Origin of the sequence: uncultured Pseudoflavonifractor sp., assembly GCA_904419835.1 — a bacterium.
GTDB lineage: Bacteria > Bacillota > Clostridia > Oscillospirales > Oscillospiraceae > Pseudoflavonifractor.
This window is the reverse complement of record CAJFTA010000013.1, coordinates 1-56,963: the sequence shown is the minus strand read 5'-3', so window position 1 is coordinate 56,963 and position 56,963 is coordinate 1. Positions and strand designations below refer to the sequence as shown.

Genomic DNA, 56,963 nt, shown 5'->3' with positions numbered 1-56,963 from the left:
CCAGGAGACCCGGGATTTTATGGCCCGCCTGGAGGACCTCATCGGCTTCCTGCTCCCCAAGTACGTGGAGGAGGGAAAGACCATGCTGGTCATCGGCGTGGGCTGCACCGGCGGACAGCACCGGAGCGTGGCCATCACCAGGGCCCTGGCGGACTTCATCCGCCGGAAGGGCTACCAGGCCACGGACAACCACAGGGACATGACAAGAGCGTAGGAGGTGCGCCGTATGACCGAGCCTTATACCGCCGACCGCCGGTGGGAGTATGAGCCGCGGATTGTCGCCATCGGCGGCGGCACCGGATTGTCCACCATGCTGCGGGGCCTGAAGAGCTACACCCACAATCTGACCGCCATCGTCACCGTGGCCGACGACGGCGGCGGGTCCGGCGTGCTGCGCCAGGACCTGGGCATGCCCCCGCCGGGGGACATCCGCCACTGCATGGAGGCGCTGGCCAATGTAGAGCCGGTCATGGGGGAGCTGCTGTCCTACCGCTTCCCCAAGGACTCGGGCAGCCTGGCGGGCCAGTCCTTCGGCAACCTGATTCTGGCCGCCCTCAACGGCATCTCCGGCTCCTTCGACCAGGCCGTGGCCCGGATGAGCCAGGTTCTGGCCATCACCGGCCGGGTGCTGCCGGTGACCAACGCCGACGTGCAGCTGGAGGCCACCTTTGAAAACGGCACCGCCGTGGTGGGGGAGTCCAAGATCAGCGCCTTCAAGAAGGAGCAGGACTGCCGCATCAAGCAGGTGCGGCTGCTGCCCGAGGGGCCCGCCGCCCTGCCCGAGAGCCTGAAGGCCATCGGCGAGGCGGACATGATTCTCCTGGGGCCGGGCAGCCTGTACACCAGCGTCATCCCCAATCTGCTGGTGGAGGGTATCGCCGACGCGGTTTGCCGGTCCAAGGCCCTGAAGATGTACATCTGCAACATCATGACCCAGGACGGCGAGACCGAGGGCATGACGGCCTCCGACCATGTGAAGGCCCTGCTGGCCCACTCGGGCCCCGGGCTTATCGACCTGTGCCTGTGCAACTCCGCGCCGGTGCGGCCCCGCCTGGTGGAGCGGTACCGGGAGGAGGACGCGGCCCCCATTGTGGTGGACGCCCCCGCCATCGAGGCCCTGGGGATTGAGGTCATCACCCGGCCCCTGGCCTCCGAGACCTCCAACTACGCCCGCCACTCCATCGCCCGGCTGGCCGCCGCCGTCATGGAGATCTACGAGGACCGGGCCCACACCAAGGTGTTCTGAGGGCCGGACGGATATCAAACAACAAGCGAGGGATTTGCCCATGTCCTTTTCCAGCCAGACCAAGGAGGAGCTGTGCCGCGTCCCCCTGGCCCGGAAGTGCTGCGCCCAGGCCGAGGCCTACGGCGTGCTCCTCTTCTGCAACGCCTTCTCCAACCGGGAGATCCGTATCATCACCGAGAGCGGCGGCTTTGCCGCCCGGCTGCCTCTTTTGTTCCGAAAAGCCTTCCAGCTGGACTTTGACAGCCTGCCGCCGGAGAACGGCGGCGGCAAGCGGGTATTTTCCATCACAAGCGGGGACAAGCTCCGGCGGATCTTTGCCGCCTTCGGCTTTGACCCGGCGGACAGCCTGGCCCACCACATCAACTTCGCCGTCCTGGAGGAGGACCACTGCCGCACGTCCTTTTTCCGGGGGGCCTTTCTGGCGGGCGGTTCGGTCACCGACCCGGCCAAGCGCTACCACCTGGAGCTGGTCACCTCTCACTACAGCGTCAGCCGGGAGCTGACCGCCCTGCTGCTGGAGGCGGGCTTCTCCCCCAAGGAGACCACCCGCAAGTCCAACTACATGACATATTTCAAGCAGAGCGAGTACATCGCCGACTTCCTCACCGCCATCGGCGCGCCGGTGGCGGCCATGGAGCTGATGAACGCCAAGCTGGAGAAGAACCTGCGGGGCAGCGTGAACCGCCGGGTGAACTGCGACGCGGCCAACCTGGACAAGGCGGTGGACGCGGCCATGGAGCAGATTGAGGCCATCCGCCGCCTGGAGGAGCGGATGGACCTGACTGAGCTGGGGGAAAAGCTGTACGAGACCGCCCGGCTGCGGCTGGAGAACCCGGAGCTGACACTGTCCCAGCTGGCGGAGCTGTGCGATCCCCCGGTCACCAAGAGCTGCCTGAACCACCGGCTGCGCAAACTGCTGGCCCTGTCTCAGGCCGGGGACGGGGGACAAGCCCGGTCGGAGGCATAATATAGAGAAAGAGAAGGAGCGCGACCCTATGAGTTTTGTCCACCTGCACGTCCATACCGAATTCAGCCTGCTGGACGGCGCGTGCCGCATCCCGGCCCTGGCCGCCCGGGTGAAGGAGCTGGGCCAGAGCGCGGTGGCTGTCACCGACCACGGGGTGATGTACGGCGCGGTGGACTTTTACCGGGCCTGCAAGGCCGAGGGGGTCAAGCCCATCATCGGCTGCGAGGTGTACGTGGCCCCCCGGGGCATGACCGACCGGGTCCACGAGCTGGACGCCGAGGCCCGCCACCTGGTGCTCCTGTGCAAGAACGAGACCGGCTACCGCAACCTGTGCTATCTGGTGTCCCGCGCCTTTCTGGACGGGTTCTATATCAAGCCCCGCATCGACAAGGAGCTCCTCTGGCAGCATACGGAGGGGCTCATTGCCATGTCCGCCTGTCTGGCGGGCGAGGTGCCCCGGCTCATCCTGGGGGGCAATTACGAGGGGGCCAAGCGGGCCGCTCTGGAGATGAAGGAGCACTTCGGCGAGGACTACTACCTGGAGATTCAGGACCACAACCTGCCTGAGGACGCCGAGGTGGTGCGGGGTATTGTCCGCATCCACCAGGAGACGGGCATCCCCCTGGTGGCCACCAACGACGCCCACTACACCCGGCGTGAGGACGCCGCCATGCAGGACACCCTCATGTGCATCCAGATGGGGCGCACGGTGGATGACCCCGGCCGCATGAAGTTTGAGACCGAGGAATTCTACATCAAGTCGGAGGAGGAGATGGCCCGGCTGTTCCCCGACTGGCCGGAGGCCATTGAGAACACCGCAAAAGTGGCGGAGAAGTGCAATCTGGAGTTTGAGTTCGGCAAGTACCACCTGCCCGAGTTCAAGCTGCCCGAGGGCTGGACCGACCCCGACGCCTACTTTGAGCACCTGTGCTGGGAGGGCTTTGCCCGCCGTTACCCGGAGGGCAGCCGGAAGAACAGGGAGCAGCTGGAGTACGAGATGGGGGTCATCCGGCAGATGGGGTTTGTGGACTACTTCCTCATCGTGTCCGACTTTATCGGCTACGCCAAACGTCACAACATCCCCGTGGGCCCCGGCCGCGGCTCGGCCGCCGGGTCCATGGTGTCCTACTGCCTGAATATCACCGACGTGGACCCGGTGAAATACGACCTGTTCTTCGAGCGGTTCCTCAACCCGGAGCGGGTCACCATGCCCGATATCGACATCGACTTCTGCATCCGCCGCCGCCAGGAGGTCATCGAGTACGTCCAGCGGAAGTACGGCGAGGACCACGTGGCCCAGATTGTCACCTTCGGCACCATGGCCGCCCGGGGCGCCATCCGGGACGTGGGCCGGGCGCTGAACATCCCCTACGCCGACGTGGACACCGTGGCCAAGCAGGTGCCCAGCGGCCCCGGCGCGCTGCACATCACCCTGGACGAGTCCCTCAAGCTGTCCAAGCAGCTGCGGGACTCCTACGAGGGGGACGAGCGGATTCACAACCTCATCGACACCGCCAAGGCCATCGAGGGCATGCCCCGCCACGCCTCCACCCACGCCGCCGGCGTGGTCATCACCAAGCGGCCGGTGTACGAGTATGTGCCCCTGGCGAAAAACGACGAATCCGTGGTGACCCAGTACGTCATGACCACCCTGGAGGAGCTGGGCCTCCTGAAGATGGACTTCCTGGGCCTGCGGAACCTGACCGTGCTGGACGACGCGGTGCAGCTGGTGCGCCGCCGCATCCCGGACTTTGACCTCCACGCCATCCCGGAGAACGACCCGGCGGTGTTCAAGATGCTCTCCGACGGCAAGACCTCCGGCGTGTTCCAGATGGAGTCAGCGGGTATGACCGGCGTGTGCGTGGGCCTGAAGCCCCAGAACATCGAAGACATCACCGCTATCATCGCCCTCTACCGTCCCGGCCCCATGGAATCCATCCCCCGGTTCATCGCCTGCAAGCACAACCCGGACAAGGTCAAGTACAAGCACCCCATGCTGGAGCCCATCCTGAAGGTCACCTACGGCTGCATCGTCTACCAGGAGCAGGTCATCCGCATCTTCCAGGAGCTGGGCGGATACTCCCTGGGCCAGGCCGACATGGTGCGCCGGGCCATCTCCAAAAAGAAGAAGGCCCAGATTGAGAAGGAGCGCAAGGCCTTTCTCTACGGCGACAGCGAGCGGGGCATTGAGGGCTGCATCGCCCGGGGCGTGCCCGAGCAGACCGGCATGGATATCTACGACGAGATCTACGACTTTGCCAACTACGCCTTCAACAAGGCCCACGCCGTGTCCTACGCCATTGTGGCCTACCAGACCGCGTATTTTAAGTGCCATTACACGAGAGAATATATGGCGGCCCTCCTCACCTCCGTGCTGGACTCCAGCGAGAAGGTGGCGGAGTACATCGCCGAGTGCAAGGAGTGCGGCATCGCCCTGCTGCCCCCCGACATCAACGAGTCGGGGGCCAGCTTCACCGTCACCGGGGAGAACATCCGCTTCGGCCTGGCGGCGGTGAAGGGGGTGGGCTGGGGCTTCATCCAGTCCGTCCTGGACGAGCGGGAGCGGGGCGGGAATTTCCGCTCCCTGTCCGACTTCTGCGCCCGCATGATGGACGCCGACCTGAACAAGCGGGTGCTGGAGAGCCTCATCAAGTGCGGCGCCTTCGACAGCACCGGCGCCCGCCGATCCCAGCTGCTGAAGGTGTTCCCCCAGGTGGTGGACTCCATCGCCCAGACCAGGCGGAAGAACCTGGAGGGCCAGTTCGACCTGTTCGGCGGCGGTGGGGACCAGCCCCAGACCGCCCCGGAGGTGGCCCTGCCCAACATCCCCGAGTTCTCCCGCCGGGAGCTGATGACCATGGAGAAGGAGACCACCGGCCTCTACCTCACCGGCCACCCCATGGACGAGTACCGGGAGACCGCCCGCCGGTACCACGCCGCCCCCATCGGGGCCATCCTGTCCGACTTTGCCCAAGAGGAGGGCGGCGCCGACTTCCAGGACGGGCAGAAGGTGACCATCGCGGGGGTGATTACCTCCGCCAAGACCAAGACCACCCGGAACAACTCCCTCATGGCCTACGTCACCCTGGAGGACGACACCGGCTCCATGGAGCTGCTGGTGTTCTCCCGGGTGCTGGGGGAGAGCGGCAGCTACCTCAAGGAGAACATGCCCGTGCTGGCCGCAGGGCGCATCTCCGTCCGGGACGAGAAGGCCCCTCAGCTGATGGTGGACTCAGTGCGGCCCCTGCTTCAGGACGCGGCCGCGTCCGACGAGGCGGCGGAGCCCGAGGGGAAGAAGCGGCAGAAGCTCTTCGTCCGCCTGCCCAGCGCCCACGACCCCCGCTGGCGGAAAATCCAGCTGATTCTGGAGCTCTTCCCGGGGAACGAGCCCTTTAAGGCCAAGTTTATGGACACAGAACAGTGGGCGCCCGCCAGCCCCTGCGTGGTCCACCCCTCCCTGGTGCGGGAGCTCCGGGAGATGCTGGGGGAGGAGAACGTGGTGGTTCAGGAAAAAACAGACAGAAGACAGGCATAACGAACGGAGGAAAGAGCTACGGGATTTCTGAAAAAAGCGGCGGCTATCCTCTTCCACCGCACCGCTCTGGTTGGGCTTCTTCTGGTGCTCCAGGTGGCGGTTCTGGTGGTGGTGATGGCGCGGTTTGCCAGCTACTTTATCTACTTTTATCTCTTCTGCGTGGTGGTCTCCATCCTGGTGGTGCTGTGGATTGTCAATGCCCGCACCGACCCGGGGTATAAAATCGCGTGGATTGTGCCCATCCTGCTGGCCCCTGTGTTCGGCGGGCTGGTGTATCTGCTCTCAGGGGGCAACCAGCTCTCCGCCCGGATGCGCCGGAAGATGGAGGGCATGGACCGCCGCCTGGCCGAAGTGCTCAGCGACGACTGCAAGGCAGGCGTGCTGGAGGAGAAACACGGCGCCGACGCGGCCAACCAGTCCCGCTACCTGGAGCGGTACGCCCACTGCCCGCTCTATGCCAACACCGGCGCCAAGTACTATCCCCTGGGGGACGACGTGTTTGCCGACATGCTGGAGGCCCTGCGGGGCGCCAGGCGGTATATCTTTCTGGAGTATTTCATCATCGACCGGGGCGTGTTCTGGGACTCCGTCCTGGAGATTCTGGAGGAAAAGGTCAGGGCCGGGGTGGACGTGCGGGTCATTTACGACGACGTGGGCTGTCTCTACACCCTGCCCAAGAACTACTGGCGGGAGCTGGAGGAAAAGGGCATCCGCTGCCGGGCGTTCAACCGGTTCATCCCGGTGCTGTCCGTGCGGCTGAACAACCGGGACCACCGGAAGTTCTGCATTGTGGACGGCCATACCGCCTTCACCGGCGGCATCAACCTGGCCGACGAGTATATCAACCTCCGCCAGCGGTACGGCCACTGGAAGGACAGCGCCATCCGGGTCACCGGCGAGGGGGCCTGGAGCATGACGGTCATGTTCCTCACCATGTGGGAGTATATCTGCGGCGGCGAGGAGGACTATAACAGCTACCGGCCCGCCGCCATGCCTCTGCCGGAAGGGGACCCGGGGTATGTCCAGCCCTACGCCGACAGCCCCCTGGACGGGGAGCCGGTGGGGGAGACGGTCTACCTCAATCTCATCAGCAAGGCCCGGCGCTACGTGTATATCACCACGCCCTACCTCATTGTCAGCGACAGCGTCAACACGGCGCTGTGCAGCGCCGCCAAGTCGGGCGTGGACGTGCGTATCATGACGCCCCATATCCCGGACAAGAAGATCATTTTCGAGGTCACCCGGGCCCACTACGAGCCCCTTCTGGAGGCGGGGGTGCGGATTTTTGAGTACACCCCCGGCTTTGTCCACGGCAAGAACTTCGCCGTGGACGACATATACGCCACCGTGGGCTCCATCAACATGGACTACCGCAGCATGTTCCTCCACTTTGAGGACGGCGTCTGGCTGTGCGGGGCCCCCGCCGTGCTGGACGTGAAGAAGGACTTTCTGGACACCCTGGCCGTCTGCCAGGAGATCACCCTGGCCCAGTGCCGGGAGCGCTCCATGCTCCGCCGGCTGCTGCGGGCGGTGCTGCGGGTGTTCGCCCCCCTGATGTAATCCCAACGCCAAAGCCGCGCAGCCTCTGCGGGCGGCTGCCCGCCGGTTATCATACAACATACGGCGCTTATGCCGGGAAGGGGAGAGACAATGAGAGAATACCTGCTCTATATCGACGGGGCCTGGGCGCCCCAGACCGACGGCGAGGTGATGGAGGACCATAACCCGGCCGACGGGTCGGTCGTGGCCATGGTCCATATGGGCGGCCGGCAGGACGCGGAGAAGGCCCTGGCGGCGGCTTACGCGGCCCGGGGCAAGTGGGCCGCCACGGCCCCCGACGCCCGGGAGCGGCTGCTGCTCCGGGCCGCCGACGAGATGGAGGCCCGGGCGGAGGAGCTGACCGACCTGATGATCGCCGAGAGCGGCTCTGCCCGGTACAAGGCCCGGGGGGAGGTCATGGGCAGCGCGGGCATCCTGCGGGTGGCGGCGGGGGAGTGCCGCCGGCTCCACGGCGAGGTGCTCCAGCCCGGCGGGCCGGGGCAGATGTCCCTGGCCGTCCGGTCGCCCCTGGGGGTGGTGCTGGGCATCACGCCCTTCAACTATCCCCTCATCCTGGCCATCAAGAAGCTGGCCTACGCCCTGGCCGCCGGAAACACCTTTGTCCTCAAGCCGTCCCCCATTACTCCCGCCATCGGCCTTGCCATCGCGGAGGTCTTTGAGGCGGCGGGACTGCCCGCCGGTGTGCTCAACGTGGTGCCCGGCCGCAGCGAGGTCATCGGCGACCTGCTGGTGGACGACCCACGGGTGCGGATGGTCACCTTTACCGGCTCCAGCGCCGTGGGGCGGTCCATCGCCGTCCGGGCCGCCCGGGACCTGAAAAAGGTGGCTATGGAGCTGGGGGGCAAGAATCCCCTCATCGTCCTGAAGGACTTTGACCCGGTCCAGGCGGCGGATATCGCCGCCTACGGCGCCTTCTGCCACCAGGGGCAGGTGTGCATGGCTACCTCCCGCATCATCGTGGAGGGGGAGGGGTACGAGCCCTTCTGCGCCGCCCTGGTCCGCCGGGCCGAGGGCCTGAAGGTGGGCGACCCCCGGGAGGAGGACACCATCATCGGCCCCCTCATCCAGCCGGAGAAGTGGAAATTCATCGACGCGCAGATTGAGGACGCCCTGTCCAAGGGCGCCAGGCTCCTCACCGGCGGCCGACATGAGGGGCCCTGGTACTGGCCCACGGTGCTGGCCGATGTGACCCCTGAGATGCGGATTTTCCACGAGGAGACCTTCGGGCCGGTGACGTCGGTGGTCCGGGCCGGTGACCCGGAGGAGGCCCTGGCGCTGTGCAACGACAACGAGTACGGCCTCTCCGCCGCCCTGCTGACCCACAACCTGGAGCTGGCCTGGTCCCTGGGAATGCGGATGGAGGCGGGCATGGTGCACGTCAACGACACCACCTTCCTCAGCGGCACCACCGCCCCCTCCGGCGGCGTGAAGTTCAGCGGCTTCGGCCGGGAGGGCGGCCGGTACTCCATGGAGGACTTCACCGAACTCAAGTGGCTGACCATGCAGGTGGAGCCGAAGAAGATGCCCTTCTGAGCGGACAAAAGGGGCGGCTTTCGCTGGGGCCGGCGTGAAAAAAGACCGCCGCCACGCCTTGACCTGACCGGCATTTTCCGATAAAATAGAACACACAAAACTGGCGGAAGCCGTCCACGGTGTGGACGGCTTCCGTATTGCCGAGGAGAGGAACATGCTGAATCGAGAAGAAGAACTGCGCTTTTGCCGGGCCCGCAGGGCCGCAATCGAGCAGGATTATCAGAATCTGAACCCCGAGCAGCGCAGGGCCGTGCTGGCCACCGAGGGCCCTCTGCTGCTGCTGGCGGGGGCGGGCAGCGGCAAGACCACCGTGCTCATCCACCGCATCGCCAACCTGATGAAGTACGGCCGGGGATCCGACTGCGACGAGGTGCCCGGGTGGGTCACCGGGGAGGACCTGGCCTTCCTGGAGGACTACGCGGCCCACCCCGACCCGGAGAAGAAGGCGGAGCAGGAGCGGCTGTGCCGGGTGGAGCCGGCGGCGCCCTGGTCCATCATCGCCATCACCTTCACCAACAAGGCCGCCGGGGAGCTGAAGGAGCGGCTGGAGCGGATGCTGGGCCCTGCGGCCAATGACGTCTGGGCCTCCACCTTCCACTCCGCCTGCGTGCGCATCCTCCGCCGGGACATCGACCGCCTGGGCTTCTCCAAGTCCTTCACCATCTACGACACCGCCGACGCCGAGCGGGTCATCAAGGACATCATCAGGGACTTCAACCTGGACGACAAGGCCTTCCCCGCCAAGAGCATCGCCGGGTACATCTCCCGGGCCAAGGACGCCATGAAGCTGGGGGCGGACTACCTGGCCGAGTGTGAGAAGGCGGGGGACTACCGCCTCATCAAGATTGCCAAGGTGTATGTGGAGTACGAGAAGCGCCTGCGGGACGCCAACGCCCTGGACTTTGACGACATCATCCTCCACACCGTCCGCCTGCTCAGGGAGTTTGACGAGGTGCGGGAGTACTACCAGCGGAAGTTCCGCTATGTGCTCATCGACGAGTACCAGGACACCAACAACCTCCAGTACCTGCTCTCCTCCACCCTGGCGGGCGGGTACGAGAACATCTGCGTGGTGGGCGACGACGACCAGTCCATCTACCGCTTCCGGGGCGCCACCATTGAGAACATCCTCTCCTTTGAGAAGCAGTACAAGGGCGCCCGGGTCATCCGCCTGGAGCAGAACTACCGCTCCACCAGGAACATCCTGGAGGCGTCCAATGCGGTCATCCGCAACAACCAGGGGCGCAAGGGCAAGGAGCTGTGGACCGACCACGGCGAGGGCGACAAGGTCCAGTGCTACACCGCCATGAACGAGCACGACGAGGCCCAGTATGTGGCGGCCCAGATTCTGGGCAGCTACTCCGCCGGGCGGCACTGGAAGGACCACGCCGTCCTCTACCGGATGAACGCCCAGTCCAACCAGATCGAGCAGGCCTTCAAGCGCAACGGCGTGCCCTACCGCATCATCGGCGGCATCCGCTTCTTCGACCGGGCGGAGGTCAAGGACATGCTGGCCTACCTGTGCGTCATCAACAACCCCGGCGACGACCTGCGCCTCCAGCGCATCATCAACAACCCGCCCCGGGGCATCGGCGCCACCACCATTGAGCGGGCCCAGAGCATCGCCGCCCAGGAGGGGCGCTCCCTGTGGGAGATCATCTCCAACGCCCGGGTCTACCCGGAGCTGCAGAAGGCGGCGGCCAAGCTGGACGCATTCACCGGCATGATTGCCGAGCTGCGCAGGCTCTCCGGCGAGATGGAGCTGCCCGCCTTCTACGAGGAGCTGGTGGCCCGCACCGGGTACGCCGTCATGCTGGAGCAGAAGAACACCATTGAGGACCGCACCCGGCTGGAGAACGTGCAGGAGCTGCTGACCTCCATCAACGGCTACCTGGAGAACGCGGCCGAGCCCAGCCTGTCCGGCTTCCTGGACGAGATCGCCCTGTACACCGACCTGGACAGCCACGACCCGGAGGAGGACTGCGTGGTCATGATGACCATGCACTCGGCCAAGGGCCTGGAGTTCCCGGTGGTCTTTGTGGTGGGCGTGGAAGAGGGCATCTTCCCCGGCATCCGGGCCATCGGCGAGGCCGAGGAGATGGAGGAGGAGCGCCGCCTGTGCTACGTGGCCATGACCCGGGCCAGGGAGAAGCTGTACATGACCTGCGCCTCCCAGCGCATGCTCTTCGGCCGCACCAACAACAACCGGCCCTCCCGCTTCCTGGGCGAAATCCCGGAGGAGTACGTGGAGAAGTCGGGCCGCCTGCCCCGCGGTGAGCGGACGGAGGAGCACCAGGACGGGGAGCCGTCCAGAAAGAAGGCGCCCGCCTGGCGCAAACCCGCCGAACGCGGGTATTCCCTGGGGGGCGGCTACACCACCTACCCCAAGGGCACGGCGGTGGAGCCCAAAATTGGCGGCGGCGCCAAGTCTGCCGCCGGCCTGGCCGACTTCCGAAAGGGCGACATGGTCCAGCACAAGGCCTTCGGCAGGGGCATGGTGGTCAACCTGATGCCCATGGGCGGCGACGCCCTCATCGAGATCGCCTTTGACAACGTGGGCACCAAAAAGCTGATGCTCAAGTCGGCCTCCCAGCACATGACCAAGCTGTAAGATGCCCGAAGAAAAACGGCGCACACCCGATGTAAAGGGTGTGCGCCGTACAGAGATTGGAATACAAAAGATAGAGAGGAAATCAGGCCAGAAGCTCTGTAAAGCTATAAACATAACAGTCACAGAGCCGGCGCATTTTCTCCTCGTGGGCGGCGTAGAAGCGGTCGTATACCCCCACCACCGTCAGCCCGGCGGCTTTGGCCGCCGCGCAGGCCCCCGGGGAGTCCTCGTACATGGTGCAGGCGCTGCCCGGCACGCCCAGCTGTTCCAGAGCCAGCCGGAAGGATTCGGGGTTGCGCTTCTCCAGCCCCATCTCCTGGACGTAGATAACCCGGGAAAAGTATTTGCTCAGACCGTGGCGGTCCAGGGCGGAGCGGCACAGCTCGGGCACGCAGGCGGTGAAGAGGGCCATGGGCGTCCCCTCTGCCGCGCACTGCGCCAGGTACTCCGCCGCCCCCGGCTTCAGGGGTACCTGGTGCTCATAGGCCTCCCGGGCCATGGAGAGCCACTCGTCCATGATGGCCTGGGGCTCCATGTCCAGATGGTAGTATTCCCGGGTGAACTGGGCGGCGATGGGAAAGATGGAGTGGCCCACTGTCTCGCAGTACTCCCGGGTGGGGGTCAGTCCCCGGCGCTGGAGAAAGCGGACGTCAATCTCCTCCCACACGCCGTTGGAGTCCACCAGCGTGCCGTCAAAATCAAAGAGTTTCATAGCGACCTCCAAAGTGAGACTCCATTTATTCTATCACAATCAAAGGAGCGGGGCAACCGTGCAGGAACAGAACAGGGACCTACAGCAGGAACAGAACAGGGACCGGGTGCTGACCCGGCTTGCCACACCTCTCATCATTCTGGCCACCGTCATCTGGGGCAGCTCGTTTGTGGTTATGAAGAGCAGCGTGGACGTGCTGCCCACCTTCTGGCTGCTGGCCATCCGGTTCACAGCCTCGGCTATTGTGCTGGCGCTGGTGTTCTGGAAGCGGTGGAAGCTGGCTGATAAGCAGTATTTCATCGGCGGCGGCATCATGGGCTTTTTCCTCTTCCTGGCGTACTCTTTCCAGACCTTCGGCCTGGAGGGCACCACGCCGGGCAAGAACGCCTTCCTCACCGCCGTCTACTGCGTCATCGTGCCCTTCCTGTACTGGGCGGTGGCCCGGCAGCGGCCCGACCGGTATAACATCGCCGCCGCCGTGCTGTGCATCGCCGGCATCGGCCTGGTGTCGGTCACCGGCGACAACGCCGCCGCCGTCAGCATGGGCGACGGCCTGACCCTGGTGGGGGGCTTCTTCTTCGCGGCGCACATTGTGGCGGTGTCCCGCTTCTCCCAGGGGCGGGATATCTTCCTCCTCACCGCCATCCAGTTTGCCTCCTTCGCCCTGTTCTCCTGGCTGGGGGTGCTGGCGACCCGGCCCGCCCTGCCTGTGGAGGCCATGGACGGCGGCCTGGCCCTCTCCCTGGCCTACCTGGTGATCTTCGCCTCCTGCGGGGCCCTGCTGTTCCAGAACATCGGCCAGAAGTACACCGCCCCCGCCACGGCGGCGGTGCTGCTGTCCCTGGAGGCCCCCTTCGGCGTGCTGTTCTCCGTGCTGTTCGCCGACGAGCGCCCCACGCCTCTGATGGCGCTGGGATTTGTCCTCATCTTCGTGGCGGTCATCTGTTCGGAGACCAAGTTCTCCTTCCTCCGCCGGGAGCGGAGGGAAGCGGTCCGCGCGGAATAACCCGGTTACGCCCCGGCGGAGGCGATCCGCCGGGGCGTCCCGGTTCCAGGAGTGAAAAAAGAGCAGACAGGGGGTTGACAAATGTCCGCTTCCTGCGTATAATGCAATACAACAAAGCAATAAAAAAACCTATGACGGAGAGAAGTAGCCGCTGCGGCTGATGCAAAGCGATTCCCGGACAGTGTGAGCGGGATCTGAGGCGGGCGTGTGAATGGACTCCGGAGGGCGGCTTGAACGGGGATTCCCCAAGTAGGTGCCGACGGGCTCCCACCCGTTATCCATCGGGCGCGCATGATGGTGCGCGAAGCGAGTGGACGCGCAAGCGTCAATTTGGGTGGTATCGCAGAAGCAGAAGCTTTTGTCCCATGTGGGGACAGAAGCTTTTTTTGTTTCTCAAATCAAGGCCGTTTGGCAGGCGGCCCCTCCATCAACCATCCAGAACAATACAGTCCGCCGGGGCAGAGGCCGCCGGGGACGGAAATTTGGAGGAACTACCATGAAGAAGCTGAATCTGAAGCACATCGCCGCCCTTGCCGCCGCCGGCGCCATGACCATCTCTCTCACCGCCTGCACCCAGACCGGCGGGGACACCGGCCAGCAGTCCGCCGATGGCACGGTGTACAAGGTGGGCATCTGCAACTATGTGGACGACGCCTCCCTGAACCAGATTGTGGAGAACATCCAGGCCCGCCTGACCGCCCTGGGGGAGGAGAAGGGCGTTACCTTCCAGGTGGAGCTGGAGAACTGCAACGCCGACGCCACCGTCCTCAACCAGATCATCGCCAACTTCATGGCCGACGGCGTGGACCTGATGGTGGGTGTGGCAACCCCGGTGGCCACCGCCATGCAGGCGGCCACTGAGGACAGCGGCATCCCCGTGGTCTTCTCCGCCGTGTCCGACCCGGTGGGGACCGGCGTGGTGGAGAGCCTGGAGGCCCCCGGCGCCAACATCACCGGCACCTCCGACTACCTGGACACCAACGCCATCATGGACCTCATTTTTGCCGCCGACCCCGACGCGGACAAGATCGGCCTGCTCTACGACGTGGGCCAGGATTCCTCCACCACCCCCATTGCCCACGCCAGGGAGTACCTGGAGAGCAAGGGGATTGAGGTGGTGGAGCGCACCGGCACCACCACCGACGAGGTGATGCTGGCCGCCCAGGCCCTGGTGTCAGACGGTGTGGATGCGGTGTTTACCCCCACCGACAACACCATTATGACCGCCGAGCTGGCCATCTATGAGACCTTTGCCGACGCGGGCATCCCCCACTATACCGGCGCCGACTCCTTTGCCCTCAACGGCGCCTTCCTGGGCTACGGCGTGGACTATGCCAACTTGGGCGTGGAGACCGCCAACATGGTGGCCGAAATCCTGGTGGACGGCGCCGACCCCGCTGCCACCCCGGTTATGACCTTCGACAACGGCACCGCCACGGTGAACACCGAGACCTGCGCCGCCCTGGGCCTGGACTACGATGTCATTGCCGAGACCTTCGCGCCCCTGTGCACCAAGGTGCAGCCCATTACCACCGCAGAGAGCTTCGGCGACCTGGAGCAGTAACATCAGACAGAATACGGACGCCGGCAGAGCCCGGCGAAGGCGGAGGGCCGGAGCTTGCGCTCCGGTTTCTCCCGCCGTGAGAAGAAGGAGGAATCGCTGTGGATCTGGCGCTGATCCAGACTGCACTTGAACTGGGGCTTATCTGTTCGCTGACTGTCCTGGCGCTGTTTTTGAGCTACAGCATGCTGAATGTATGCGACCTGTCCACCGACGGCTGCTTTACCCTGGGGGCCGCGGTGGGCGCGGTGGTGGCCATCTCGGGCCACCCCTTCCTGTCCATTGCGGCCGCCATGGCGGCGGGGGTGTGCTCCGGCTTCCTCACCGCCCTGCTCCAGACCAAGATGGGCGTGGACAGCCTGCTCTCGGGCATTATCGTCAACACCGGGCTCTACTCCATCAACATCGCCGTGATGGGCGGCTCGTCCCTGCTGAACATGAATCAGACCACCACGGTGTTCACCCTCATGCGGGACCTGCTGAAGGGCACCTTCCTGGAGGACCAGTACAGGCTGGTGGTGGCGGCCATCGCCGTGGTCCTGGTGACGGCATTCCTCACGGTATTCCTCAACACGCGGCTGGGCCTGGCCATCCGGGCCACGGGCAACAACCCGGACATGGTGCGCTCCTCCTCCATCAACCCGGCGTTCACCACCATGGTGGGCCTGTGCGTGGCCAACGCCTTCACCGGCCTGTCCGGCTGCCTGCTGGCCCAGTCTCAGCGCTCGGTGGACGTAAACATCGGCACCGGCATGGTGACCATCGCCCTGGCCTCCCTGCTCATCGGCGGCACCATCCTGGGCCGCGGAGGCATCCTCACCCGGGCGGTGGGGGTGGTGCTGGGCGCCTTCATCTTCCGCCTGGTGTACACCGTGGCCCTGCGCTTTGACATGCCGGCCTTCATGCTCAAGCTGGTGTCCTCCGTCATCGTGGTGCTGGCCATCTCCGGGCCCTACCTGAAGAGCCGCTGGCCCATGATCCGCCGCCGGCTGACCTACCGATCCGGCAGCGTGAAGGGAGGCGGGGAGAAATGCTGACCTTGTCCCATATCTCCAAGACCTTCAACCCCGGCACGGTCAATGAGAAGAAGGCCCTGACCGACCTCTCCCTCCACCTGGATGCCGGCGACTTTGTCACCATCATCGGCTCCAACGGGGCGGGGAAATCCACTCTGTTCAACGCCGTCTCGGGCAGCTTTTTCGTGGATGAGGGCTCCATCATCGTGGACGGCCGGGACATCACCTTTATGCCTGAGTACAAGCGGGCCAAGCACATCGGCCGCCTGTTCCAGGACCCCATGCGGGGCAGCGCCCCCGGCATGACCATTGAGGAAAATCTGGCGCTGGCCGCGGGGAGCGGGGGCTGGTTCTCCCACACGACCCGGGCGGACCGCGCGCGGTTCCGGGACCAGCTGGCCCTGCTGGGCATGGGGCTGGAGGACCGGATGAAGCAGCCGGTGGGTCTGCTCTCGGGCGGCCAGCGGCAGGCACTGACCCTCCTCATGTCCACCATGGTGCCGCCCTGGCTGCTGATGCTGGATGAACACACCGCGGCCCTGGACCCGGCCACAGCGGAGAAGGTGCTGGACATCACCCGCCAGGTGGTGGAGGAGCACCACATCACCACTATGATGGTCACCCACAACATGCACGACGCCCTGAGCATGGGCAACCGCACCCTGATGATGGACGGCGGCCGCATTGTGCTGGACGTGAAGGGGGAGGAGCGCAGGGGGATGACCGTGGACGACCTGCTCCGCCGCTTTCGGGAGAACGTGGGCAAGGGCCTGGACAACGACCGCATCCTGCTCTCTTGAACAAGTACATGAAAAAGAGGCTCGCACATAGGTGCGAGCCTCTTTTTTGTTACAGCAGGAAGATCAAGGATACAGCAATCAGGATTGCCAGTCCCACCAGGTTGGCCAGGGTGAACACACCCAGATAGCGCAGGGACTTGGCGCCGGGGGACTTGAGGTACAGCCGGAAGGAGATGAGGCTGGCCAGGGAGGCGATGAGGGTGCCCAGGCCGCCCACGTCGGTGCCCAGAAGCAGGCCCTTCCAGTCCTCGGTGAAGCCGGAGAGGAGCACCGCCGCGGGTACATTGCTGATGATCTGGCTGGCGCACAGGGAGGTAATAAAGGTGTTCTCTGCCATGACGGCGGAGAGAAAGTCCTTCACCGCCGGGATATTGCCGATGTTGCCCGCAAAAATGAAGAAGCAGATAAAGGTGAAGAGCAGTCCGTAGTCCACACGGGGGAAGAGATGCCGGGCGAAGAGAAGCAGGCACACCGCCACGATGGCCAGCAGCGCGGCGTAGTGGAGCACGTGGAACACGGACAGCAGGCACAGCAGGAAGAGGACGGCCATCAGCCACAGCTGCCGGGGACGCCGGATGGTCTGCTTCTCGGGGAAGCGGACCTCAATGCCCTCCGGCTTGACGCACAGGGCGGCCACGGACAGGCCCGCCAGGCTCACCAGGGTCAGGGGAGCCATGACGGCGAAGAATTCCCCGGCGGGAATGCCGAAGGCGGAGTAGAGGTACAGGTTCTGGGGGTTGCCCACTGGAGTGGCCATGCTGCCCAGATTGGCCGCCAGGGTCTGGAGCACCACCAGGTACAGTGCCCGCTCCAGCCGCCCCACCAGCCCCAGCACCAGCAGCGTGAAGGGGACAAAGGTGATGAGGGCCACGTCGTTGGTGATGAGCATGGAGACGAAAAATGGGAGGAGCACCAGCACCAGGGAGATGAAGCGCATCCGCTTCTTGCCGGCGAGCAGCTTCTGGGCCAGCACAGCGAAGAGGCCGCAGTCCTGGAGCCCGGCCACCACCGCCATCAGGCAGAACAGCAGCGAGAGCACCCGAAAGTCGATATACCCCAGGTAGGCCGCCGAGGGCGGGACAAAAATCATGGAGACCAGGGCGCACAGCAGGGCGATGCAGCCCACGGCCTCCCGCTTGACAAAGGAAACAATGGATGAAGCCATAGACAATCTCTCCTCACAGAAAGCGGCCCCACCGGCGCAAAGGCCGTTGGGACCGCTTTGAATGTTGGATTCAGGCGTTGACGGCCTGCTTGAGGGCCTGGGCCAGCTGGTCGGGGCAGGAGGTGGACTTGCCGCCGCAGCGGATGCCCTCCAGCTTGGAGATGGCGTCGGTGACCTTCATGCCCTCCACCAGACGGGAGATGCCCTGGAGGTTGCCGTCGCAGCCGTTGAAAATCTTCACGGACTGAATCGTGTCGTTCTCCACGTCGATTACCATCCGGGTGGAGCAGACGCCTCTGGTTCTGTAATCAATGGTCATGAAAAAATGCCTCCGCATACAGCCCCTGGGTGGGGCTCAAAATATCGGGAGATATTATACAGGACCAGACGGAAAAACGCAACAGCTGAATGGAACTTTTTGGGGAAGCTGGTCGGGAATTATTCGCCGTACACAATCAGGCAGGTGACGCCGCTGCCGTTGAGATACACGTCCTGGCAGCCACCGACGACCCCCGATGTAAAGAAGCAGACGTCCCACATGTCGGCCTCGCTGTCGTAGCGGCAGGTGACGGAGTCGTAGGGAATGGTACACTCCGCCAAGGCCCGCTGAGCGGCCTCCTCTGCGCTGTCGATTGCAAGGGGAGATGTGTTTTGAAAGCCGTCCCGGAGAACGCCGGGAACGTTTTCCCCATAGGTATCCTGCACCTCGGAGTAGGAGAAGGGGGGAATTTCGGCGGACGGCCCAGCGGCGTCCTGTCCGCAGCCGGCCGGCAGCAGGGCCAGCGTCAGCGCCAGACCCAACAGAGCAGATTTTTTCATCCTGTCAGCCTCCGTTCCTGTGGCATTGTGTACCTTTTAGACGCAGGAACGCCGGAGAAGTTCCGGGTATTTCCGGCGGCGAAAAAGCAGGGAAAACCATCTGTTCTCCTTGACAATGTTTTGAAAAATGAATATACTAGAGAGCGTTCATAGTAAAAAGCCGCGAAGGGAAGGAGTACGCATTTTCCAGGGTGCAGAGAGGAGCCGGTCGGTGCAAGGCTCTCCGTTGGGAATGCGGAAGGTGGTCCCGGAGCTCCGCTCCTGAAGCAAGTAGGGGGCGGCGGGTTCTCCCGTTACCGAGACAATGAGTGTTCTCCCACGGGAGAAAATTCAGGTGGTACCACGGACTGCATCGGTTCGTCCTGAGCAAAACGCTTGGGGCGGACTTTTTTGTTGCGCAAAAAAGTTGTTTGCCCCGAAAAGGAGTGTCAGAAAGAATGAAGAAAGAACTTCCCAAGGTTTACGAACCCCAGGAGGTGGAAGGCCGCGTCTATGAGATGTGGGAGAAGAACGGCTGCTTTGAGGGCCACCGTGACCCCGACAAGAAGCCCTTCACCATTGTCATGCCGCCCCCCAACGTCACCGGCCAGCTCCACATGGGCCACGCCATGGACTCCACCCTCCAGGACATCCTCATCCGCTTCAAGCGGATGGAGGGCTACGCCGCCCTGTGGGTCCCCGGCACCGACCACGCCGGCATCGCCACCCAGATCAAGGTGGAGGAGGAGCTGCGCAAGAACGAGGGCCTGACCCGCTACGACCTGGGCCGGGACAAGTTCCTGGAGCGGGTGTGGGACTGGAAGCACAAGTACGGCGACCGCATCGTCCAGCAGCAGAAGAAGCTGGGCGCCTCCTGCGACTGGAGCCGTGCCCGGTTCACCATGGACGAGGGCCTGTCCAACGCCGTGCGCCACGTGTTCGTCTCCCTCTATAAGAAGGGTCTCATCTACAAGGGCAGCCGCATCATCAACTGGTGCCCCCACTGCGTCACCGCCCTGAGCGACGCCGAGGTGGAGTACAAGGACAAGCCGGGCAATCTGTGGCACCTGAAGTATCCCATCAAGGGCGAGGAGGGCCGCTATGTCGTCGTGGCCACCACCCGGCCCGAGACCATGATGGGCGACACCGGTGTGGCCGTCAACCCCAACGACGAGCGCTACAAGGACCTCATCGGCAAGACCTGCATCCTGCCCCTCATGGACCGTGAGATCCCCATCGTGGCCGACGAGTACGTGGACATGGAGTTCGGCACCGGCTGCGTGAAGATGACCCCCGCCCACGACCCCAACGACTTTGAGGTGGGCCTGCGGCACAACCTGGAGTCCATCCGCGTGCTGGACGACGAGGGCAGGGTCAACGCCAACGGCGGCAGGTACGAGGGTATGGACCGCTACGAGGCCCGCAAGGCCGTTGTGGCCGACCTGGAGGCTCTGGGCCTGCTGGAGAAGGTGGAGCCCCACGCCCACAACGTGGGCACCTGCTACCGCTGCGGCACCGACGTGGAGCCCATCATCTCCGCCCAGTGGTTCGTGAAGATGGCCCCCCTGGCCCAGGAGGCCCTGCGGGTGGTCAACGACGGGGAGGTCAAATTCGTCCCCGACCGCTTCTCCAAGACCTACACCAACTGGATGGAGAACGTCCACGACTGGTGCATCTCCCGCCAGCTCTGGTGGGGCCACCGCATCCCCGCCTGGACCTGCGCCGAGTGCGGCCACATCACCGTCAGCGAGACCGACCCCACCGAGTGCGAGCACTGCCACTCCAAGCACATCAAGCAGGAGGACGACGTGCTGGACACCTGGTTCTCCTCCGCCCTGTGGCCCTTCTCCACCCTGGGCTGGCCTGAGGAGACCGAGGACTATAAGTACTTCTATCCCACCGACGTGCTGGTTACCGGTTACGACATCATCTTCTTCTGGGTGGCCCGCATGATCTTCTCCGCCTGCGAGCACACCGGCAAGCCCCCCTTCCACACCGTGTTCATCCACGGCCTGGTCCGGGACGACAAGGGCCGCAAGATGTCCAAGAGCCTGGGCAACGGCATCGACCCCCTGGAGATCGCCGAGAAGTACGGCGCCGACGCCCTGCGTTTCAACCTGGTCACCGGCAACTCCCCCGGAAACGACATGCGCTTCTACACCGAGCGGTGCGAGGCCATGCGCAACTTTGCCAATAAAATCTGGAACGCCAGCCGCTTCCTGATGATGAACCTGACCATCGACAAGTGCGAGCTGCCCGAGAAGCTGGAGCTGGAGGACCGCTGGATTCTCTCCAAGCTCAACGCCCTGATCCCCGACATGACGGAGAACATGGACAAGTACGAGCTGGGCGTGGCGGCCCAGAAGATCTACGACTTCATCTGGGACTCCTACTGCGACTGGTATATCGAGCTGACCAAGGCCCGCCTCCAGGGCGATGACGAGGAGGCCAAGGTCAACGCCCAGAAGGTGCTCTGCTATGTGCTGACCCAGATCCTCAAGCTGCTCCACCCCTTCATGCCCTTCATCACCGAGGAGATCTGGCAGGCCCTGCCCCACGTCGAAGTGTCCGGTGGACACTTCGATGGAGAACAAGCGAAGCAACCTCATAAATCGGGGGACTACCTGATGCTCCAGAAGTGGCCGGAGCACAGCGTGACCCTGGACTTCCCCGACGAGGAGCGGGCCATGGAGATGATCATGGACGCCATCGGCGCCATCCGCACCCGCCGCTCCGAGATGAACGTACCCCCCTCCAAGAAGGCCCACGTCACCGTGGCCACCCTGCACCGGGACGTGTTCGAGCTGGGCATCCCCTTCCTCAAGCGGCTGGGCTACGCCAGCGACGTGACCATCACCGGCGTCACCGACGCTGACCAGGACACCAAGGGCATGGTCACCGTCATCACCCACGCCGCCCGTATCTCCATCCCTCTGGCCGAGCTGGTGGACATGGAGAAGGAGAAGGCCCGCATGGAGAAGGAGCTCAAGAAGAACCGGGCCGAGCTGGACAAGCTGGAGGCCAAGCTCCAGAACCCCGGCTTTGTCAACAAGGCCCCCGCCAACGTGGTGGAGGCCGAGCGGGAGCGGGCCGTCAAGCTCCGCGAGCTGGTGGCCAAGCTGGAGGAAGAGCACGCCAACATGTAACGCCAACCCCATAGGAACTGCTGCCGCCGGAGACGCGCTGACGTCTCCGGCGGCATTTTTTCAAAATACGGTTTTTTGTTCCAAACGGGCGAAAAAGAGAGCATGAGGGACCTCCATGGGGCAGAAGCGGTTTTGCCGCCCTGTGGTTTCAAAAAAGTTTACAAATTATCGTTGATAGAAGCAGAGAAAAAAGGTATGATAACATACCATATAGCATGGGATACGGTTTTGCGCCCTGCGCACCTGTGAAAATATGAAAATCTGGACACAATGCAATCAGAGAATCAACAGCTGTTGGGAGGGGTCGGCGTGAGAAAGCGGGCCGCTTTGCTTACCATATTGCTGCTTCTGCTGCTGGCCGGATGCCGGACGCAGCCGGCGGGAGAGACGGGACAGCCTGAGCCGCCCGCGTCCACGGAGGCTGCCGCGACGCCGGAGCAGACGGTCTCTCCCGCGCCCACCGGGGAGCCGCCGGAGGAGAGCGATTCCCCAGTGGAAACCGCCGCCCCCGCGCCCACGGAGAGCCAGCCCCCCGCCGAGACCAGCGCGCCGGACTGCCGGGCGCTGGCCGAGACGCTGTGGGAGCGGTACCCGGACAGCCTGTCCAACGGGCAGTGGTATGCCATGGACCGCAGATACTGGTTTGCCGGCTATGTCCCCGGGACGGCGGTGGACGACCAGGGGGAGGGGGCGGACGGCTCGCCCCTCTCCCAGCCGGACGTCTATTTCTATGAAGACGATACCGGGACCATGGCCCCCGAGGACGCGGCGGCCGAGCTGGTGAACGTGATGCTCCGCGCCGCCGACCCGGAGGGCGACTGGATGGTGGCCACCCAGTCCCTGCTGGACCGGGACGGGCTGCTGGACCTGTGCGCGGAGCACCTGGCGGCCTACACCGGCGACTGGGAGGACCATAACCGGCTGAAGAGCTGGTTTGACGCCTGGGCCGCCGAGATTCCCGGCATCGGGACGGATATGTGGGTCCTCCACCCCAGCTACACCGGTGGGACCGTGGCCCAGGAGAGCGGAAGCTGGTTTGTCATCATGCGGGAGGGGAACGTGTACCGCATGCAGCGGGACGACGCCTTCGGCATATACGTCCGGCAGCCAGAGACAGAGGCCAGGATTCAGCTCACCCGGGCGCTGGAGGCCTGGGGCTGGTTCAACGGCGCGCCGCTGAAAACGGCCGCCGACGCCAGGACGGCGGAGGACGGCGGCACGTGGTACCCGGTGGAGGACAGCCGGTTCTCCACGGTGCTGGACCTGCGGATGTACCTGAAGGGCATCTTCTCCGACGAGATCGCGGAGGAGCTGCTGAGCCTGGGGATCTACCGGGACCTTGACGGCGCGCTCTGCTGCGCCCAGAACGCCAGCACCGCCCCCGCCCTGACCGGCGTGTCCGTCCAGGTGGAGCGGGAGAGCGGCGTGAAGCTCATCTGCCGCCTGGAGGGCACCCTGACCTGGTCCGACGGCTCCCGCCCGGCGGAGGCGGTATCCGCCGCCTTCCCCTACGAAAAGGTGGGGGAGCGGTGGGTGTTTACGGAATTCTCGTGGACGGAATAGGGGATTCGACCGAAAGCGCGGGGCATATGCATTATAATCGCCATATACCAGAAAATGGTATATGGCGATTTTTTTCTGTCCGCGGGGCGGACGGGTATTTTCAACGCACAGGAGGGACAAGCTATGTCAGTGACCTGTACCGGTGAGGACCGGAATCTGCGGCTGGCCGTGTCGGGCGAGGTGGATCACCACGGCGCCCGGGCCATCATGCAGGAGCTGGACCGCCAGGTGGACGCGGGGCTGCCCCGGCGGCTCACCCTGGACCTGAGCGGCGTGACCTTTATGGACAGCTCGGGCATCGCGGTGCTGCTGCGGGCCTACCGCCGGATGGCGGAGCTGGGGGGCGCCCTGACGGTGGCCAACGTGCCGCCCCAGGCCCTCAAGGTGCTGCGGGCGGCAGGGCTGGAGCGGATCATCCGCTTTGAATAGGGGAAGGACCGCCGGGGCGCGGCAGGCGCTCCGGCGGCGCAGGCTGTCAAAAAGCAAATTACTGCGCAAGAAGGGGAGACGTTCCTGCATGCGCAAAGGCCCTCGGCAGAGTTTTGCCGCCCGCAGTCGGCAAAAGAGAGTCCAAATCCGTTTTTTCCGGGGACATGCGCCGCGGAAAAAACACTTCTCAGCCCGCAAACGTGCGAGCGAAGCGAGTGCGGAGCAGCGGGCTGCATCCACTCGAAAAAATGCCTGCATTTTTGAGAAGCGTGCCGGGATATCCCGGCACGCGGACCGCCGGGGCGCGGCAGGCGCTCCGGCGGCGGGGAACCCAATACGGAAGGAGACTTTACATATGAAACCAATCAACGAGGCGGCCATTTCCTTTCTCAGCCGCTCGGCCAACGAGGGCTTTGCCCGCACCGCGGCGGCCTGCTTTGCCGCCCAGCTGGACCCCACCCTGGACGAGGTCAACGACATCAAGACCGCCGTCAGCGAGGCGGTGACCAACGCCATTGTCCACGCCTACCCGGACCGGCTGGGCAAGGTGGCACTGCGGCTGCGTCTGTTTGAGGACGGGGTGCTGGAAATTGTGGTGAAGGACTGGGGCGTGGGCATTGAGGACGTGGAAAAAGCCCGCCAGCCCCTGTACACCACCGGCAGCGAGGAGCGCTCCGGCATGGGCTTCACCATCATGGAGAGCTTTATGGACGCCCTGCGGGTGCGCTCCACCCCGGGGAAGGGCACCACCGTCACCATGCGGCGCCGGATTTCCCGCCGGTACAGCGGCGGCGGGCGCTGATGGCGGCGGACACCCTGTCCCTGCTGGAGGCGGCCCGCCAGGGGGACAACGACGCCTGCGCCAGGATGATAGAGGAGAACAGCGGCCTCATCTGGAGCATCGTCCGCCGGTACTACGGCCGGGGCGCGGACCCGGAGGACCTGTACCAGCTGGGGTGCATGGGCTTTCTCAAGGCGGTGCGGGGCTTTGACCCGGCCTTCGGATGCCAGTTCTCCACCTACGCCGTGCCCAAAATTGCCGGGGAGATCCGCCGCTTTCTCCGGGACGACGGCGCGGTGAAGGTGAGCCGGGGGCTGAAGGAGCGGGCGGGGAGCATCCGTGCCGCCCGGGACCGGCTTCAGGCCGTCCTGGGCCGGGAGCCCACCCTCAGCGAGCTGGCGGAGGAGACCGGCCTGGAGCCGGAGGAGATCGCCGCCGCCGAGGAGGCCAACGCCCCGGTGGCCTCCCTCCAGATGGAGACGGGGGACGGCTTCACCCTGGAGAGCGTGCTGGGCACCGAGGGCATGGAGGAGGGCATCGTGGAGCGGGAGGCCCTCCGCGCGGCGGTGAGCAGCCTGCCCGACCGGGAGCGGCAGGTGATTGTCCTGCGGTACTTCCGGGGCCTGACCCAGGACAAGACGGCCAGAATCATGGGGGTCAGCCAGGTCCAGATCTCCCGGGTGGAGAAGAAGGCCATGGCCTATCTCCGCCGCAGGCTGGAGGAATAGGGGGGCAGTCCCCGGGCAGGCAGTCCAGCCCGCCCAGCTCCAGGCCCATCTGGAGCCCCGTCAGAAAGAGCTGGTCCCCCTCCATGTCGGAGAGGGCCAGGCAGGCGTCCAGAATTTGCAGCACCCGGCCGCACAGCGCGTCCGGGTGCTCTTTTCGGAATTGGGCCCGGAGGGCGTCCGCCTCCGCCTCCATGGCCCGGTACGCCGGGTCGCCGGAGAGCGCCCGGCGGCACAGCGCCCGGGCCGTATTCTGCATCAGTTCCACGGTGGGGGTCATAACAATCACCTCGCCATGGTTATAATATATAGCAATAGATAAGTCAAGAAAAACTATTGCTATATGTTATAGTTTACGGATATAGCTTTCAGCTATATAATACCAATGAGGTGAGGATTTTGCAGGACTATCGAAAAATTATCCGGGAAAAACGGGAAAAGAAGGGGCTAAGCCAGAGCGCACTGGCCAGGCTGGTGGGGGTTTCTCAGCCCGCCATCAACCAGATTGAATCCGGCGCGCGCACGCCCAGCCTTGCACTCCTCATGAAAATCTGCGACGCACTGGAAATTTCGATGTTTGGTGAGGACAAAGAAGATGAATGATACCCTCTATATCGTGGTCCCATGCTATAACGAGGAAGAAGTGCTCCCCGAGACCGCCAGACGGCTCAAGGCCAAGGTGGAGGAGCTGAAGGGGGCGGGGAAGATTGGCCCGGACAGCCGCATCCTCTTCGTCAACGACGGGTCCAGGGACAGGACGTGGGAGATTATCTCCGCCCTCCACCGCTCCGACCCGGTGTTCTCCGGGGTGGACCTGTCCCGCAACCGGGGCCACCAGAACGCCCTGCTGGCCGGGCTCATGACCGCCAAGGACCGCTGCGGCATGGCTATCTCCATGGACGCCGACCTCCAGGACGACATCGGCGCCGTGGACGCCATGGTGGATAAGTTCCATGCCGGCTGCGACATTGTATACGGCGTCCGCTCCTCCCGGAAGAAGGACACCTTTTTCAAGCGCTTCACCGCCGAGGGCTTCTACCGGGTGATGAACTTCCTGGGGGCGGAGACCGTGTTCAACCACGCCGACTACCGCCTCCTCTCCCGCCGGGCCCTGGAGGGTTTGGAGCAGTTTAAGGAGGTCAACCTGTTTCTCCGGGGCATTGTGCCCATGATTGGCTACACCTCCGCCACCGTGGAGTACGAGCGGGGGGAGCGCTTTGCCGGCGAGAGCAAGTACCCCCTGAAAAAGATGCTCTCCTTTGCCATGGAGGGCATCACCAGCCTGTCCACCAAGCCCATCCGGTACATCACCGGCCTGGGCTTCCTGGTGTTCCTGGTGTCCATCATCATGCTGATTTACAGCATCGTCCGCTGGGCCATGGGGGAGACAATTCTGGGCTGGGCCAGCCTGATCTGCTCCGTCTGGGCCATCGGCGGCCTGATTCTGCTGTCGCTGGGGGTCATCGGCGAGTATATCGGCAAAATCTACCTGGAGACCAAGGGCCGTCCCCGGTTCCTCATCCGGGAGGTGCTGGACGGGGAGGATAAGTCCGTCTGAAAGAGAACGCAAAGACCCCCTTTTTCAAACAGAGCGTTTGCCGCTTGATATATGTGTTTGCTGCTGATGTAAGGGGAGGAGAAGAAGTGAGAAATATTGCCATTGTGGAAGATCAGGATGTTGCCGCCCAGCGATTGCACGGATACATTGAAAAATATGCCGCCGAGAATGGACAAACGTTCCATGTCACCCGGTTTTGTAATGGCGAGGAGTTCCTCAAGGACTATAAATGTGTCTTTGCCGTGGTGTTCATGGACATCCAGATGCCCAAAAAAGACGGCATGGAGGCGGCGGTGGAGCTGCGCAGGCGGGACAAGAACGTGTCCATTATTTTTATCACCAATCTGGTTCAATACGCCCTGAAGGGCTATGAGGTGGACGCGGTCAGCTTTCTGGTCAAGCCGGTGAGCTACTATGATTTTTACCTGAAATTCAAAAAAGCGCTGGATATCTATATTATGAACGAGGACCGGAGCTTTACGGTGAACGCCCCGGGCGGCCTGTGCCGCATCTCCACCGACAAGCTGATGTATGTGGAGATCTCCAACCACCGCCTGTGCTACCATCTTATCGACGATGTGATTGAGATGACGGGCGTGCTCTCCGGCGTGGAGCAGGACCTGCGGGGCTTTGGATTCCTGCGCTGCAACAAGTGCTATCTGGTCAACCCGAAATTTGTGGTACGGGTCAAGGGGTGCACCGTGCAGGTGGGGGATTCCGAGCTCCAGATCAGTCGGCCCAGGCGGGCGGCTTTTCTGGCGGAGCTGTCCAACTGGTATGCCGGCTCCGTGGGAGGACAGTGAAAATGGGCGAGCTCCTCCTGATTTACAGGAATATCATTCTGGAGTTTCTCGTTGAACTCTATGTGTTCTATGTGCTCACCACCTGGAAGCTGAACCGGGCGCCCCACTTCCGGCTGAAAGCCCTCGGCGGCCTGTGCGGGGTGCTGCTCGTAGCCCTGGGCACTGCTTGGATTTACCAGCTCTGCGGGAATACGGTGCTGGGGCGGAGCGCGGTGTACCTCTTTTTGTTCGCCGTAACCATTGCCCACATGAAGCTGTGCTTTGCCGAATACTTTCCCACCATTCTGTTTTGCTGCAGCGTGGCGTACGCGGCCCAGAACCTGTGCTACAAACTCTATCTTCTGGTGTGGTGCGGCTGGCTGGTGAATGTGAGCGACAGATGGGGCGCGCAGTTTGACCTGTACTATCGCCTGACCTACTACCTCATCTTTGGAGTGGCTGTGGCGGCGGTGTATGCATTCTTTATCCGGCGGGTGGTCTGGCCGGTGGACAGCTGGCAGCTGGATCAGCAGCTGCTGGCTCTCTCCCTGCTTATCCTGGTCATCACCGCCATTTTGTGCTCGGTGGAGGACATCTATTTTGCCCGGCTGAGCGTCGGACGGGAAAACCAGTTTGATATGGTGGAGTACTTTGTCCTCCGGCAGTCGGGCAACCTGATTTCGGTTATGTGCTGCATGATTGTGCTGCTGCTGGCCTCCCGCACGGTTGAGCAGCGGGAGCTCAAGCAGGAGGTGGCCTATCTCCAGCACGCCGTCCGCCAGAGTCAGCGGCAGTATGAGATCTCCCGGGATACCATCGAACTCATCAACGTCAAGTGCCACGACATCCGGTACCGGATCTCCTCGCTGGCCGCCCAGGGGGGGCAGCTGTCGCCTGGGGCGATGGAGGACATTCAGAAGAGCGTCGCCATTTATGACGCAAAGATTGAGACGGGTAACCGGCTGCTGGATGTGCTGCTGACGGAAAAGAGCCTCTACTGCGAGCAGAACGGTATTAGCCTCTCCTGCATGGCGGACGGGGAGAAGCTTTCCTTTCTGGAGGACAGCGACCTCTACTGCCTCTTTGGGAATGTGCTGGACAATGCTCTGGAGGCGGTGAAACGCCTGGAACAGAAGGAGCGGCGGGTGATCAACCTGTCGGTAAAGGCCAGAGGCGGCATGCTCATCATTCAGGAAGAAAATTATTTTGACGGCACAATTACATTTGAAGATGGGCTGCCCATGACCACCAAGGCGGATAAGAACTACCATGGCTTTGGAATGCGCAGCATCCGCATGATTGTCCATAAATACAAGGGGGAGCTGAATACCTATACCGCCGACGGTGTTTTCCATCTCAATATTCTCTTCAGTACCGGCGATTTTTAGAGCGGAAGATACAGAATACGAAAAAATATGATAGTTAAAGGAACACCCATTATCAACGGGTGTTCCTTTTGCTATATTGTGGTCAGCAAGCCGGGGGCGTGGAAATTACCGGGATTCGTGCTCGGACACGCGCCCCGCGGCCACAAATTTGAGAAGGAGAGAGAATCCATGAAAAAGAACGTCTCTGCACTGGTCCTGTCTGTAGCGCTGACCCTGTCTCTTGCTGCCTGCAGCGAAAACCCTTCTGCCGGCGGCACTCCGTCGGATGGCGCGTCTCCCGCTGTGACTACGCCTGCTGCCTCGCCCTCCGCGGCTCCCGAAGCTCCTGCCGCAGAGCCGCTGGGCGGCGAAGTGCTGGCCGACTTCTCCAACGGCGCTGTGGAGGCCATGTTCCCCTCTGACGGCTGGTCCAACGGCAGCGTATTCAATGTGTGGTGGACCGGCAGCAACGTCACTTATTCCGACGGTCAGCTGCATCTGGGTATCACTCCCGCCGGGGATGAGGTGGAGCAGGATTACTATGGCAGCGAGATGCGCACCGGCCTCTACTATGGCTACGGCGACTACTCCGTCAGCATGAAGCCCTCCAAGGATGCAGGCACTGCCAGCACCTTCTTCACCTGCACCGGCCCTTATGACGTTGTCGACGGCGAACCCAACCCCTGGGACGAGATCGACATCGAATTTCTGGGCAAGGACACCACCGGCGTGCAGTTCAACTACTATGTGGACGGCCAGGGCGGCCACGAGTACTGGTATGAGCTGGGCTTTGACGCCTCCGAGGAGTTCCACGAGTACGGCTTCCGCTGGGAGGAGAATTCCATCACCTGGTTTGTGGACGGCGAGGCTGTTTACAGCGTGAACACCGAGGACAACGGCCCCATGCCTTCCACCCCCGGCCGCATCCTGATGAACTTCTGGTGCGGGACTGAGGACGCCGAGGGCTGGATGGGCGAGTACACTGCTGAGAGCAGCCAGGCGGACTACCAGTGGGTCAAGACCTCTGCCCAGGGCGCGGAGCTGGGCGCAGAGTGAGTTGTTAATCTGGAGGGAATTTCATGGAAAAGAAAAAGAGAAAAAAGCTGAGCGCCAAGAAGTTTACTGCCGTTCTTACGCCGCTGCTGGCCGTGCTGCTGGTATTCTCTGTGGTGCTCACTGTGGTGACCACATCCTCGTTTGATCTGGTGCTTCGGGACATCTTCGGTGAGACCAAGATTCAGACCAGCGGAGCCCCTGAGGGGGTGGATGCGGAGTACTATACCCGGGACATCACCGACTCCGACGAGCTCCAGGCCGCCGAGCAGGCCTATACCCGCAAGGCCGGCGCCGAGGGCTTCGTGCTCCTCTACAACAACACGGAAAACGGCAAGGGCCTGCCCGTGGCGGCGGGATCCAAGCTGAGCCTGTTTTCCGCCTCTTCCGTGGACCTGCTGGCCGGCGGCACCGGCTCGGGCGTGAGCACCATTTCCAGCGACATGCGCACCGCCCTCACCGAGCAGGGTTTCTCAGTCAACGAGTCCCTGTGGAAGTTCTACAGCGACAACCACAGTACCTATACCCGTGGCGGCGGCGCCATCATGTACGGCGGCGCTGAGGACTGGTCTATCAACGAGGCCCCCATCTCCGCCATCCCCGATGCGGCCAAGCAGGAGGCGGAGGGCACCATCCCCGTCTTCTTCATTGCCCGCACTGGCGGCGAGGGCCGGGACCTGGGCCGGTATATGGGCGACTGGACTGACATTGAGGAGGATAAGGACAAGCACTATCTGGAACCCGATTCCGTAGAGCTTGGCGTTATTCAGTACCTGAACGACAACTTCGACAACGTCATCCTGGTGGTCAACACCAACAACGCCTTTGAGCTGGGCTGGGTCAAGGACTATGAGAACATCACCGCCGTCCTGTGGGCCCCCGGCGCCGGCGGCGACACCTGCCGTTCCATCGCCGACGTACTCAGCGGCAGCGTCAATCCCTCCGGCCACCTGGTGGACACCTTCGCCTACGACGCCTTCTCCTCCCCCGCCATGCAGAACATGGGCGACATGATGCTGGTGAACAACGGCCAGGACGTGGAGGCCGGCGTGTTCTATGACGAGGGTATCTACGTGGGCTATAAGTACTACGAGACCCGCTATTTTGACAAGATGCTGGACCAGGGCAACGCCGGGGACTACGACTACAGCCAGGTGGTGCAGTACCCCTTCGGTTACGGCCTGTCCTACACCACCTTTGCGTGGTCCGACTTTACCATGAGCGGCATGGATGACAACGGCGACATCCAGATCCAGGTCACCGTCACCAACACCGGCGATGTGACTGGCCGGGACGTGGTACAGGTCTATCTCAATGCCCCCTACACCGAGTACGACAGGACCAATCACATTGAAAAGTCATCTGTCTCCCTGGTGGGCTTTGAGAAAACCGGAGACCTGGAGCCCGGCGCATCCGAGACCCTGACCATCACCGTGAATCAGAAAGACTTCATCTCCTACGATGACGTGATGGCCAAGACCTACATCCTGGAGGCGGGGGACTACCTGCTCACCGCCGCCCCCAACGCCCACGCGGCCAACAATAACTTTCTGGCCTATGCCGGCCGCGAGAACGACGGCCTCTTCGGCCAGCCCGACCCGGACTTTGTGGGCAAGTGGACCTATACCTACATGGACAACAACGGCGTGGACAACAAAACCTACTCCGTCTCCTCCACCGGCGTGACCATCACCAACCAGTTTGACCACGCCAGCTATGACGAGCTGACCCCCAGAGACCAGTACCTGACCCGTCAGGACTGGGTGGGTACCTTCCCCGCCACCCACGGCAATCAGGACAGCCAGCGGAAGAGCCCCTTCAGCGAGAAGAACGGCTATACCTGGGAGGTGGAGGTGTCCGACACCATCCGGGACGCCATCAAGGCCAAGGGAGCAGGCGCCTCTCTCAACCCCATGACCGAGGAGGAGGCTGCCTCCATGGCCGGCGTGTACGGCCAGGACGGGGATCTGGAGCTTATCGATTTCCGGGGCAGAGACTTTGACGAGGTGGAGGCCGAGGGCGGCTGGGACGCCCTTATCGACCAGATGGAGGCTGCCGAGCTGGAGACCATCATCCGCAACGGCGGCTACCAGACCCTGATGTCCGTCAACATGGGCAAGCCCAGAGCCATTGACTTCGACGGCCCCTCCGGCCTGAACGAGGGCGGCGTCACCCATGAGCCCTACTCCATCACCTATCCCTGCGCCACCAACCTGGCCGCCAGCTGGGACAGGGAGAACTCCTACCTCCACGGCTACTATGTGGGTGAGGACGCGCTGGCCGCCGACGGCAACTGGGGCAGCCACGCCTACATCGGCATCATCTCCGGCTGGTATGCCCCCGCCATGAACATCCACCGCACCCCCTTTGCCGGACGCAACTTCGAGTACTACTCCGAGGACGGCTTCATGTCCGGCGAGCTGGCCCTCCAGGCGGCCACGGCCTGCGCGGAGAAGGGCGTGTACGCCTACATCAAGCACTTCGCCCTCAACGACCAGGAGGACCACCGCAGCCATGTGGCCACCTTCTCCAACGAGCAGGCCATCCGGGAGATCTATCTCAAGCCCTTCCAGACCTGCATTGAGGATCGGCCCATGACCACCATTATGGTTCAGCAGTACGATGAGGCCACCGATTCCTTTACCCGGACGGAGGCGGAGATTCCGGCCGTCATGGGCGTCATGTCCTCCTTTAACCGGATAGGCTGCACCTGGGCGGGCGGCGACTATCACCTGCTCACCAGTGTGCTGCGCAACGAGTGGGGCTTTGACGGCACGGTCATTACCGACTACGACGGCGGCGGCGTCATGGACACCGAGCAGTGCATCCGGGCCGGCGGCGATCTGAAGCTGACCGGCTTTGAGGTGGACGCGCCCATGGACCCGACCAATCCCGCCACGCAGTACTTCGCCCGCCAGGCCATCAAGCACATTCTCTACACCACCGTCAACTCCAACGCCATGAACGGCATTGTCCACGGCGTGGCTGTGGAGGCGCTGCCCTTCGCCAATTACTACATCATCCTCATCGTGGAGAATGTTGTGGCCGCGGCCCTCATCATCTGGGGCGTGGTGGCCATTGTGCGCCGCTGGAAAAAGGAGAAGAAGGCTGCCTGAGAGCTGGACTGATTAAACCCAATCTTCCATATACACCGACGTAAAGCGAGCGCCCGGAGCTGGGAAATTTCAGCTCCGGGCGCTCTTCTGTATTCCAAAGAAGGGGAGGTGTCTCGACTGGGGGCGGTTCCTGTGCTATAATGATGCGTGCCGGGCGGAGACCGCCCGGCCATATTAAAAAACAACGGAGACAGAGTCTTCGTGAGAGGCGGTTTTTTATGGACAGACAGGCAAAAGAAAAGAAAAGACTCTGCACAGGCCTGTTTGCCCACGTGGACGCGGGCAAGACCACCCTGTCCGAGGGGCTGCTCTACACCTGCGGCTACCTGAAGCGCCTGGGGCGGGTGGACCACGGGGACGCCTTCCTGGACACCTACGCTCTGGAGCGGGAGCGGGGCATCACCATCTTCTCCAAGCAGGCGGTGCTGCCTCTGGAGGACATGACCGTCACCCTGCTGGATACCCCGGGGCACGTGGATTTCTCCGCTGAGATGGAGCGCACTCTCCAGGTACTGGACTGTGCTGTCCTGGTCATCAGCGGTACAGACGGCGTCCAGGGCCATACCATGACCCTCTGGCGGCTGCTGGAGCGGTACGGCGTCCCGGTGTTCCTCTTTGTCAACAAGATGGACCTGGCGGGGGCGGACCGGGCCGCACTGCTCGCCGGGCTGAAGGCCCGGCTGGACGAGGGCTGCGTGGACTTCGGGCCCGGGCAGGACAGGGACAGCTGGCTGGAGAACGTGGCCGTGTGCGGCGAGGACGTGCTGGAACGCTACCTGGAGACCGGAGCGGTGGCGGAGGAGGACATTGCCGCCCTTGTCCGGGCGCGGAAGCTGTTCCCCTGCTACTTCGGCTCCGCCCTCCGGCTGGAGGGGGTGGAGGAGCTGCTCTCCGGACTGCGCAAATACGGCGGCAGCCCGGAGTACCCCCCTGAGTTCGGCGCCCGGGTGTATAAAATCGCCCGGGACCCACAGGGAAACCGGCTGACCTATCTGAAGGTGACGGGGGGCAGCCTGAAGGTGAAGGCCCTGCTCACCAACCGCCGGGCCGCCCTGGCGGAGGAGAAGGTGTGGGAGGAGAAGGCGGACCAGATCCGCATCTACTCCGGCGCCAGGTACACCACTGTGGACGAGGCCCCGGCGGGGACGGTGTGCGCCGTCACCGGCCTGAGCCATACCGTGCCCGGCGAGGGCCTGGGCTGGGAGGCCGAGGGGGAGACGCCGGTGCTGGAGCCGGTGCTTACCTACCGGGTAGTCCTGCCCGAGGGCTGCGACCCCCACGCCGCCCTCCTCAAGCTGTGGGAGCTGGCCGAGGAGGATCCCCAGCTCCACATCGTCTGGAACGAGCAGCTGCGGGAAATCCACATCCAGCTCATGGGCGAGGTCCAGCTGGAGGTGCTCCGGCGGCTCATCGGGGAGCGGTTCGGCCTGGACGTGACCTTTGACGCAGGCAGCATCGTCTACCGGGAGACCATCGCCGCTCCGGTGGAGGGCGTGGGCCACTTCGAGCCCCTGCGGCACTACGCCGAGGTCCACCTCCTGCTGGAGCCTGGGGAGCGGGGCAGCGGCCTCCGCTTCGCCTCCGCCTGCGGGGAGGACATACTGGACCGGAACTGGCAGCGGCTCATTCTCACCCACCTGGAGGAAAAGCAGCATCTGGGCGTGCTCACCGGCTCGCCCATCACCGATATGCGCATCACCCTGGTGGCGGGCCGGGCCCACGTGAAGCACACCGAGGGCGGCGACTTCCGGCAGGCCACCTACCGGGCCGTGCGGCAGGGGCTGATGCAGGCGGAGAGCATCCTGCTGGAGCCCTGGTACAGCTTCCGGCTGGAGGTGCCCCCCGAGTGCGTGGGCCGGGCCATGACCGATTTGCAGCGGATGGGCGGAGAGACGGACACCCCGGAGACTTACGGGGAGGAGACGGTGCTCACCGGCTCCGCGCCGGTGGCCGGCCTGCGGGACTACGCCGCCGAGGTCATGTCCTACACCAGGGGCCGCGGGCGGCTCTTCTGCACCCTGAAGGGCTATGAGCCCTGCCACAACCAGGACGAGGTGGTGGCCGCCATGGGCTATGAGTGCGAGCGGGACACGGAGAACCCGGCGGACTCGGTGTTCTGCTCCCACGGCGCGGGCGTGGTGGTCAAGTGGAACGAGGTGCGGGCGCACATGCACGTGGACAGCGGCCTGCGCCTCGGGGACGAGGAGGAGCCGGAGGAGGAAGCGCCGGTCTACCGTCCCAGCACCTCCTATTCCGACGGCGTGGCCCAGGACAGGGAGCTCCAGGCCATTTTTGAGCGGACCTACGGCCCCATTAAACGGCGGGACTTTCTCCCCCAGGCGCCTGCCCGCAGGAAGCACGCCGAGCTGCCCGACCACCGGGAGGTGGCGCTGCGGGACGGCGGGCCGGAGTACCTGCTGGTGGACGGATACAACATCATCTTCGCCTGGGACGAGCTGAAGGCGGTGGCCCGCACCAGCCTGGACGCCGCCCGCCAGCTGCTGATGGACATTCTGAGCAATTACCAGGGGTTCCGCAAGTGCGTGGTGATTCTGGTCTTTGACGCCTACAAGGTCCCCCGCAACACCGGGGACGTGAGCAAGTACCACAATATTTACGTGGTCTACACCAAGGAGGCGGAGACCGCCGACGCCTACATCGAGCGGGCCACCTATGAGCTGGGCAGGCACCACCACGTGCGTGTGGCCACCTCGGACAGCGCCGAGCAGCTTATCATCCTGGGCCACGGCGCCCTCCGGGTCTCCGCCCGCATTTTCAAAGCGGAGGTGGAGCAGGCGGAGGGGCAGATCTCCGACATCCTGGCCCGGAACAACCGGCAGGAGAAGTCCAAGCCTGTCCGCGCCGCGATGGAAGAGGCAAAGCGGCAGAAGCGCTGAATACGGCAGTCAGAAGGCTCCCCGGGGCGGAAACACCCAGGGGAGCCTCTGCGTTACAGGCACGAAATGACGCCGGCCGACCGCAGGGAGGCCAGCAGGTTATTGTAGGACTGGATAAGGCCCGTCAGACTGGCGTTGCTGGGCACATTTGCCACAGCCGCACCGGGCGTCAGCGTTCCGGCGGGCCCGGTGGGTCCGGAAGGTCCGGTAGGCCCGGTAGGCCCGGTGGGCCCGGTGGGTCCGGTGGGCCCGGTGGGCCCGGAAGGTCCGGTAGGCCCGGTAGGCCCGGTGGGTCCGGTGGGCCCGGTGGGGCCGGTGGGCCCGGTGGGCCCGGTGGGCCCGGAAGGTCCGGTGGGTCCGGTGGGCCCGGTGGGTCCGGAAGGCCCGGTAGGCCCGGTAGGCCCGGTGGGCCCGGCGGGGCCCGTAGGGCCGGGGATGGGGCAGATCCGCACGGTCTGGCAGGGAGGAGCGCAGGAGGAACAGGAACAATCGGGATACAGCGCCTCGGCGGGAATGGATCCGCCTGTGCCGTAGAAGCCTCTTTGATGATACATAAGCATAACCTCCACCCTCAGGATATGCGCGGGCCGGCCCCGTGGTGTGGGAAACGGAAGCCGACATGGCGGAGCAGCAGAGCCGTATCCACCCAGGGGCGGCTTGGGTCTGCCGGCCTGCGAACAGCGCGTGTTGTGACAAGTGAATAAAAGTGATATATTGATTTAAAAGTGATAAATATATCCGGTAAAAATCGATAAAATAGTTGCAAAAAATATGGCTTCATTAAAAAAGACTTAAATCATATTGCGGGCTCTTGCACCGGCGGAAAAAAGAGGTTAAAATAGGGTCAGGTTCCAAAGAAGTGTCCCGCTGAATCGGATGAAGAAGCTGGGAATACATAAGGAGGTTGTTTCCTGTGGCATTTTTTGATGAACTGAAGGATAAAGCGATGGATCTGGGCCGGGCTGGCGTGGCAAAATCCCGGCAGCTGGCTGAGATTGCCAAGCTGAATCTGGCCAACTCCGCGGAGGAGGACGCGATTAAGAAAGCATACGTTGAGATCGGAAAGCTCTACTATGCCGAGCGCGGCATGGCGCCCGAGGCGGCTTATGTGGCCCTGTGCGAGAAGATTACCGCCTCCAAGGTGACCATTGAGGAGAACAAGAGCCGCATCGCCGAGCTGAAGGCGGAGGGCAATCTGGAGGATGCGGATGTGCCTCCCGTGGCCACTGACATTCCCCCTGAGGAATCCGGCTTTGGCGGGGACGATACAAACGGAGTATTCTGAGCGGAAGGAGAGCGGCTCTGGAAAGCGTTCCTCCACGGAGAGAAAGCGTCCGTCCGGCGCAGGAATAGGCATAATGCCGCATGGCAGAGGGGCGCGCTGCGCGTCCCTCTGCCATGCTTTCTTTGAGATATAAAGGAGGCGGCCCATGCCCCTGTACATTGTGCAAAACGACATCACCACCATGAGGGTGGACGCCATCGTCAACGCCGCCAAGGAGAGCCTGCTGGGCGGCGGAGGCGTGGACGGGGCCATCCACCGCGCCGCCGGGCCGGAGCTGCTGGAGGCGTGCCGCGCCCTGGGCGGCTGCAAGACGGGACAGGCCAAGCTGACAGAGGGCTACCGCCTGCCCGCCCGCTATGTGATCCACACGGTGGGTCCCGTCTGGCGGGGCGGCGGCCACGGCGAGCGGGCGCTTTTGGCCTCCGCCTACCGCGCCTCGCTGGAGCTGGCCCTTGCCAATCAGTGCGAGACGGTGGCCTTCCCGCTCATCTCCGCCGGGGCCTACGGCTACCCCAAGGACCAGGCCCTCAGGGTGGCGGCGGACACCATTGGGGACTTCCTGCTCTCCCACGATATGACCGTCTATCTGGTCATCTTCGACCGGGCGTCCTACACCATCGGCGGAACGCGCTTTGCCGACATCGCCGCCTACATCGATGGCCGCTATGCAGCGGAGCGCACCGACAGCCGGGGGGAGCGGCGCCGCCGGGCCCTGTCCTTCGCCTCCGCCCACACGGAGGCGGCTCCGGGGGCGCCCGCGCCCTGCGCCGCCCCTCCGGGGAGCCTGGACGAGGCCCTGAGCCGGCTGGACGAGAGCTTTTCCCAGATGCTGCTGCGGAAAATCGACGAGGCCGGCATCACCGACGCCCAGTGCTACAAAAAGGCCAACATCGACCGCAAGCTCTTCTCCAAAATCCGCTCGGACGTCCACTATAAGCCCTCCAAGCCCACCGCCATGGCCTTTGCCGTCGCCCTGGAGCTGCCGCTGGAGGAGGCCCGGGAGATGCTGGCGAAGGCGGGCTTCGCCTTCTCCCACGCCAGCAGGTTCGACATCATCGTGGAGTACTTCATCGCCCATGGGAACTACAACATCTTTGAGATCAACGAGGCTCTGTTCGCCTTCGACCAGAGCCTCCTGGGAGGTTGACACATGCCCCGTGCAGACGTAACGCAGATGCCCTTTGCCAAGCTCTACCCCCTGCTGGTGAGCAAGGCGGAGAAAAAGGGCCGCAGCAGGGAAGAGGTGGACCGGGTGACCGCCTGGCTCACCGGATACACGCCCGGGGACATCGCCCGGCTGGAGCAGTCCGAAATCAGCTACGGCGACTTTTTCCGCAGCGCCCCCGCCATGAACCCGAACCGGACGCTGATCACCGGCAAGGTGTGCGGCGTCCGGGTGGAGGAGATTGAGGACCCCCTGATGCGGGAGATCCGCTATCTGGACAAGCTGGTGGACGAGCTGGCCAAGGGCAGGGCCATGGAGCAGATTCTGAGAAAATAATCCTTTGACGGGCGTATCGCGCGGCCGCTGCAGGGAGGGGACCAGGATGAAAGAAATCAGGAAAAAACGGGCGGCTGCCACCATAGGATGCCGGAGAAAGGGTGTGATATGACATAAAATAGCGCATGGCGCTATGGAAAAAGAAAGGACGGCAGCAATGCATCAGATACCGGACCCCAACCAGGTCTTTCCCAACGAATATAAAACCTCCTGCTTTATCAAGAATGTGGTGAAGGCGCCCAATATCTCCATTGGCGACTACACCTACTACGACGACACGGCGGACCCCGCCGGCTTTGAAAAAACAATGTGCTGTTCAATTACCCGGAGTTTGGCGACCATCTCATCATCGGGAAATTCTGCGCCATCGCCTCCGGCACAAAGTTTATCATGGGGCCGGCCAACCACCGCATCAGCAGCGTCACGACCTACCCGTTTCATGTGTTCGGCGGAGCATGGCAGGAGAACACCCCGCCCCATCTGGACCAGCTCCCCCGAAAAGGCGACATCGTGGTCGGAAACGACGTCTGGATCGGGCGGGAGTCAAAATCGGCGACGGCGCCATCGTGGCCGCCTGCTCGGTGGTGGCCGGGGATATCCCGCCCTACACGGTGTTTGGAGGCAACCCGGCCAGGGTCATCAAGCGGCGCTTTGACGAAGGGCTGACCGGCCTGCTGCTGCAATTCCGCTGGTGGGATTTGGAGCCGGAGGCGCTGGTGGAGGTCCTGCCGCTGCTGTGCGACCCGGACCTGGAAAAGGTGGAGCGGGAGCTCAGGGCAAGGCTCGCAGAATCCAACTGAGTTTGTCGCCCGCCAGGCGACCAAACAAAAATGAAATCCCCCTATACTGTGCCTGTAAGACAGACAGCACAGGATAGGGGGATTTTATGATGAAAAAGAATCTGACCGAGCTGGTATTCATTCTCGACCGCAGCGGCTCCATGCAGGGGCTGGAGGGGGATACCATCGGCGGCTTCAACGCCATGCTGGACAAGCAGAAGAAGGAGCCCGGCGAGGCCCTTGTCTCCACCGTCCTCTTCGACGATCGGACCGAGGTGCTCCACGACCGGGTGAGGCTGGACCGGGTCAGGCCCATGACCGATGAGGACTACTATGTCCGGGGCCGCACCGCCCTGCTGGACGCCGTCGGCGGGGCCATCCGCCGCATCGGGGACATCCACAAGTACGCCCGGAGCGAGGACGTGCCGGAGCACACCCTCTTCGTCATCACCACCGACGGCATGGAGAACGCCAGCCGCCGCTGCTCCGCCCGGCAGGTCAGGGAGATGATCCGGCGGCAGAAGGAGCAGTACGGCTGGGAATTCCTCTTTCTGGGGGCCAACATCGACGCGGTGGAGACGGCGGGCCGCCTGGGCATCGCCCCCGACCGGGCGGTGAACTACCACTGCGACGGCGCGGGCACCCGGCTCAATTACGAGGTGGTGGGCGAGGCGGTGGCCGCCGTCCGGTGCAGCGCCCCCCTGGACGGGCACTGGAAGGACGCCATTGAGGAGGACTTCCGCAGGCGGAAGCGCGGACAGCGCCGAGCCGCTGACAGCCGGTGAAGCGGGCCGCCCTCTGACCTGCGCCGCGCCGTCACCGCCGGAGAGCCTCCTTTTTCAGCAGATGCAGGTAGGCAAACAGGGACACGGCCCCGTCAAACAAAAGCCCGAAGCCAAACAGCAGCGCGATTCCTGTCAGGGAAGGAGTCCACAGCCCGATACAGTAGAGGACAAACGCGCCGCCGTAATACAGCGTATTGCTGGCAATGGACTCAAACAGCATGTAATTGGTTTTTCCCAGCGCGTAGAAGGTGGCGTCAAACACATTCTGAAAGGCATAAACCATGTAAAAGCCCAGCAGAAGCAGGACGAGCCGGAACAGAGCGTCTGTGTCCGGGTAGCCCAGCACGCGGGCCATAAACGGCTTCCAAAAGGGAATGGAGCAGATCCAGACGGCGCATATCACGCCTGTAAGGGCGAAATATCCCCGCGAGCGGGTGCGGAGAGACGCCGGATCGGCTGCGATCTCCCGCTTGATCAGCTCCGCAAGCTGGGTCACCGGCAGCAGCAGCCATCCCCAGATGAAGTTGTTCGCCACCCAGTAGACGCCCTGCTCCCGGACCACATTCACCATGCGGACAATCATCAGCATATAGACAGCATTCCGCACAAAGGATTCCAGGCCGGAGATGCCCCCGACTTTGAAGAACTCCCGCATCCAGCCAAAGGAAAGCCTTGTCCCGGAGCACACCCGGACGCCCTCCCGGGCCAGCATCCGGAGCGACAGCGCGAACAGCAGGCCGTTGACAATGAGATTGGAATACCCGATTCCATTGACCCCCAGATGAAGGGAGAACGGAAGGGCTGAAATCAACAGGGTATCCAGCGCGAGGCTCAGAATCAGCCGGAACACCGTCAGAAGATACAGGTACTTCTCGCGGCCCAGCGTCACCAGCGCAACCAGTGTAAAAGAACCCAGCATTCCGAAAATGCTGGCAATGCTCTCCAGGCGGATGTAAGATACGGAAGCCTCCGTTATGCCGGGCTCTGCCGCCATCCAGCCCAGCAGCGGCCGCACCGTGACGCAGAGCGCCAGCGATATCGCCGTATAGGTGCAGGCAGTCACAAGCAGCCCGCTTCTCACCCGGTTGGAAAATGCATCCCGGTCCTTTACCGCCTGCCCCATGAAGAAAAACAGGGGAGGCAGCACCGCCTCCTGGACAACCTCATAGATCAGGTTGACCCAGCCAAGCTGCCCCGCGATGGAATAGGACCAGGGGTCCGGCATCTGCCCCAAAAAATGAATGCGGACGGCGGTATAAACCGCGGGACAGAGCCCCATGAACAGCAAGGAGGCATAGAGACGATAATCGATGGTACGCAAAGAGGACATCAGCTTCAACTGTGCAACACATCCTGTTCTGCGCCGGTTGTCCGGCGTGCATGCGCAAAGACGGCGGCCAGGCGCTCCGCCTCAGTCCGCGTCCTCGTCCAGGGTCTCCACCAGAAAGCTCACCGGGCGGAAGCCGTCGTTGCAGGAGAGCATGGCGGACCTGGGGTTTTTCATCCAGCCGTCGTAGAAGTTTTCTCCGCCGTGGCTCAGGGCCAGCACAAAGGGCGAGAGGGTATCCCAGGCGCTCTGGCAGAAGCCCTCCGGCTTCTCCCAGCCGTTGGCAATAAAGACCTGGCCCTCCTCCATGCCGCAGGCGTGGAGGAGGGGATTTTCATACCGGGCCATCAGGTCCTGGTACCGGGTGATGCGCATGACGGTAATTTTACATTTTTTCATATGATAATGCCCTCGCAGTGGTCAATCTCATGCTGGATGATCTGGGCCGTCCAGCCGGTGAAGGTCTTCAGCCGCACCTGGAACTGCTCGTTCTGCCAGCGCACCTTGACAGACCTCCACCGCCTGGCAGGGCGGGTGCCGGAGAGGGAGAGACACCCCTCCTCCGCGTCGTAGGGCCCGGATTTTTTGACAATCTCCGGGTTGAACATGACCGTATAGGTCCCCTCGTTGTCAAAGGCGATGATGCGCCTGTTCACGCCGATCATGTTGGCCGCCATGCCCACGCAGCCGTCCCTGTGGTGCTCCAGCGTCTCCAGCAGGTCGGCGGCAACGGGCAGGTCCTCCGGTCCGGCAGGCTCCGCCTTCCGGGCCAGAAAGGCCTCGTCCTTACAGATATCTCGAATCATACTCGCTTCTCCTTATGCGCTTGCATGGCCTGCGCAGCGCCGGCGCCCAGCTCCCGGGCAATCAGGTCGTCGGCGATGGTAAACGCCTGGATGCGCCGCTTTGCCAGCGTGATCTGGGACTTGTACCGGGCGGGATTCTCCCTGCCCTCCAGCGTCCTGACCGCCTCCCGCAGTTTGTGGAGCGTAGAACCTATCTGGCGCCTGGCCTCGGCCAGCTCTTCCCGGGTGTACTGCATGAGGGGCTCCTTTCTGTGAAGACGCTTCAAAGGCCGGGACGGTGGTCACCGGACCGGGGTGTAGTCGATTTGGGAGACCTCATCCGTGGCCTCCAGCTTGAAAATCACCGGCCGCAGGCCGTCAGTGCAGCTGCAGATGGCCACGCCGGGCCTGCGGATCCAGTCGCCGTAATAAAACAGCTCCTTCTCCGCCCCGTGGGCCAGGGCAAACACATACTGATAGATGGCCTTCCAGGCCTCGTCGCACAGCCCGTCGGGCTTTGCGTAGTCGGCGTGGAACACCTGGCCGGCTTTCAGCATGGGGCAGGCGGTCAGCCCCTCCACGCCGTACTCCGCGGCCAGCTCCTGATCCAGGGTGGTTTTCAGCACCGTGATTCTGACTCGTTTCATATGGATGCTCCTTTTTGTCCGATGTATGGGCTGCGCCTCAATCCAGCCCCCGCGCGCTCCGCCTTGTCCGGCTTGCTACAGGCATTATAGCACAGCGGCGCGGGGAATGCCATCGGCGGCGGGATGAATCAAAAAAACGCCTGGCACAGAAAAGCACCCCACTTGTTATTCGGTATACCATACCGTCTAACAAATGGGGTGCGGTTTCGTTCAGTACGCGGCGCATTTCGGCGCGGATGCAGGGCTCAGAGGAAGCAGATGACCCGGTACATCAGCAGGAAGTGGCAGACGCTGCCCAGCACAATAAAGACATGGAAGATCTCGTGGCAACCGAAGCGGGGGTTGTCGCGGCCGGGCCACTTCAGCGCGTAGGACACGCCGCCGATGGTGTAGAGCACGCCGCCGGCCAGCAGCCAGGACAGCCCGGCCCAGCCCACGGTCTGGTAGAGCGGGTAGACCGCCACAACGGCCATCCAGCCCATGGAGATATAGATGGCGGCGGTGAGCTGGCGGGGCATGTTAATCCAGCCCATGGTGAGGACAATTCCGGCCAGGGCCAGGACCCAGATGATGGAGAACAGGGCCCAGCCCCAGGCGCCCACGGTGCGGAGCACGGTGAGACAGACGGGCGTATAGCTGCCGGCAATCAGAAGATAGATGGACGCGTGGTCGAGCTTGCGCAGGGCGATGCGGCCCCGCACGCCGGTGCGCAGGCAGTGGTACAGGGTGCTGGCGGTATAGAGGCCAATCATGGACGCGCCGTAGATGGCGAAGGAGACGATGTGCCAGCCGTCCAGCCCAAGGGTGACGGAGCGGACCAGCAGCAACACGGTCCCCAGCACCGCCAGCGCGGCGCCGATGCCGTGGGTAATGGCGGACCAGGGGCGCAGGCCGTCATAGGGATTGCGGCCCTTTTCCTGGGGGCGGCGGCTGGCCCTGGCAGGGGAGACCCGGGGCGCGGAAAATTCGGGATAGGTCATAAGTTCATCCATAAGAAACCTCCATGCGCTGCTGCGCCTTTCCAAAAACGAGGTGCGCTCCGCCGCATGCTGCGGACAGGGGAACCGTGTACAGTGAAAGGCGGAGCGCGGACCGGTACAGGCAGCCTGACCGCCTTTCTCTGGTATAGTATAACACGGTTATTGCGTAATATCAATAGAAAAATCACATAATATAATTTTTAAAACCATATTAAAAAATATGGAAAAAAGAGGGGGGTGAATTGAGAAAAGTAACAGGATGGACAGAAAGGTTTGGTTGATTCGTGCAAATTTGACTTCCAATTTCATGCGAATTATGGCATAATGGGGGCATGACACTGGGAGGGAAGACCATGAAAAAGCGCGCGAGACAAATCCTTGTTCTGCTGATTACACTGGTGCTGGCGGCAGGGTGCCTGACGGCGCCCGCGTCAGCCCAGGAGGAAGAGGGAAAGGTGGCAACCATCCTCTTTACCCATGATATGCACTCCCACCTTCTGCCCGCCGAGAAGGAGGGGGGCGGGGAGTACGGAGGCTTTGCCCGGCTGATGACCGCCCTGGAGCAGGAGCGGGACGAGGCGGAGGCGTCGGGCTACGCCTGCATCACCGTGGACGGCGGGGATTTCTCCATGGGCACGCTGTTCCAGACCATCTACACCACCCAGGCCAGCGAGCTGCGCAGCCTGGGCGCCCTGGGGTATGACGCGGCCACCTTCGGCAACCACGAGTACGAGTACCGGGCGGACGGACTGGCAAAAATGCTTCGGGCCGCCGCCGAGAGCGGCGACCTCCTGCCCGCCCTGGTCCAGGCCAACTATGTGACGCCCAAGGACCCGGAGGCGGGCGCGGAGGTGGTGGAGGCCATGGCCGGCTGCGGCGTCACCGACTATGTGATAATCGAGCGGGACGGGGTGCGCTTTGCGGTGTTCGGCGTGATGGGAGAGGACGCGGATGCCTGCGCGCCCATGTCCGGCATGGAGTTTGAGCCGGTGATCCAGGCAGCCCAGCGGGTGGTGGATGAGATCAAGGCCAACGAGGCGTACGACTTTCTCATCTGCCTGTCCCACAGCGGTACCAACCCGGACCCCAAAAAGTCGGAGGACGAGCTGCTGGCCAAAAATGTGGACGGCATTGACTTCATCGTCTCCGGCCACACCCACTCCACCATGCTGGAGCCAAAAATCGTGAACAACACCGTGATCGGCTGCACGGGCGAGTACTGCACCAACCTGGGCAAGGTGACCATCAAAAAGGACGCCGAGGGCAACAACGCCGTCCTGGACTACGAGCTGATTCCCATCGATGAAAACGTGGCGGAGGACCCCCGGATTGCCGCCCAGGTGGCCGGCTACAAGGAGCTGGTGGAGACGGAGTACCTGTCCCAGTTCGGCATGACCTTTGACCAGGTGCTGGCGCACAGCCCCTTTGATTTCACGCCCATCTCCCAGTTCGCCCAGGAGCAGGAGGAGGACAGCCTGGGCAACCTGATTGCCGACGCCTATGCCTACGCAGTCCGGCAGGCGGAGGCGGGCACCAGCGCCGCCCCCATTACGGCGGCCTTTGTCAACTCGGGCGTGATCCGTTCCAGCTTTTCCCGGGGGGATATTACAGTCTCCGACGCCTTCAACGTCAGCTCCATCGGATCGGGGGCGGACGGTTCGCCGGGCTATCCGCTCATTGACGCATGGCTCACCGGCAAGGAGCTGAAGACCGTGCTGGAGCTGGACCCGTCGGTGGGGCCGCTCTTTTCGGGTGTGCAGCTCTACAGCTCCGGGGTGCGCTATACCTTTAACATGCACCGGATGCTCTTCAACCGGGTGACCGAGCCGGCCATCCTCAGCTCCGACGGGGGCACGGAGGCCATCGACGACAACAAGCTCTACCGGGTGGTGACCAACCTCTACTCCAGCCAGATGCTGGGCATGGTGACCGACCTGTCCTACGGCATCCTGAAGATTACCCCCAAAGACGAGAGGGGGAACCCCATCACCAACTATGAGGACCATATCATCCATCTGGAGGACGGCTCGGAGCTGAAGGAGTGGTACGCGGTGGCCACCTATCTGGCCTCCTTCCCGCCCGAGGACGGCGTGCCCCAGGTGCCCCAGCGGTATGCGGGGCCGGAGGGCCGCAAGGTGCGGGACGACAGCGTCAATCCCATCGCCCTGCTCCGCCAGCCCAACTGGATCACCCTGACCGTGCTGGGCGTGGTGCTGGCGCTGGCGGCGCTGGTGGTATTCATTGTCTGCCGGGTGGCGACCAGACGCCGCCGCCGCGCCCGCCGCTCCGGCGGCCGGAGGGGCTACCGGAGCTACCGGGGCTGAGAAAACAGGAGACCGGAGAAAGTTCAGATGAAAGAGAATCAATACGACGACAGCCATTTCTTTGCGCAGTACAGCCGCTTTCCCCGCTCGGCGGAGGGACTGAGCGCCGCCGGGGAGTGGCACGCGCTGAAGGCGCTGCTCCCTGATTTCCGGGGCAGGCGGGTGCTGGACCTGGGGTGCGGCTTCGGCTGGCACTGCCGGTACGCCGCCGAACAGGGCGCGGCAGAGGTGCTGGGCATTGACCTGTCGGAGAAGATGCTCTCCCAGGCCAAAGTGCGCAATCCCCATCCCGCCGTCACCTACCGCAGGGCGGCCATGGAGGACCTGGAGGACCTGGACCTGCCGGAGGCCTCCTTTGACGTGGTGCTCAGCTCCCTGGCGCTCCACTATGTGGAGGATCTGGACCAGGTGTGCCGGATGGTGTACCGCCTGCTGACGCCGGGCGGGGTCTTTGTGCTCTCCTGCGAGCACCCTGTCTTTACCGCCCGGGGGGACCAGGAGTGGTACCGGGACAGGGACGGAAGCATCCTCCACTGGCCTGTGGACCGCTACTTTGACGAGGGCGTCCGGACGGCCCATTTCCTGGGCTGCGACGTGACCAAGTACCACCGCACCCTGACCAGCGACGTGGGGGCCCTGCTGAAGGCGGGCTTTGCCCTCACGGATCTGGTGGAGCCCCGGCCCGACCCCAGGCTCATGGATGTGCCCGGCATGGCGGACGAGCTGCGCCGCCCCATGATGCTGATTCTCTCCGGACGGAAGCCGGAGGGACCGGCCTAAAACAGAGAACAGGAGGCTCCCGGACTGCCCAGGCGGTCCGGGAGCCTCTTTTACTCCTTGGGCTTGGGCCGGAAGATGAGGGCGGCGAGCCAGCTGAAGAAGATGGCGGCGGTAATGCCCCCCGCCGCGGCGGTGATGCCGCCGGTGAGGACGCCCAGCACCCCCTGCTCCTCCACCGCCTTGGCCACGCCCCTGGCCAGCAGGTAGCCGAAGCCGGTGAGGGGGACGGTGGCCCCCGCGCCGCCGAACTCCACCACGTATTTGTACAGCCCCAGGCCGCCCAGCACCACGCCGGAGACCACATAGGTCACCAGGATGCGGGCGGGGGTCAGCTTGGTCTTGTCGACGAGCAGCTGGCCGATGAGGCAGAACAGGCCGCCGCACAGAAAGGCCCGGCCGTATTCCCACAACATTTCCATAGCCATTCCTCCTTTATACCGTCTCGCAGCCCGGGGCCGCCAGGGCCACCGCGTGGCAGATGGCGGGGATGGACTCCCCCTGCTGGGTGGAGGTGGGGGAGAGAAGGGCCCCGGTGCCGCAGAAGAGGAGCCGCTTCCAGCGGCCCTTCTTCAGGCCGTCCATCAGATACCCGTTGAGCACCACGGCGGAGCAGCCGCACCCGGAACCGCCGCAGTGGACGTCCTGGCCCTCCAGGTCGTAGATCATGATGCCGCAGTCGGCCAGGTTGGACAGCTCCACCCCGTCCCGGCGGAACAGGTCCGCCACAATGTCCCGGCCCAGCCGGCCCAGGTCGCCGGTGAGAATCAGGTCGTAGCAGGAGGGCCTGCGCCCGGTGTCCTGGAGGTGGGCCTTGATGGTCTCGTAGGCGGCGGGGGCCATGGCTGCGCCCATGTTGTTGGCGTCCTTGATGCCCTTGTCCGCGATTTTGCCTGTGGTCACATGGGTCACCCGGGGGCCGTCCCCCTCCGCGGCCAGGATGGTGCAGCCCGAGCCGGTCACCGTCCACTGGGCGGTGGGGGTGCGCTGGCCGCCGTACTCCAGCGGCGTGCGGTACTGCCGCTCCGCCGAGCAGAAGTGGGAGGAGGTTAGGGCCGCCGCATGGGAGGCAAAGCCGCCGTCTATCATCAGCGCCGCCAGGGACAGGCTCTCCGCCATGGTGGAACAGGCGCCGTACAGCCCGTAGAAGGGGATGTCCTGCCCCCGCAGGGCAAAGCCGGTGCCAATGCACTGGTTGAGCAGGTCGCCGGCAAAGACATAGTCCAGAGCCTTGGCGGCCAGCCCCGCCTTGTTCAGCGCCATGGACAGGGCCAGCCGCTGCATGGCGCTCTCCGACTTTTCCCAGGTCTTTTCCCCAAAGCTGTCGTCCTGCTCGATGTGGTCGAAGGAGGCGGCCAGCGGGCCGTCCCCCTCCTTTTTGCCCACCACGCTGGCATAGCCCGCCACAGCGGGCGGGCGGGACAGCGCCACCGTCTGGGCGCCCAGACGCTTTATTTCCATACGCTCCACCTCGTTGTCTTCAGATGTGGGCTTAGTTTGAACAAAAAGGGAAGAAAATATAAGCGCGTATTTTGTGGGCGGATGTGCTGGTCAAACGGTGCGGTTTGCGGTATAATGCTGTTATCTGCCCGCAGCGGCAAAGTGAGGTATGATTTCATGGTACAAGAGAACAAACGGACGCTGGCCTACATCTGCCCGTCCTGTCATCAGAGCGTGATTGTAGAGCGCAGCGTCTTTCAGCTGGCCGCCTCGGTCAACGAGCTGCCCTGCCCCTGCGGCAAGTCAGCCCTCCGGGTGGAGATGATGGGGGACCGGGTGAAGCTGACCGTCCCCTGCCTGTTCTGCAGGACCGAGCACACCGTCACCTGCTCCGCCAAGGCCTTTCTCCACGAGAAGGCGCTGGCCTTTTCCTGCGCCGCGTCCGGCCTGGACTGCTGCTACGTGGGCGAGGAGGGGCCAGTGTTCGCCGCCGTGCGCCGCCTGGAGGAGGCGGTGGACAAGCTGGAGCATGACGCGGGGGAGAAGGGCGCCTTCCTGGACGAGCTGGTGATGCACGAGGTGCTCTCCGAGCTCAGGGACATCGCCGCCCGGGGCGGCATCTCCTGCGCCTGCGGCTCCAAACGGTGGAAGATGCAGGTCAATTACAGCTCCGTGGACCTGTTCTGTGCCGACTGCGGCGCGGCCATGCGCATCCCCGCCGCCACCGCCTCGGACATCGACGACATCTGCTGCAAGAACACCATTGTGATCCACAACGGAAATGGCCGCTGAGCCTGCCCTGCCGCAGGCGGGCGGGACCGCCGGGGCGCGCTCCGGAACTGGGTATACCGGGAAAGGAAGAACTGTCTTGAGCGTTTATTTTGAAAACACGTATCCCGTGGACTCCAGAGACGTGGACCCCTTTGACCAGTGCCGCCCCTCGGCCCTGCTGGGGATTCTTCAGGAGGCGGCCACCTCGGCGGCGGTGGAGCTCCATGTGTCCCGGGAGGAGATGATCGCGCGGTACAACGTGTTCTGGATGCTCTCGCGCATCTGGTACCGCCTGGACCGGCCCCTCCACTGGAGCGAACCGGTGACGGTGCGCACCTGGCACCGGGGCGGCCGCGGGGCGGCCATGTACCGGGACTTTGACCTCTTCGTCAGGGGCGAGCGCGTGGGGGAGGCGGTGTCCTCCTGGGTGCTGGCCGACCTGGACACCCACAAGCTGTTCCGGCTGAGCGGCGCGGAGGAGTTCGCGGGCACCGACGGCGGCGAGCTGTGCAAGGACAAGCGGCTCACCGGCCTGCGGATGCCCGGCGGCCTGGCCCTGGCCGAGCACCGCACCCTCCATTACAGCGACGCCGACATCAACGGCCACGTCAACAACGTCCGCTACGCCGACTTCGCCTGCGACGCCCTCCACCTGGAGCGGCTGGACGGCGGGCAGTATGTGTCCCAGCTCCAGCTGTGCTACCTGGCCGAGTGCCGCCCCGGCGAGGCCATCGACCTGTTCACCGGCCAGGCGGAGGGCAGGCATCTGGTCCAGGGTATGGGCGAAGAGGGCAAAATTCGCTTCGACGCGGCCCTCACTTTGGCCAACCTGTAAGAATGGGCGGACGGCCTCTTGACAAGACGGTTCATACGCCGTAAAATAGGAAAAATTTATTCGGATGGGACAGGTGTCCATTTGCTGTGCAGGACCTCGCGCACAGCGTTATCCCGTACGCCGAGTGAAAATTCACTGGAAAAGATAAAGGAGATGCGATATGGTCAATACCGATGAGCGACAGAAGTTTACCAAGCAGGGCCTGACCTTTGACGACGTGCTGCTGGTCCCCGCGGAGAGCGACGTGCTCCCCGCCGACATCGACCTGCACACCAATCTCACCAAGAAGATTCAGCTGAATATCCCTCTCATGAGCGCCGCCATGGATACCGTCACCGAGTACCGCATGGCCATTGCCATTGCCCGTGAGGGCGGCATCGGCATCATCCACAAGAACATGTCCATCGGCCAGCAGGCCGAGCAGGTGGACATGGTCAAGCGCAGCGAGAACGGCGTTATCACCAACCCCTTCTGGCTGGCCCCCGGCCACACTCTGGCCGAGGCCGACGAGCTGATGGCCAAGTACCGTATCTCCGGCGTGCCCATCTGCGACAACGGAAAGCTCATCGGCATCATCACCAACCGGGACATGAAGTTCGAGGTGGACATGTCCCAGCTCATCGACAACGTGATGACAAAGGACAACCTGGTCACCGCCAAGGAGGGCATCACTCTGGAGGAGGCCAAGGAGATCCTCCGCAAGCACAAGATTGAGAAGCTCCCCCTGGTGGACGACGAGTTCCGCCTCAAGGGCCTCATCACCATCAAGGACATCGAGAAGGCCACCGTGTATCCCAACTCCGCCCGGGACGCCAAGGGCCGCCTGCTGGTGGGCGCCGCCATCGGCGTGACCAGCGACGTGCTGGACCGGGTGGCCGCCCTGGTGGAGGCCGGCGCCGACGTGCTCTGCCTGGACTCCGCCCACGGCCACAGCCACAACATCATCGACTGCGTCAAGCGCATCAAGGCCCTGTACCCCGACGTGCAGCTCATCGCCGGCAACGTGGCCACCGCGGAGGGCACCCGCGCCCTCATCGAGGCTGGCGCCGACTGCGTGAAGATCGGTATCGGCCCCGGCTCCATCTGCACCACCCGCGTGGTGGCCGGTATCGGCGTGCCCCAGATTACCGCCGTGTACGACGCCGCCTGCGTGGCTGACAAGTACGGCATTCCCATCATCGCCGACGGCGGCGTGAAGTACTCCGGCGACATCGCCAAGGCCATCGCCGCCGGCGCCAGCGTGGTCATGCTGGGCTCCCTGCTGGCCGGCTGCGAGGAGTCCCCCGGGGACACCGAGGTCTACCAGGGCCGCCAGTTCAAGGTCTACCGGGGCATGGGCTCCCTGGGCGCCATGGCCAAGGGCTCCAAGGACCGCTACTTCCAGCAGAACAACAAGAAGCTGGTGCCCGAGGGCGTGGAGGGCCGCGTGCCCTACAAGGGCTCCACCTCCGACACCATCTATCAGATGATGGGCGGCCTGCGGGCCGGCATGGGCTACTGCGGCTGCGGCACCGTGGCCGATCTGCAGAAGAAGGCTCAGTTCATCCAGATCACCTCCGCGGGCCTCAGGGAGAGCCACCCCCACGACGTGTATATCACCAAGGAGGCGCCCAACTACACCATCAGCGCCCAGTAAACGCAGCGCAAAAGTACCCGCATCTGACTGGTGCGGGTACTTTTCTGTACTTTTCCAAGGGACGACAGGAAATGCCAAAGAAAACTCTTGCAATTTGGAAACAGATAGGTTACAATATGGTAACAAAAAGTTTCCGAACGGAAACGGCATGAGGAGTGGACACATGAAGAAGCGTTTTTCCTGCGCCTTACTCGGACTTGCACTGATGATTGGCCTCAGCGGTCATGCGCTGGCGGCAGACAATACCACCGCGGCCGTGGTGGTGGACGGCGTGGAGCAGACCAATTTCTGCGCCACACTGTACGGAGACACCACCTACACCTCCTTCTACGGCGTCACCCTGGCCCTCCGGCCCGACGCGGTCATCACCTGGGAGAACAACCAGCTGGTGGCCCGGGCGGATGACTTTACCATGTACGCCCGCATCGGCACCAACTTCCTGGTCATCAACGACCGGTACCTGTACATCCCCGACGGCGTGAAGGTGGACGACACCGGCGACACCCTGGTGCCCACCCGCGTGCTGGCCACCGCTCTGGGCGCTTCCATCGGCTGGGACGGCGCCGTGACCTACACCTCCGGCGGCACCCCGCTCTCCTCGGGCAGCACCTACTACGACGCCGCCACCGTGGACCTGCTGGCCCGGGTCATCACCCACGAGAGCGGCAACCAGCCTCTGGAGGGCAAGATCGCCGTGGGCAATGTGATCCTCAACCGGGTGGCCAACCCCTCCTTCCCCAATACGGTGGCGGAGGTCCTCAGCCAGCCCAACCAGTTCCCCGGCGCCACCGACTGCGTGGCCAACAGCGAGTCCATCCTGGCCGCCAAGCTCTGCCTGGAGGGCGCCATGGAGGCTCCCGGTGCCTACTGGTTCAACGGCGCCGGCATCTCCTGCTGGGCCTCCAACAACAAGAGCCATATCGTCACCATCGGCGGACATTCCTTCTACGGTTAACATCACGGCGGTCTCCCATCCGGGAGGCCGCTGTTTTTTGTGCTTGACTTTCCCTGCGGAACATGGTAGTTCTTTCACTGAACGACGAAACTGTACCCGGCGGACACGCCGGAGGAGGAGAACAGATATGAACCTGATGATTGCCTCGGATATCCACGGCTCCGCACGGTACTGCCGGGACCTGCTGGCCGCCTTTGACCGGGAGGGCGCCGACCGCCTGGTGCTGCTGGGAGACCTGCTGTACCACGGCCCCCGCAACGACCTGCCCGACGAGTACGCCCCCAAGGAGGTCATCGCCCTGCTGAACGAGCGCAAGAGCCGCCTGCTGTGCGTCCGGGGCAACTGCGAGGCCGAGGTGGACCAGATGGTGCTGGAATTCCCCGTGCTGGCTGACTACGCCATTCTCTGGGCGGGGGAGCGGATGATTTTCGCCACCCACGGACACCACCACAACAAAAACGCCATGCCGCCTCTTCAGCCCGGCGACATCCTGCTCCACGGCCACACCCACATCCCCGCCTGGGAGCCGGTGGGGGAGAACCTGTACCTGAACCCCGGCTCCGTGTCCATCCCCAAGGAGGGGAGCGAGAGAGGCTACATGACCTTTGACGGCAAGACCTTCCTGTGGAAGAATCTGTCCGGCCAGGTCTACCATACCCTCAGCCTGTAAACATCACAGTGAGCACACGTTCCCGGCAGAGCATTTTTTTCCAATGCTCTGCCGGGAACCTTTTGTATCCGCCGTGCATCTTATCAGTGTCCGGACAATGAAAACATGAGTAGGTGACACCATGGAGATGATCAAAGCCGTGCCCGCCGCCGGGGCGCGAGAGCGGTTTGCCGCCGCAGCCCAGGCCCACACCCGGTCCATGTACCGTGCGGCCCGGACCATCCTGGACAGCGACGCCGACGCCGAGGACGCGGTGTCCGAAGCGCTGCTGCGGGCCTGGCAGGCCTTCGGCAGGCTGAAAAGCGAGGAGGCGCTCAAGGGCTGGCTGCTGAAAATCACGGTCAACTGCGCCCGGGAGCAGCGGCGGAAGGGGGCCAGGGTGACCTATACCGACGATCTGGAGCCCCTGGCGGGCAGCGCGGAGGACAGACAGTACGACGGCCTGTGGGACGCGGTGCTGGCCCTGCCGGAGGACCAGCGGACGGCGGTGGTCCTGTTCTACTACGAGGATATGACGCTGGCCCAGATCGCTTCGGTGCTGGGCGTGGCCCAGGGGACGGTGAAGTCCCGGCTGTGCCGGGCCAGAGGCCGCCTGCGGGAGATGCTGAAGGAGGAGCTATGAACGAGTTTGATATGCGGATGAAGGAGCGTGCCCGGCGGGAGGACTGTCCCATCCCCGAGGGCTTCGACAGACGGATGGACGCGGCCCTGGAGCAGCTGCCCCAGACTGCGCCCAGAAGAGGCAGGCGGTTCTATCGCATCGTGGCCGCCGCTGCGGTGCTGTGCGTTCTGGCCACGGCGGCAGGTGCTGTGGGCGCGGCCCTGCGGCAGACCCGAGTCCACTTTTTCCAGGACGAGGAGGAGCTGCTGGCGGCCATGGAGGAGGACAAGAGCGGCGGCCTGAACGGCTATTACATTCCCCACGGCGGTCAGGACTTTGACCCGGATTCCCTGGCGAAAGAGAATGAGAAGATGTGGAACGACTACGCCGGAGGTACCATCACCGAGGAGCGGCAGGGCACGGAGGCTGACGGCTGGACCGACATGCGTGCTTGGGCGTTCACGAGTGGGGAGGTGCCCTATCAGGCGGAGCTGTACCGTGCGGAACGGCTGTCCGGGTTGGACGGCCTGCGGGACGGCCCCAGTCTGGACGTGAGCTGGCTGGAGGAGCACTATGACACAAGGCCCGGTACCTGCGTATACCACACCGAGAGCGACATGGAGACCGGCGAACTGACCTATGAGTCCTTTATCGGCGGATTTGAGGGCGAAGACGGAAAGTCCTTCAACGTGGAGTGCAGCTGGTTCTATCAGTATGAGATGGAGAAAGACCGGTATGAGGTGGCCGACGGTGTGCACTATGTGACAGCAGACGGCGTCACCGTGGCCATCACCACGTGGATCACGGCCAGCGGACAGCAGCGCTTCGACGCCAGCGTCTACTCCGGCCACATGGCGTGGTACATGCAGGGTGCCGGGCTGGAGCTGGAGGAAATCCAGACCCTGGCCGACCACATGGGACTGGCGGCCCTGTGCGAGTATGCCTGACAACGGCTCGTGTGAGCCTGCAGAATTCCGGGCGCAGCAATGCGCCCGGAATTTTTGCGCTGTCTGTAACAATCCGGGGAGATGCCGCGTGTAATAGGCAGAACGGAAGAAGGAGACGGTGAACATGCGGCGGGAGGAGGCGGCGCGGCTGGTGGAAGCCCACGGCCAGGCGGTGTACCGGCTGGCCTACGCCCGCACCGGCAGCCGGGAGGACGCTGAGGACATCACCCAGGAGACCTTTCTCCGGCTGGTGCGGGCGTCGCCCGCATTCCGGGACGAGGCCCACTGCCGGGCCTGGCTGCTCCACGTGGCCATGAACTGCGCACGGAGCCTGTTCCGCTTCTACTATGAGGAGCTGACCGTGGAGCAGATTGCGAAAATTCTGGGGCTGCGGGAGGGCGCGGTCCGCACCCGGCTGAGCCGGGCCAGAGGAATGCTGCGAGACATGCTGAAGGAGGATGAGGAGCATGCTTGAACGGGAATACCGCAGGGAGATGGACGCCGTGGCCCTGACGGCGGAGCAGAAGGAGAAGCTGGCGGACGTGATGACGGGGGCGGCAGGGGCGCCCCGGGCAGGCCGGGCGGGCAGGACCGCTCTGGTGGCTGCGGCGGTGTGCGCCGTGCTGGCGGTGTCGGCCCTGGCCTACGTCACCGGCGCGCTGAACTTTCTGAGGGGCAGGGAGGAGTATCAGTTCCTGGGCCAGGCGGACCTCTATGAGGAGTACGCCCGGCGCGCGGGCCTGTCCGCCCAGGCGGACAACGGGGACACCCTGACCATTGCGTACACGGCCATGGACGAGAATTTCTGCACCGTGTTCTACACCCTTGAGACGGCCGAACCCATGGAGGCCTGGTCCCGGCGGGCAGGACGGGCAGCAGTATCTGCTGGACGCCAACACCCTGGTGGGCATGGCCCGTCTGCCCCTGCTTCGGGCCGGGGCGCTGGAGACGGGGGAGACCGTCACGCTGAAGGCGGGGCCCTCCCTGGAGGCATGGGGGGGCGGCGACGGATGGACCGGCACGGACTGGGCGGAGGCGGAGCAGTGGAGCTTCCAACTGACGGCCCAGCCCATGGAGGGGCGCACCCACACCCTCCCCGCACCGGCGGCGCTGGGGGAGCGGCGGGTGGAGTCCCTGAGCGTCACCGTCTCCCCGCTGGGCGCGGTGCTGCGGGCCCGGGTGACGGTGCCCGGGGAGTACCGGGCGGAGCCCGGCCTGTGGGGCGGCCTGGGCTGGTTCGTGGCGCGGGATGAGGCGGGCAGGTACTACCCCTATGACATCCTGACCTCAGCGCCGTCGGAGGACGGCGCGGCCTGGGAGGAGGCCTATATTCTCTACGGCCTGGAGAACGCGGAGACCTTGGAGATTCTCCCGGCGGAGCGGGAGGGCGAGTTTGCCGACGTGGGCCTGGAGGACCTGCCCTGGCAGGGACAGGGGGCCTACACCTTTGCGTCCTTCGACCTGGCGGAGGGGCAGATGACCCTCCGGCTGGAGCCGGACGGCCCGGTGGGCAGCACCGGCTACTGCGGCAATGTGACCTATTTTCTGGACGATGAGGGCGAGAAGCTGTTCTACGGCGACGGAGCCCCCGACATCTACCAGAACCGCTACACCGACTGGCGGGACGGCAGCGTCACCGTCACCTGGTCCCTGGATGAGGCCGGGCAGGCCCAGGCGGAGCGGCTGGCCGGACTGACGCTGTACGCGGAGACCTATGTGCCGCAGGAGGGGACAGGTATCCGGCTCACACTGACAGAGTGAAGAAAAACGGCGGGACGCGCACGGCGGATATCCGCCGTGCGCGCTCAGACTGTCAAAAAAAACCTTTTGCATTTTTGACAGTATTCAAAAATGCCGTTGCTTTTGCGCCGCTGCGCGGCGAAAAAGTCCGCGCTCCGCGCGCCGGAAGCCTTACACGGCAAGGCTTCCGGGGCATTCGATTCCACGCGAGGCGGGCGGCTGCCCCCTCGCGCTCCCCCGCCCCAGTTCAG

General features: G+C 63.7%; 52 protein-coding genes, 2 pseudogenes and 1 other annotated feature (1 of these 55 running past the window's edge). Of the genes and pseudogenes, 40 read left to right on the top strand and 14 right to left on the bottom strand.

Features of this window, described 5'->3' with window-relative positions:
* The 7 genes from rapZ to QZY67_RS04085 form a co-directional block, all read left to right on the top strand.
* On the top strand, window positions 1-214 hold the final stretch of the coding sequence (gene rapZ, locus QZY67_RS04115; protein WP_295368689.1) for an RNase adapter RapZ. It extends 647 nt beyond the left edge of the window; the window shows 214 of its 861 coding nt (coding positions 648-861); its start codon lies beyond the left edge, outside the window; its stop codon occupies window positions 212-214.
* A gap of 12 nt (window positions 215-226) precedes the next feature.
* Complete coding sequence (locus QZY67_RS04110) at window positions 227-1,246, top strand: gluconeogenesis factor YvcK family protein (RefSeq protein WP_295368688.1); 1,020 nt, start codon at window positions 227-229, stop codon at window positions 1,244-1,246.
* Window positions 1,247-1,286: 40 nt separating this feature from the next.
* The gene (gene whiA, locus QZY67_RS04105; protein WP_295368687.1) at window positions 1,287-2,213 is read left to right on the top strand and encodes a DNA-binding protein WhiA; all 927 of its coding nucleotides are present in this window, start codon (window positions 1,287-1,289) and stop codon (window positions 2,211-2,213) included.
* Between the two features lie 28 nt (window positions 2,214-2,241).
* A complete protein-coding gene (locus QZY67_RS04100; RefSeq protein ID WP_295368686.1) occupies window positions 2,242-5,748 on the top strand; it encodes a DNA polymerase III subunit alpha in 3,507 nt (1,168 codons plus the stop codon).
* 114 nt (window positions 5,749-5,862) lie between these two features.
* A complete protein-coding gene (cls, locus tag QZY67_RS04095; protein WP_295368704.1) occupies window positions 5,863-7,308 on the top strand; it encodes a cardiolipin synthase in 1,446 nt (481 codons plus the stop codon).
* A gap of 90 nt (window positions 7,309-7,398) precedes the next feature.
* Window positions 7,399-8,841 (top strand): aldehyde dehydrogenase family protein, encoded by a 1,443-nt coding sequence (locus QZY67_RS04090; RefSeq protein WP_295368685.1) that lies wholly within the window; start codon window positions 7,399-7,401, stop codon window positions 8,839-8,841.
* Between the two features lie 154 nt (window positions 8,842-8,995).
* A complete protein-coding gene (locus QZY67_RS04085; RefSeq protein ID WP_295368684.1) occupies window positions 8,996-11,452 on the top strand; it encodes a UvrD-helicase domain-containing protein in 2,457 nt (818 codons plus the stop codon).
* Between the two features lie 82 nt (window positions 11,453-11,534).
* Here the strand turns inward: QZY67_RS04085 and QZY67_RS04080 are convergent, their stop codons facing one another.
* A complete protein-coding gene (locus QZY67_RS04080; protein ID WP_295368683.1) occupies window positions 11,535-12,164 on the bottom strand; it encodes an HAD family phosphatase in 630 nt (209 codons plus the stop codon).
* A 58-nt stretch (window positions 12,165-12,222) separates the two neighbouring features.
* On the opposite strand from QZY67_RS04080, the gene QZY67_RS04075 reads away from it, so the two are divergent.
* From QZY67_RS04075 to QZY67_RS04060, 4 genes are all read left to right on the top strand, one after another.
* Complete coding sequence (locus QZY67_RS04075) at window positions 12,223-13,170, top strand: DMT family transporter (protein ID WP_295368682.1); 948 nt, start codon at window positions 12,223-12,225, stop codon at window positions 13,168-13,170.
* A gap of 496 nt (window positions 13,171-13,666) precedes the next feature.
* Window positions 13,667-14,734 carry an ABC transporter substrate-binding protein gene (locus QZY67_RS04070; protein WP_295368681.1) on the top strand — a complete coding sequence of 356 codons (1,068 nt, stop codon included), beginning with the start codon at window positions 13,667-13,669 and terminating at the stop codon, window positions 14,732-14,734.
* A gap of 98 nt (window positions 14,735-14,832) precedes the next feature.
* A complete protein-coding gene (locus tag QZY67_RS04065) occupies window positions 14,833-15,768 on the top strand; it encodes an ABC transporter permease (RefSeq protein ID WP_294532801.1) in 936 nt (311 codons plus the stop codon).
* Window positions 15,762-16,547, top strand: coding sequence for an ATP-binding cassette domain-containing protein (locus QZY67_RS04060; RefSeq protein WP_294532799.1), 786 nt, complete (start codon window positions 15,762-15,764; stop codon window positions 16,545-16,547). Before QZY67_RS04065 ends, QZY67_RS04060 begins: the two co-directional genes overlap by 7 nt.
* A gap of 49 nt (window positions 16,548-16,596) precedes the next feature.
* On the opposite strand, the gene QZY67_RS04055 is transcribed toward QZY67_RS04060, so the two are convergent.
* The 3 genes from QZY67_RS04055 to QZY67_RS04045 all read right to left on the bottom strand — a co-directional run bounded on the left by QZY67_RS04055 (window position 16,597) and on the right by QZY67_RS04045 (window position 18,531).
* Window positions 16,597-17,712 (bottom strand): SLC13 family permease, encoded by a 1,116-nt coding sequence (locus QZY67_RS04055; protein WP_295368680.1) that lies wholly within the window; start codon window positions 17,710-17,712, stop codon window positions 16,597-16,599.
* Between the two features lie 70 nt (window positions 17,713-17,782).
* Window positions 17,783-18,031 (bottom strand): TIGR03905 family TSCPD domain-containing protein, encoded by a 249-nt coding sequence (locus QZY67_RS04050; RefSeq protein WP_295368679.1) that lies wholly within the window; start codon window positions 18,029-18,031, stop codon window positions 17,783-17,785.
* 119 nt (window positions 18,032-18,150) lie between these two features.
* The gene (locus QZY67_RS04045; RefSeq protein WP_295368678.1) at window positions 18,151-18,531 is read right to left on the bottom strand and encodes a hypothetical protein; all 381 of its coding nucleotides are present in this window, start codon (window positions 18,529-18,531) and stop codon (window positions 18,151-18,153) included.
* 153 nt (window positions 18,532-18,684) lie between these two features.
* Window positions 18,685-18,899 (top strand) — a binding site (T-box leader).
* A 69-nt stretch (window positions 18,900-18,968) separates the two neighbouring features.
* Here QZY67_RS04045 and QZY67_RS04040 point away from each other — a divergent pair.
* The 5 genes from QZY67_RS04040 (at window position 18,969) to QZY67_RS04020 (ending at window position 25,157) form a co-directional block, all read left to right on the top strand.
* Window positions 18,969-21,656: a valine--tRNA ligase gene (locus QZY67_RS04040; RefSeq protein ID WP_295368677.1), complete on the top strand. Its 2,688-nt coding sequence runs from the start codon at window positions 18,969-18,971 to the stop codon at window positions 21,654-21,656.
* Window positions 21,657-21,965: 309 nt separating this feature from the next.
* Entirely contained in the window at window positions 21,966-23,219 is a 1,254-nt protein-coding gene (locus QZY67_RS04035) for a hypothetical protein (protein WP_295368676.1), read from the top strand.
* 123 nt (window positions 23,220-23,342) lie between these two features.
* A complete protein-coding gene (locus QZY67_RS04030) occupies window positions 23,343-23,648 on the top strand; it encodes an STAS domain-containing protein (protein ID WP_294532784.1) in 306 nt (101 codons plus the stop codon).
* 355 nt (window positions 23,649-24,003) lie between these two features.
* Window positions 24,004-24,450, top strand: coding sequence for an anti-sigma F factor (spoIIAB, locus tag QZY67_RS04025; protein ID WP_294532782.1), 447 nt, complete (start codon window positions 24,004-24,006; stop codon window positions 24,448-24,450).
* Entirely contained in the window at window positions 24,450-25,157 is a 708-nt protein-coding gene (locus tag QZY67_RS04020; RefSeq protein ID WP_294532781.1) for a sigma-70 family RNA polymerase sigma factor, read from the top strand. Before spoIIAB ends, QZY67_RS04020 begins: the two co-directional genes overlap by 1 nt.
* On the opposite strand, the gene QZY67_RS04015 is transcribed toward QZY67_RS04020, so the two are convergent.
* Window positions 25,087-25,434: a hypothetical protein gene (locus QZY67_RS04015; protein ID WP_295368675.1), complete on the bottom strand. Its 348-nt coding sequence runs from the start codon at window positions 25,432-25,434 to the stop codon at window positions 25,087-25,089. The genes QZY67_RS04020 and QZY67_RS04015 overlap by 71 nt on opposite strands.
* Before the next feature lie 119 nt (window positions 25,435-25,553).
* Here QZY67_RS04015 and QZY67_RS04010 point away from each other — a divergent pair, with 119 nt between their 5' ends.
* The 7 genes from QZY67_RS04010 to QZY67_RS03980 all read left to right on the top strand — a co-directional run bounded on the left by QZY67_RS04010 (window position 25,554) and on the right by QZY67_RS03980 (window position 35,927).
* Entirely contained in the window at window positions 25,554-25,757 is a 204-nt protein-coding gene (locus QZY67_RS04010; protein ID WP_294532775.1) for a helix-turn-helix transcriptional regulator, read from the top strand.
* Window positions 25,750-26,712, top strand: coding sequence for a glycosyltransferase family 2 protein (locus QZY67_RS04005; RefSeq protein ID WP_295368674.1), 963 nt, complete (start codon window positions 25,750-25,752; stop codon window positions 26,710-26,712). Before QZY67_RS04010 ends, QZY67_RS04005 begins: the two co-directional genes overlap by 8 nt.
* 86 nt (window positions 26,713-26,798) lie before the next feature.
* Window positions 26,799-27,515 (top strand): LytTR family DNA-binding domain-containing protein, encoded by a 717-nt coding sequence (locus QZY67_RS04000; RefSeq protein WP_295368673.1) that lies wholly within the window; start codon window positions 26,799-26,801, stop codon window positions 27,513-27,515.
* A 2-nt stretch (window positions 27,516-27,517) separates the two neighbouring features.
* Window positions 27,518-28,882, top strand: coding sequence for an ATP-binding protein (locus QZY67_RS03995; protein ID WP_295368672.1), 1,365 nt, complete (start codon window positions 27,518-27,520; stop codon window positions 28,880-28,882).
* Window positions 28,883-29,050: 168 nt separating this feature from the next.
* Window positions 29,051-29,917 carry a glycoside hydrolase family 16 protein gene (locus QZY67_RS03990; RefSeq protein WP_295368671.1) on the top strand — a complete coding sequence of 289 codons (867 nt, stop codon included), beginning with the start codon at window positions 29,051-29,053 and terminating at the stop codon, window positions 29,915-29,917.
* Window positions 29,918-29,940: 23 nt separating this feature from the next.
* On the top strand, window positions 29,941-33,030 hold the full coding sequence (locus tag QZY67_RS03985) for a glycoside hydrolase family 3 N-terminal domain-containing protein (protein WP_295368670.1): 3,090 nt from the start codon (window positions 29,941-29,943) through the stop codon (window positions 33,028-33,030).
* A gap of 218 nt (window positions 33,031-33,248) precedes the next feature.
* Complete coding sequence (locus QZY67_RS03980) at window positions 33,249-35,927, top strand: TetM/TetW/TetO/TetS family tetracycline resistance ribosomal protection protein (RefSeq protein ID WP_295368669.1); 2,679 nt, start codon at window positions 33,249-33,251, stop codon at window positions 35,925-35,927.
* Between the two features lie 99 nt (window positions 35,928-36,026).
* Here QZY67_RS03980 and QZY67_RS03975 read toward each other — a convergent pair whose 3' ends face one another.
* Window positions 36,027-36,416 carry a hypothetical protein gene (locus tag QZY67_RS03975; protein ID WP_295368668.1) on the bottom strand — a complete coding sequence of 130 codons (390 nt, stop codon included), beginning with the start codon at window positions 36,414-36,416 and terminating at the stop codon, window positions 36,027-36,029.
* A gap of 424 nt (window positions 36,417-36,840) precedes the next feature.
* Between QZY67_RS03975 and QZY67_RS03970 the strand changes: the two genes are divergently transcribed.
* From QZY67_RS03970 to QZY67_RS03950, 5 genes and pseudogenes are all read left to right on the top strand, one after another.
* Complete coding sequence (locus tag QZY67_RS03970; protein ID WP_294535634.1) at window positions 36,841-37,212, top strand: serine proteinase; 372 nt, start codon at window positions 36,841-36,843, stop codon at window positions 37,210-37,212.
* A 145-nt stretch (window positions 37,213-37,357) separates the two neighbouring features.
* Window positions 37,358-38,359, top strand: a complete 1,002-nt coding sequence (locus QZY67_RS03965) for an O-acetyl-ADP-ribose deacetylase (RefSeq protein ID WP_295368667.1) — start codon at window positions 37,358-37,360, stop codon at window positions 38,357-38,359.
* 3 nt (window positions 38,360-38,362) lie between these two features.
* Window positions 38,363-38,713, top strand: coding sequence for a DUF2200 domain-containing protein (locus QZY67_RS03960; RefSeq protein WP_294535640.1), 351 nt, complete (start codon window positions 38,363-38,365; stop codon window positions 38,711-38,713).
* A gap of 157 nt (window positions 38,714-38,870) precedes the next feature.
* Window positions 38,871-39,513, top strand: a pseudogene (locus QZY67_RS03955) (CatB-related O-acetyltransferase).
* Between the two features lie 89 nt (window positions 39,514-39,602).
* Window positions 39,603-40,277: a vWA domain-containing protein gene (locus QZY67_RS03950; RefSeq protein WP_295368703.1), complete on the top strand. Its 675-nt coding sequence runs from the start codon at window positions 39,603-39,605 to the stop codon at window positions 40,275-40,277.
* Between the two features lie 31 nt (window positions 40,278-40,308).
* Here the strand turns inward: QZY67_RS03950 and QZY67_RS03945 are convergent, their stop codons facing one another.
* The 6 genes from QZY67_RS03945 to QZY67_RS03920 all read right to left on the bottom strand — a co-directional run bounded on the left by QZY67_RS03945 (window position 40,309) and on the right by QZY67_RS03920 (window position 44,028).
* Window positions 40,309-41,607: an MATE family Na+-driven efflux transporter gene (locus QZY67_RS03945; protein ID WP_295368702.1), complete on the bottom strand. Its 1,299-nt coding sequence runs from the start codon at window positions 41,605-41,607 to the stop codon at window positions 40,309-40,311.
* An 81-nt stretch (window positions 41,608-41,688) separates the two neighbouring features.
* The gene (locus QZY67_RS03940; RefSeq protein ID WP_295368666.1) at window positions 41,689-42,003 is read right to left on the bottom strand and encodes a TIGR04076 family protein; all 315 of its coding nucleotides are present in this window, start codon (window positions 42,001-42,003) and stop codon (window positions 41,689-41,691) included.
* Entirely contained in the window at window positions 42,000-42,410 is a 411-nt protein-coding gene (locus tag QZY67_RS03935) for a peptide deformylase (RefSeq protein WP_295368665.1), read from the bottom strand. Before QZY67_RS03935 ends, QZY67_RS03940 begins: the two co-directional genes overlap by 4 nt.
* Window positions 42,407-42,646: a hypothetical protein gene (locus QZY67_RS03930; protein ID WP_295368664.1), complete on the bottom strand. Its 240-nt coding sequence runs from the start codon at window positions 42,644-42,646 to the stop codon at window positions 42,407-42,409. The genes QZY67_RS03935 and QZY67_RS03930 overlap by 4 nt, the downstream gene beginning before the upstream one ends.
* A gap of 45 nt (window positions 42,647-42,691) precedes the next feature.
* Complete coding sequence (locus QZY67_RS03925; RefSeq protein ID WP_295368663.1) at window positions 42,692-43,036, bottom strand: TIGR04076 family protein; 345 nt, start codon at window positions 43,034-43,036, stop codon at window positions 42,692-42,694.
* A 245-nt stretch (window positions 43,037-43,281) separates the two neighbouring features.
* Window positions 43,282-44,028 (bottom strand): hemolysin III family protein, encoded by a 747-nt coding sequence (locus QZY67_RS03920; RefSeq protein ID WP_295368662.1) that lies wholly within the window; start codon window positions 44,026-44,028, stop codon window positions 43,282-43,284.
* Between the two features lie 341 nt (window positions 44,029-44,369).
* Here QZY67_RS03920 and QZY67_RS03915 point away from each other — a divergent pair, with 341 nt between their 5' ends.
* Both QZY67_RS03915 and QZY67_RS03910 read left to right on the top strand, forming a co-directional pair.
* Window positions 44,370-46,340 (top strand): bifunctional UDP-sugar hydrolase/5'-nucleotidase, encoded by a 1,971-nt coding sequence (locus QZY67_RS03915; RefSeq protein ID WP_295368661.1) that lies wholly within the window; start codon window positions 44,370-44,372, stop codon window positions 46,338-46,340.
* Window positions 46,341-46,367: 27 nt separating this feature from the next.
* Window positions 46,368-47,120 carry a class I SAM-dependent methyltransferase gene (locus QZY67_RS03910; protein WP_295368660.1) on the top strand — a complete coding sequence of 251 codons (753 nt, stop codon included), beginning with the start codon at window positions 46,368-46,370 and terminating at the stop codon, window positions 47,118-47,120.
* Window positions 47,121-47,170: 50 nt separating this feature from the next.
* On the opposite strand, the gene spoVAE is transcribed toward QZY67_RS03910, so the two are convergent.
* Both spoVAE and spoVAD read right to left on the bottom strand, forming a co-directional pair.
* Window positions 47,171-47,539: a stage V sporulation protein AE gene (gene spoVAE, locus QZY67_RS03905; protein ID WP_294535671.1), complete on the bottom strand. Its 369-nt coding sequence runs from the start codon at window positions 47,537-47,539 to the stop codon at window positions 47,171-47,173.
* Window positions 47,540-47,552: 13 nt separating this feature from the next.
* Complete coding sequence (spoVAD, locus tag QZY67_RS03900) at window positions 47,553-48,578, bottom strand: stage V sporulation protein AD (protein WP_295368659.1); 1,026 nt, start codon at window positions 48,576-48,578, stop codon at window positions 47,553-47,555.
* A 156-nt stretch (window positions 48,579-48,734) separates the two neighbouring features.
* Between spoVAD and QZY67_RS03895 the strand changes: the two genes are divergently transcribed.
* The 10 genes and pseudogenes from QZY67_RS03895 (at window position 48,735) to QZY67_RS03855 (ending at window position 56,733) form a co-directional block, all read left to right on the top strand.
* Window positions 48,735-49,349, top strand: coding sequence for a hypothetical protein (locus QZY67_RS03895; protein ID WP_294535677.1), 615 nt, complete (start codon window positions 48,735-48,737; stop codon window positions 49,347-49,349).
* Between the two features lie 76 nt (window positions 49,350-49,425).
* Window positions 49,426-50,163: an acyl-ACP thioesterase domain-containing protein gene (locus QZY67_RS03890; protein ID WP_295368658.1), complete on the top strand. Its 738-nt coding sequence runs from the start codon at window positions 49,426-49,428 to the stop codon at window positions 50,161-50,163.
* A 160-nt stretch (window positions 50,164-50,323) separates the two neighbouring features.
* Entirely contained in the window at window positions 50,324-51,799 is a 1,476-nt protein-coding gene (gene guaB, locus QZY67_RS03885) for an IMP dehydrogenase (protein ID WP_295368657.1), read from the top strand.
* A 163-nt stretch (window positions 51,800-51,962) separates the two neighbouring features.
* On the top strand, window positions 51,963-52,754 hold the full coding sequence (locus QZY67_RS03880) for a cell wall hydrolase (RefSeq protein WP_295368656.1): 792 nt from the start codon (window positions 51,963-51,965) through the stop codon (window positions 52,752-52,754).
* Window positions 52,755-52,881: 127 nt separating this feature from the next.
* On the top strand, window positions 52,882-53,424 hold the full coding sequence (gene yfcE, locus QZY67_RS03875) for a phosphodiesterase (RefSeq protein WP_295368655.1): 543 nt from the start codon (window positions 52,882-52,884) through the stop codon (window positions 53,422-53,424).
* 121 nt (window positions 53,425-53,545) lie between these two features.
* The gene (locus tag QZY67_RS03870; RefSeq protein ID WP_295368654.1) at window positions 53,546-54,046 is read left to right on the top strand and encodes a sigma-70 family RNA polymerase sigma factor; all 501 of its coding nucleotides are present in this window, start codon (window positions 53,546-53,548) and stop codon (window positions 54,044-54,046) included.
* A complete protein-coding gene (locus tag QZY67_RS03865) occupies window positions 54,043-54,972 on the top strand; it encodes a hypothetical protein (RefSeq protein WP_295368653.1) in 930 nt (309 codons plus the stop codon). The genes QZY67_RS03870 and QZY67_RS03865 overlap by 4 nt, the downstream gene beginning before the upstream one ends.
* A 124-nt stretch (window positions 54,973-55,096) precedes the next feature.
* The gene (locus tag QZY67_RS03860) at window positions 55,097-55,447 is read left to right on the top strand and encodes a sigma-70 family RNA polymerase sigma factor (RefSeq protein ID WP_295368652.1); all 351 of its coding nucleotides are present in this window, start codon (window positions 55,097-55,099) and stop codon (window positions 55,445-55,447) included.
* Window positions 55,431-55,745 (top strand): annotated as a pseudogene (locus tag QZY67_RS11930) (hypothetical protein); the annotation flags it as partial. The gene QZY67_RS03860 and the pseudogene QZY67_RS11930, both read left to right, overlap by 17 nt.
* 52 nt (window positions 55,746-55,797) lie before the next feature.
* A complete protein-coding gene (locus QZY67_RS03855; RefSeq protein WP_295368651.1) occupies window positions 55,798-56,733 on the top strand; it encodes a hypothetical protein in 936 nt (311 codons plus the stop codon).
* Window positions 56,734-56,963: the final 230 nt, after the last annotated feature.

Excerpts from the sequence above, each read along its gene's own strand:
- QZY67_RS03985 (WP_295368670.1), top strand. The coding sequence starts at position 29,941 with ATGGAAAAGAAAAAGAGAAAAAAGCTGAGCGCCAAGAAGTTTACTGCC.
- whiA (WP_295368687.1), top strand. The coding sequence starts at position 1,287 with ATGTCCTTTTCCAGCCAGACCAAGGAGGAGCTGTGCCGCGTCCCCCTG.
- QZY67_RS03995 (WP_295368672.1), top strand. The coding sequence starts at position 27,518 with ATGGGCGAGCTCCTCCTGATTTACAGGAATATCATTCTGGAGTTTCTC.
- QZY67_RS03960 (WP_294535640.1), top strand. The coding sequence starts at position 38,363 with ATGCCCCGTGCAGACGTAACGCAGATGCCCTTTGCCAAGCTCTACCCC.
- QZY67_RS03940 (WP_295368666.1), bottom strand. The coding sequence starts at position 42,003 with ATGAAAAAATGTAAAATTACCGTCATGCGCATCACCCGGTACCAGGAC.
- QZY67_RS04060 (WP_294532799.1), top strand. The coding sequence starts at position 15,762 with ATGCTGACCTTGTCCCATATCTCCAAGACCTTCAACCCCGGCACGGTC.
- QZY67_RS04050 (WP_295368679.1), bottom strand. The coding sequence starts at position 18,031 with ATGACCATTGATTACAGAACCAGAGGCGTCTGCTCCACCCGGATGGTA.
- QZY67_RS03920 (WP_295368662.1), bottom strand. The coding sequence starts at position 44,028 with ATGGATGAACTTATGACCTATCCCGAATTTTCCGCGCCCCGGGTCTCC.
- QZY67_RS03870 (WP_295368654.1), top strand. The coding sequence starts at position 53,546 with ATGGAGATGATCAAAGCCGTGCCCGCCGCCGGGGCGCGAGAGCGGTTT.
- QZY67_RS04005 (WP_295368674.1), top strand. The coding sequence starts at position 25,750 with ATGAATGATACCCTCTATATCGTGGTCCCATGCTATAACGAGGAAGAA.
- QZY67_RS03990 (WP_295368671.1), top strand. The coding sequence starts at position 29,051 with ATGAAAAAGAACGTCTCTGCACTGGTCCTGTCTGTAGCGCTGACCCTG.
- QZY67_RS04080 (WP_295368683.1), bottom strand. The coding sequence starts at position 12,164 with ATGAAACTCTTTGATTTTGACGGCACGCTGGTGGACTCCAACGGCGTG.
- QZY67_RS03930 (WP_295368664.1), bottom strand. The coding sequence starts at position 42,646 with ATGCAGTACACCCGGGAAGAGCTGGCCGAGGCCAGGCGCCAGATAGGT.
- QZY67_RS03895 (WP_294535677.1), top strand. The coding sequence starts at position 48,735 with ATGGTACAAGAGAACAAACGGACGCTGGCCTACATCTGCCCGTCCTGT.
- QZY67_RS03935 (WP_295368665.1), bottom strand. The coding sequence starts at position 42,410 with ATGATTCGAGATATCTGTAAGGACGAGGCCTTTCTGGCCCGGAAGGCG.
- QZY67_RS03865 (WP_295368653.1), top strand. The coding sequence starts at position 54,043 with ATGAACGAGTTTGATATGCGGATGAAGGAGCGTGCCCGGCGGGAGGAC.
- QZY67_RS03965 (WP_295368667.1), top strand. The coding sequence starts at position 37,358 with ATGCCCCTGTACATTGTGCAAAACGACATCACCACCATGAGGGTGGAC.
- cls (WP_295368704.1), top strand. The coding sequence starts at position 5,863 with ATGGCGCGGTTTGCCAGCTACTTTATCTACTTTTATCTCTTCTGCGTG.
- QZY67_RS04055 (WP_295368680.1), bottom strand. The coding sequence starts at position 17,712 with ATGGCTTCATCCATTGTTTCCTTTGTCAAGCGGGAGGCCGTGGGCTGC.
- QZY67_RS03915 (WP_295368661.1), top strand. The coding sequence starts at position 44,370 with ATGAAAAAGCGCGCGAGACAAATCCTTGTTCTGCTGATTACACTGGTG.
- QZY67_RS04070 (WP_295368681.1), top strand. The coding sequence starts at position 13,667 with ATGAAGAAGCTGAATCTGAAGCACATCGCCGCCCTTGCCGCCGCCGGC.
- QZY67_RS04020 (WP_294532781.1), top strand. The coding sequence starts at position 24,450 with ATGGCGGCGGACACCCTGTCCCTGCTGGAGGCGGCCCGCCAGGGGGAC.
- QZY67_RS04100 (WP_295368686.1), top strand. The coding sequence starts at position 2,242 with ATGAGTTTTGTCCACCTGCACGTCCATACCGAATTCAGCCTGCTGGAC.
- guaB (WP_295368657.1), top strand. The coding sequence starts at position 50,324 with ATGGTCAATACCGATGAGCGACAGAAGTTTACCAAGCAGGGCCTGACC.
- spoVAD (WP_295368659.1), bottom strand. The coding sequence starts at position 48,578 with ATGGAAATAAAGCGTCTGGGCGCCCAGACGGTGGCGCTGTCCCGCCCG.
- QZY67_RS04085 (WP_295368684.1), top strand. The coding sequence starts at position 8,996 with ATGCTGAATCGAGAAGAAGAACTGCGCTTTTGCCGGGCCCGCAGGGCC.
- spoIIAB (WP_294532782.1), top strand. The coding sequence starts at position 24,004 with ATGAAACCAATCAACGAGGCGGCCATTTCCTTTCTCAGCCGCTCGGCC.
- QZY67_RS03950 (WP_295368703.1), top strand. The coding sequence starts at position 39,603 with ATGAAAAAGAATCTGACCGAGCTGGTATTCATTCTCGACCGCAGCGGC.
- QZY67_RS04030 (WP_294532784.1), top strand. The coding sequence starts at position 23,343 with ATGTCAGTGACCTGTACCGGTGAGGACCGGAATCTGCGGCTGGCCGTG.
- QZY67_RS03925 (WP_295368663.1), bottom strand. The coding sequence starts at position 43,036 with ATGAAACGAGTCAGAATCACGGTGCTGAAAACCACCCTGGATCAGGAG.
- QZY67_RS04045 (WP_295368678.1), bottom strand. The coding sequence starts at position 18,531 with ATGAAAAAATCTGCTCTGTTGGGTCTGGCGCTGACGCTGGCCCTGCTG.
- QZY67_RS04015 (WP_295368675.1), bottom strand. The coding sequence starts at position 25,434 with ATGACCCCCACCGTGGAACTGATGCAGAATACGGCCCGGGCGCTGTGC.
- QZY67_RS03945 (WP_295368702.1), bottom strand. The coding sequence starts at position 41,607 with ATGTCCTCTTTGCGTACCATCGATTATCGTCTCTATGCCTCCTTGCTG.
- spoVAE (WP_294535671.1), bottom strand. The coding sequence starts at position 47,539 with ATGGAAATGTTGTGGGAATACGGCCGGGCCTTTCTGTGCGGCGGCCTG.
- QZY67_RS04090 (WP_295368685.1), top strand. The coding sequence starts at position 7,399 with ATGAGAGAATACCTGCTCTATATCGACGGGGCCTGGGCGCCCCAGACC.
- QZY67_RS03910 (WP_295368660.1), top strand. The coding sequence starts at position 46,368 with ATGAAAGAGAATCAATACGACGACAGCCATTTCTTTGCGCAGTACAGC.
- yfcE (WP_295368655.1), top strand. The coding sequence starts at position 52,882 with ATGAACCTGATGATTGCCTCGGATATCCACGGCTCCGCACGGTACTGC.
- QZY67_RS04110 (WP_295368688.1), top strand. The coding sequence starts at position 227 with ATGACCGAGCCTTATACCGCCGACCGCCGGTGGGAGTATGAGCCGCGG.
- QZY67_RS03860 (WP_295368652.1), top strand. The coding sequence starts at position 55,097 with ATGCGGCGGGAGGAGGCGGCGCGGCTGGTGGAAGCCCACGGCCAGGCG.
- QZY67_RS03980 (WP_295368669.1), top strand. The coding sequence starts at position 33,249 with ATGGACAGACAGGCAAAAGAAAAGAAAAGACTCTGCACAGGCCTGTTT.
- QZY67_RS04040 (WP_295368677.1), top strand. The coding sequence starts at position 18,969 with ATGAAGAAAGAACTTCCCAAGGTTTACGAACCCCAGGAGGTGGAAGGC.
- QZY67_RS03880 (WP_295368656.1), top strand. The coding sequence starts at position 51,963 with ATGAAGAAGCGTTTTTCCTGCGCCTTACTCGGACTTGCACTGATGATT.